Genomic DNA, 57,671 nt, shown 5'->3' with positions numbered 1-57,671 from the left:
GTTAAAAACGATTTTGATATTGTTTACGCTTTAGATGAAAATGAATGGAATGGAAGAAAAACGATTCAATTATTGTTGAAAGATTTGAAGTAAACAAAAAGATTGAACTTTCTTATAAGTAAAAAAGCTACCAAAATTCTTAGCCCTGATTGAACGGTTTGTTTGAGCTCTTTTTTATTCTTTTTCTGAATAAAAAAAGCGAGTAGTGAAAGCAGGAAATAGCTTCAAAAAAAATTTTTTTTATAAAAAAACCCACTCCTAAATTAGAAGTGGGAAAAATTGCTATGAAAAAGAAATGATAAGAAGTTTCTTATCATACTTCTTTAGACGTTCGTTTTTAATAAAACTTTCACTTTATTATAAAAAATAATAATTAATTTTCCATAGACATTAAAACCATCTTCAACTCCATGTAAGTAATGCCCGCATCTACTTTCTCTTTAAGTGCGGTTAAACCCTTTACATCGCCAGCTTCTTCAATCTCATTTCTAATCTTTTTATAGCGTTCTAACTTTATTAATTCTAAAACATCTATGTCGCCAGAAATAATATAATTTGCTAAATGATTTTCTATGGTTCCTATGGTTAAACTTCTTTCTTTGGCAATGTCTTTTAATGAAAGCCCTGTTTTAAACATTTCGAAAGTAATTTGTTTGGTTGGTTTTTTATCTTCCTTTTTCTGCTCGTTAGAATTATTAATTCCGTTTTGTTTGCAATAAGTTTCAATTGCTTCTAGAATAGGTTCTCCGTATTTTGTTACACGCGTTTTTCCCATGCCCACAATATTTAAAAGTTCCTTTTCTGTTCTAGGAAGTTCGTCGCACATTGCGTATAAGGTTTCTTGGGTAAAAATCTGAAAGTGTGGAATACCCAAATCTTTTGAAATCTCGTCTCTTAATTCACGTAATTTTAATGCTAAAGTTGGGTCTCGTTTAGAGGCAACCGTTTTCTTTTTAACGGGTGCAGATTTTTGTAATACGGCTTTTGCCCTTACTTTTAAATAGTCTTGTACTTTAAAACCGTTATTCATTTTTTGAAGTGCAAATAATTTTTCTAATAATTTCTCTTGTAAAGAATCATATTGTTTCGAAAAATCCTTTTTTACAGCTTTATTATCCGTAGAAAATTGAATAGCATTTAAAGGTTTTAGAATATTCCCTTTTGTTTGTGTTACAAAATAATCTACTGCTTTTGTAAATCTTTCTTGAATTTGAGAACTATTTTCTGGTAAAACATTGTCTTCTGAAAATTGGGCTAACTGATTTTTAAATCCGTTTGAAACTTTCATTAAAGCCACAACTCCATCATCTTTTATAGTTTGTAGATGATCTATTACATCTCCTTTTATACTTGTTCTATTTTTATAATAGATGTCAATTAATCTAGAAATAGGATATAAAAATGGTTGGTAATCTAATAATTCGGAAATTAAATTAAGTTGAAAGTGTTTTTCAGATTCGTTTAAAATACTTTCATCTGGGTGATTTTCTTCTACACTTTCATTAAAAACACTTACAGTTTTATCATTTATAATGGCGCTACTTGTAATTGGTGTTTTTAAGACTAAACCTTCTAAAGAAGTACATCTACTTAAGGCAACATAGGTTTGCCCGTGTGCAAAAGATGCTTCTGCATCTATAATTGCTCTTTCGAAAGTTAAACCCTGACTTTTATGAATGGTAATTGCCCAAGCTAAACGCAAAGGAATTTGGGTGAAAGCACCTATCATTTCCTCTTTTATAGCTTTAGACTCTTCATCTATCGAATAACTAATATTAGACCAAGTTTCTTTTTCTGTAACAATTTCATCAATTTCATTACCACATTGTACTGTAACTTTTTCAGATGAAATGTCAGTAATAATTCCTATTTTTCCGTTGTAATATCTTTTTTCTGAAGACGAATCGTTTTTAATAAACATTACTTGTGCACCAATTTTTAATTCTAGTTTTTCTGAATTAGGAAATGCATTTTCACTAAACTTACCAGATATTTCTGCTTTAAAAAAGTAACTTTTATTGGTTAGTTTATTTAACTCTGAATTGTTAATTAAATTGGCTCTATTATTATGTGTTGTTAAAGTTATATAACCTTCTTCTTTTGTTGGCGAAAAAGACGGGTTGTAGTTTTTATTTAGAATTTTTGCAGATTCATCTGACAATGTATCTGTTCTAATTTCATTTAAAATCTTAATAAAGTCTTCGTTTTTCTGACGATATATATGTTTTAATTCTATAGATACAACGTTTGCTTCTTGGTACGCTTTCGAACTAAAAAAATATACTGTATTATAATGTTGCTGTAATATGCTCCATTCATTTGGTCTTACAACAGGTGCTAATTGTTGTAAATCTCCTATCATTAAAATTTGTGCACCTCCAAAAACTTTATTACGGTTTTTGTAACGACGCATAACCTGGTCTATACCGTCTAACAAATCTGCACGAACCATAGAAATCTCATCTATAATTATTAGATCTAAAGATTTTATAATATCAATTTTAGTCTTATTAAACTTACGTTGTGTATTAGATGTATTTGCAATCTGATCTGGTAAAATAGGGCCAAATGGCATTTGAAAGAAAGAATGAATTGTTACTCCTTTTGCATTAATTGCTGCAACACCTGTTGGCGCAACAATAACCATTCTTTTTAAAGACTCCTTTTTAATCTGATGTAAAAAAGTAGTTTTTCCTGTACCTGCTTTTCCTGTAACAAAGATATTTCTATCTGTCTTATCTATAAATTGTAGGGCAAGTTCTAATTCAGGATTTTTTGACATTTTTCACTTTTTGCTGCAAGGTAAATAATTAAATTATATAACTTAAAAATTACAAAATAAAACAGCTAACAAATATGTCTAGCCCAGATTGAAACGGCATCCTTTTTTGAGGCACGAAAAAAAGATATAGTGGAAAGCTGGAAATAGCTACAAATAAAAAATCCTAAGCAGAAGCTTAGGATTTTAATATTTATCTGGCAACAGTGTTACCTACATTTCTAATGCTTTTGTAGGATTATTATCCATTAACAATTCTACTGGGTTTTCTAACGCTTCTTTAACAGCAACTAAGAAACCAACAGATTCTCTACCATCTACAATTCTATGATCATATGATAAAGCAACATACATAATTGGTTGAATTATAACACCACCATTTACCGCCATTGGTCTGTTTACAATATTGTGCATACCTAAAATTCCACTTTGAGGAGGATTTATAATTGGCGTAGACAACATAGAACCAAAAACGCCACCATTTGTAATGGTAAATGTTCCACCAGTCATTTCATCAACTGTAATTTTTCCGTCTCTTGCTTTTAATGCTAAACGTTTTACTTCAGATTCTACACCTCTAAAAGACAAGTTTTCTGCATTTCTAATTACAGGAACCATTAAACCTTTAGGGCCAGAAACTGCAATAGAAATATCTTGAAAGTCTTGTTTTATTTGAAAATCTCCATCTATCATAGAATTAACATCTGGATACATTCTTAAAGCTCTAACAACAGCTAAAGTAAAGAAAGACATAAAACCTAAACCAACACCGTGTTTCGCTTTAAAGTCTTCTTTAAATTGTTTACGTAAGTCGAAAATTGGCTGCATATTTACTTCGTTAAAAGTAGTTAACATAGCCGTTTCATTTTTTACTGCAACCAAACGTTCCGCAACTTTTCTACGTAACATAGACATTTTCTTGCGTTCAGTTCCTCTTGTTCCATTTGCTGGCTGAGTTCCCATAGAAGGTACAGCTTTTACTGCATCATCTTTAGTAATTCTACCATCTTTTCCTGTTCCTTTTACAGTAGAAGTTTCGATACCTTTTTCTGCTAAAACTTTCTTTGCTGCCGGCGAAGCAGTTCCTGTTGCATATGTTGCAGCTTTAGGAGCATCTTTTACTTCAACCTTCTTTTCTTCTTTAGAAGTCTCTGTTTTCGCAGGTGCATCCCCTTCTGGTTTTGCAGCACTTGTATCTATTAAACACACAACTGCACCAACTTCTACAGCATCTCCTTCCTCTGCTTTTAAAGTGATAATACCACTTTCCTCTGCAGGTAATTCTAACGTTGCTTTATCAGAATCTACTTCTGCAATTGGTTGATCTTTTTCAACATAATCTCCATCTTCAACTAACCAAGTTGCAATTTCTACTTCTGTAATTGATTCTCCTGGAGAAGGAACTTTCATTTCTAAAACACTCATGGTTTCTTTTTTTACTTTTGCTAAAAAAATATTAGCTTTTAATTACTTTATTTTTTTGGGCGTTTAAACAGGCTTTCCACTATATCTTTTTGCGAAAAAGCAAAAAGGATGTCGTTTCAATCCTTAACGCACTTACTCATTATCGTTAAAAACACTATCAATAACCGCTTTATGACGTTTTTTGAATCGTGTACTAGAACCTGCTGCTGGTACTGCGTAGTATTTACGAGAACGAACATTTAATTTTACTAAATCGAAACGTTCTAACATAAAACTCCAAGCCCCCATATTTCTAGGTTCTTCTTGTGCCCAAACGTAGTTTTCTACATTAGGATATCTATCAATTACTTTCTGTAATTTCTCTAAATGTAAAGGAAATAGTTGCTCTATTCTAACCAAAGCAACATCTTCTCTACCTAATATTTCTCTTTCTTCCAATAGATCATAATAGAATTTACCCATACAGAAAACTAGTTTCTTAACATTTTTAGGGTCTAAAGTATCATCTATAACTTCTTGGAATTCACCAGTTGCTAAATCTTCTACAGTACTTATTACTTTTGGATGACGTAATAAACTCTTTGGTGTAAAAACAATTAGCGGTTTTCTATAATCGCGCTTCATTTGTCTACGCAATAAATGATAGAAATTGGCTGGTGTTGTACAATTTGCAACCGTCATATTATCTACAGCACATAATTGTAAGTAACGCTCTATTCTTGCAGATGAATGTTCAGAACCTTGCCCTTCGTATCCATGAGGTAATAAAATTACAATTCCGTTTTGTAATTTCCATTTATCCTCTGCTGCAGAAATATATTGGTCAAACATAATCTGAGCTCCGTTTGAGAAATCTCCAAATTGTGCTTCCCAAATAGTTAATGTATTAGGGTTTGCCATGGCATAACCATAATCGAAACCTAAAACACCATATTCAGATAATAAAGAGTTGTAAATAAACATCTCTCCTTTATTGTCTGGGTTTGTATTTAATAAATTAATTCTTTCTTCTGTAACTTCATCGCGCAACACTGCATGTCTATGAGAAAAAGTTCCTCTTTCTACATCTTGCCCAGAGATACGAACATTAAAACCTTCTTCCATTAAAGAACCATAAGCTAAATTCTCTGCCATTCCCCAATCTAACTGATTAGTTTCAAATGCCATTTTAGCTCTTCCTTGTAAAATACGCTCTGCTTTTCGTAGAAACTTAACACCTTCAGGAACCGTAGAAACTACTTTTGCAATATGTTTTAATTGATCTGCTTTATAACTTGTATCTACCGACTCTAACATTGTAGATAAATCTTCTCTATCAAAACCTTCCCAGGTAGACTTCATAAATTCTTTTACCTTAGAAGTTTTATCTTCTTTAGACAAATCGAATTCTTTCTCTAACATTCCTTTAAACTCTGAAGTAATTTCAGTTAGATAATTTTCGTCGATACTTCCTTCTTGCAATAGTTTTTCAGCATAAATATCTTTTACATTCTTATGCTTAGAAATTGCTTTGTATAATTTAGGCTGCGTAAAACGAGGCTCATCACCTTCATTATGCCCATATTTTCTATAACCTAAAAGGTCAATAAAAATATCCGACTTAAATTTCATTCTAAACTCTAAAGCCATTTGCATTGCATGACAAACTGCTTCTGTATCATCTGCATTTACGTGCAATACAGGCGATAAGGTAACTTTACCAACATCTGTACAATACGTACTAGAACGAGCATCTAAGTAATTCGTAGTAAAACCAACTTGGTTGTTTACAACAATATGTATTGTCCCACCAGTTTTATAACCATTAAGTTTTGCCATTTGAACAATCTCATAAGCAATACCCTGACCAGCAATAGCTGCATCTCCATGAATTATAATTGGTAGAATCTTACTAGAATCTCCGTTATACTTTCTATCTATTTTTGCTCTTGTAATTCCTTCTGCAACAGCTGCAACCGTTTCTAAGTGAGACGGGTTAGGAACCAAGTTCATTTTAATTTCATTACCATCTCTATAAGTTTTACTTAAAGTTAAACCTAAATGGTATTTCACATCTCCATCTATATCATCATCTTCAAAATCTTTCCCTTCAAACTCACTAAAAAGATCTCTTACGGGTTTCTTAAAGATATTAACCAATGTGTTTAAACGACCTCTATGAGCCATTCCCAAAACACATTCTTTAACTCCAAACACTTCTGCCGCATCTCTAAGTGCAACACTAATTCCAGGAATTAATGCCTCTCCTCCTTCTAAAGAGAAACGTTTCTGCCCAACATACTTTGTCTGTAAGAAACTCTCAAAAGTTACTGCTTGGTTTAATTTACCAAGAATATATTTTTTTGCGTCGATAGAATATTTAGCGTGGTTATCGTTTTCATTCAAACGAGATTGCCACCACTTTAATTTCTCTGGATTACGCATATACATATACTCAACCCCAATAGAGTCGCAATAAATGCTTTTTAAATGATTGATAATAACAGATAGTTTAACCCTACCAAGTCCTAAGACATCACCAGCCGAAAATTCTTTATCTAAATCTTTTTCGGTTAAACCGAAATTTGAGATATCTAAAGTTGGTTGATATTGTCTTCTGTCTCTAACAGGGTTTGTTTCTGTGAATAAATGACCACGTGTTCTGTATCCATTTATTAAGTCTACTACCAAAAACTCTTTTTTTACTTCCTGAGGTATTTCCGTAGAAAGCTCTTCATCTGAAAAAGAATAATCTTCATTAGCTAGATCATATCCTTGAAAAAAGCTTCTCCAACTTGGTTCTACTGCGTCAGGATTAGTTAAGTATTGGTCGTATAAATCGGCTATAAAGCCTGTATGTGCTGCGTTTAAGAACGAAAATTTGTCCATATATTAGTTTGTGCTTTATGTTATAAGCATATTCTTATAGCAAAAATACAATTTTTTGATTCTATAAAGAAGAAATAGCCTTCAATTTATTAAAATGAAAAAAAAATGATTTTTTTTTAAAAAAAACTTGCAGAAGTCTAAAATAGGTGTATATTTGCAGTCGCTAAACACAAATAGTGTTGCAAACTCCTCTTTAGCTCAGTTGGTTAGAGCATCTGACTGTTAATCAGAGGGTCCAAGGTTCGAGTCCTTGAAGAGGAGCAAAGTTCATATACATTGACTGCGAAAGTAGCTCAGGGGTAGAGCATCACCTTGCCAAGGTGGGGGTCGCGGGTTCAAATCCCGTCTTTCGCTCAAATATGAAACATACCAATGCTGAAGTGGTGGAATTGGTAGACACGCTGGACTTAAAATCCAGTGGTCAGTAATGGCCGTGCGGGTTCAAGTCCCGCCTTCAGTACAAGAACCGTAACATTTATTTGTTACGGTTTTTTTTATGCCCAAAACTGGCGCTGCCACTGAAAATTTGATTTTAGAACTAAACTAGAACAAAGGATAAGTTTTTCTAAAACCAAAACTCTTTTTCTTTAAGTATAAAAATAGAGACACTCTGTACTTCTATTCTGAATAGAAATTAAATATCTTATTTAATTTTATATCTGGATACTATCTGTTTTTTCTTTTTAGAAATCTGAAGACGTATAATAATTAAGAGAAAACTTCTAACTATAAATCTTTAATTTATAATTAAGATTTGAATTGATAATTTTATTTTAAAAAATTTTAACTATTTAAATAGTATTTACTTTATAATCTAAGAACTTTCATTTTTTTTTATTTCTTATAATTGATTTTTTTATAATAAATTATGTATTTCTATAATCTACTATATGAATATCTTATAAAGAATAGAATTATAATTTATCTGTAGATAGAAAGTGTAAAAACCTATTTAACAAACGAATTCTAATTTAAATAATAATGTTTTAATGTATTATACTTTGTGTGTTAATGTGCCCTTAGATTGCAACTGTTACTTTAAAAAAATACAGAAGAAATAAATTACTTAGAATTTAATAATATCTAATATAAGGTTCTTTATTTACAAAATTAGTTAATAAATTATTTCAAACTTACTTCTCTTTCATTGTTGTAGGACCAATTAGATACTTCAAACAGGCATGAAAAAAAACATGTGTATTTAACTAATCAGTTTTTATTCATCAACATTATTAAAAGTACTATATGGTAGATTTTATAATCTTTATTTTTTATGGAGAAATTACACGAGAAGGTTTAATCTGATTACTTATAGACTTAAGATTATAAGTCTAATGAAATTACTATAATATCTTTTAGTGTTACGAGCTAAAAAAAAAGTCAAAAAATTAATTCTGACTTTTTTTAACAATCAATAAATCCCCCAACCTACGATTGTATTTCACTATGAAATTAACTCAACTATTATTATGAAAAATGTATTTACCCCTAAATACATTTCAAAATTACCATGTTAGTGTCTTGTATTAATTAATTTTCGATAACAGAGCGCTTATTAAAGTTAAAAGGTACTATCCGTCAGATAAAAAACTTTTTGTTTCTAAAAAAAAGATATTCAATACAGAAATTAAAGACTTAATTAAATTCTACCTATTAAAATAAAGCACAAAAAAAAGCCAAAAACTTAATTTTGGCTTTTTTTGACAATCTATAAATTCCCCAACCTACGATTGTATTTCACTATGAAATTAACTCAACTATTATTATGAAAAATGTATTTACCCCTAAATACACTTCAAAGATACCGTGTTATAGGCATTTGTTTATTAATTTTCGATAACAGAGCGCTTATTAAGGTTAAAAGGTACTATGCGTTAGATAAAAAACTTTTTGCTTCTAAAAAAAAGATATTCAATACAGAAATTAAAGACTTAATTAAATTCTATATATTATAATAAAAAGCATAAAAAAAGCCGAAAACTTAATTTTGGCTTTTTTTGACAATCTATAAATTCCCCAACCTATGATTGTATTTCACTATGAAATTAACTCAACTATTATTATGAAAAATGTATTTACCCCTAAATACACTTCAAAGATACCGTGTTATAGGCATTTGTTTGTTAATTTTCGATAACAGAGCGATTATTACAGTTAAAAGGTACTATCCATCAGGTAAAAAACTTTTTGTTTCTAAATAAAAGGATATTCAATACAGAAATTAAAGACTTATTTAAATTCTATCTATTAAAATAAAGCACAAAAAAAAGCCAAAAACTTAATTTTGGCTTTTTTTAACAATCTATAAATTCCCCAACCTACGATTGTATTTCACTATGAAATTAACTCAACTATTATTATGAAAAATGTATTTACCCCTAAATACACTTCAAAGATACCTTGTTGATGGCATTTGTTGATTAATTTTCGATAAGCGAAAGCTAACAAAGGTTGAATGGTGATATTTCTTAGATAAGAGATTTATAAAAGATTTAACCTCTTAATTAATTCTGTTTTGTGAGATCTACTAATAGGAATAACATGCTTTTTAATTAAAACACTGTTATCTTCTATATCTATAATTTCTGTAGTATTTATTATGTAAGATCTATGAATTCTTAAAAATAAATCTGACGGAAGCTTCTTATCAATCTTTTTTAATGTAGAATGAACTACATAACTTTTTTGATCTGTTCTAATACTTATATAATCTCCTCTTGCTTCAATTAAAAGGATTTCTGGTATATTTATTTTAACTAAACGTTTATCTATATTAACAAAAATAAAATCTTTGTTTTCTACTTCTTCGTTTTCTACTAATAAATTTACCGAAGATAAACTAGATAGCTTGTCTATAGATTTCTGAAACCTCTCTATTCCAATAGGTTTTAATAAATAATCTACTACACAATTGAACTCAAAAGCTTCTAAAGCGAAGTTCTTATCTGATGTAGTTAAAATAACTTTAAGTGGAGTTTTTAATGTTTTAATAAAATCGAAACCAGAAAAAGTTGGCATATGAATATCTAAAAACGCAACATCTATACTGTTAGAATTTAAATATTTTATAGCTTCTATAGCAGAAGAAAACTCTTCTTTTATTACTAGCTCTGTATTTTTACACAACTGCCTAATAATTAATCTAGCAGATGCATCATCATCTATAATTATACAATTCATGGTTTGGTTGGGGACTATTTATTCTTTAAATATACGTTAATTCTCTCTAAAATTAATACCAACTCATTATATTGTTCAGTATTACCTTTTTTTATACTTTCTTCACACTTAGAAGCTAGATCTACACTATTGATCATACCAAGCATTCCTATCTTGTGTTTTATTTTATGAATATTTAAAGCTACTTCGTTAAAATTACTATTCTTAAAATTCTGTTTTAAGATAGTACATTCTTCTGGGAATTCTAACTTTAAGATAGCTAACATACTATTTTCAAAGTCTAAATCTCCTCCAGAAATTTGTTTTAAGTAATCTAAATTTGGTGTTTCCAATATTTTAAATATTAATTTGACGTTTAATTTGTTGGTCTAAAGAAATAAAAGTCTCTGTTCGTAAGACATTTGTTATGGGTTGGATATTATCATTTAGAATACGCATTAAGCTTTCATTATTTTTACACAAAACCTTTATTAAAATAGCGTAATTACCAGTAGTATAATGACTTTCTATAACTTCTGGAATTTCTTTTAACCTTTTTATAGTTGAAGATAATTGACTCGAAGAATCTAAATAAACACCCACAAAGGCTGTAGTTGTATGACCTAAAGCTTTAGGGTTAATTATCATACTATACCCTTCAATTAACTTAGATTTTTCTAATTTTTTTAATCTTTGATGAATTGCAGCACCAGAAATACCAACTTCTCTAGCAATACTTAAAATTGGAGTTCTCGCATCTTTTACTAATCTTCTAATAATTGTCTTATCTATTCCATCAATTTTCATACTACAATATATTTGGTATAAAGGTAAAAAAAATAGAGAATACAAACTGTATTCTCTATTTTTACTTTATTATTAGTTCTAAAATTAAAGAATCTATTTCATTACAAAATCTTCCATAAACTTAGTTGTATAGTTTCCTGCTACATAGTCTGGATGATCCATTAATTGTCTGTGAAAAGGAATTGTTGTCTTAACACCTTCAATTACAAACTCATCTAAAGCACGTTTCATTTTATTAATTGCTTCTTCTCTTGTTTGAGCAGTCGTAATTAATTTAGCAATCATAGAATCGTAATTTGGCGGAATCATATAACCAGCATATACATGAGTATCTATTCTAATTCCATGACCTCCTGGAGCATGAAAAGTTGTAATTTTTCCTGGAGCAGGTCTAAAATTACTGTAAGGATCTTCTGCATTAATTCTACATTCTATAGAATGCATTTTTGGATAATAGTTTTTACCAGAAATTGGCACACCAGCAGCAACTAAAATTTGCTCTCTAATTAAGTCGTAATTTACAACCTCTTCAGTAATTGGGTGCTCTACTTGAATACGAGTATTCATCTCCATAAAGAAGAAGTTTCTGTGCTTATCTACCAAAAACTCTACAGTTCCAGCACCTTCATATTTAATGTATTCTGCAGCTTTAACAGCAGCAGTACCCATTTTTTCTCTCAATTCATCTGTCATGAAAGGAGAAGGAGTTTCTTCTGTTAATTTTTGATGACGTCTTTGTACAGAACAATCTCTTTCAGATAAATGACATGCTTTACCAAAAGAGTCTCCTACAATTTGAATTTCTATATGTCTTGGCTCTTCTATAAGCTTCTCCATATACATATCGTCATTTCCAAAAGCAGCTTTAGACTCATGTCTTGCAGAATCCCAAGCATCTAATAAGTCTTCTGGTTTCCAAACTGCACGCATTCCTTTACCACCACCACCGGCAGAAGCTTTTAACATAACAGGGTAACCAGTAGCTAATGCAACTTTTTTACAATCTTCAAAATCTACAATTACACCTTCACTTCCTGGTACACATGGCACACCTGCTTCGATCATTGTAGATTTAGCATTTGCTTTGTCTCCCATTTGATCAATCATTCTACCTGTTGCTCCAATAAATTTAATATTATGCTCTTCACATAAATTAGAAAATTTAGCATTTTCAGATAAAAATCCGTATCCTGGATGAATTGCATCTGCATTTGTAATTTCTGCAGCAGCAATAATATTAGACATTTTTAAGTACGACTCTGAACTTGGAGCGGGACCAATACAAACGGCTTCATCTGCAAATCTAACATGCAAACTTTCTGCATCTGCTGTAGAATATACAGCAACAGTTTTAATACCCATTTCTCTACAGGTTCTAATAACACGTAATGCTATTTCACCTCTATTGGCAATTAATATTTTTTTAAACATCTTGTTTGGTTTTTAGACATTAAATTTTTAGTTTTCTTTAGATAATTATGAAGATAAACTTCTATATCTAGTTTCTAACTTCTAATTCAACTATGATGGATCTACCAAAAATAATGGTTGATCAAATTCTACTGGAGAAGAATCATCAACTAAAACTTTAACAATTTTACCTGAAATTTCAGATTCAATTTCGTTAAATAATTTCATAGCTTCAATAACACAAACAGTGTCACCAATACTAACTTCTGTACCAACTTCTGCAAAATTTGGTTTGTCTGGAGATGGTTTTCTGTAAAAAGTACCAATTATTGGAGACTTAATAGTTATGTACTTAGCATCTTCACTTTCTACAACAGCTGCAGGTTGTTCTGCTACTGGAGCAGCAGCCATTGGTGCAGCCATGTGTGGCATACCTTGCATAGGAGCAGCTTGAACAATAGTTGTTTCTGTTCTTTCTGAACCTGTTCTTATTGTAATTTTCACATCTTCCATTTCTAACTTTACCTCGCTAGCGCCAGATTTAGCTACAAATTTTATAAGATTTTGAATTTCTTTAATATCCATTTTTCTTATTGTTTAGTTGTTATATTTATGAATTGTAAGCCCATTTTAAGTATGCAGCTCCCCATGTGAAACCACCACCAAATGCAGCAAAAATTAAATTATCTCCTTTTTTTAATTGACTTTCATAGTCGGCTAATAACAAAGGCAAAGTTGCAGATGTTGTATTACCATATCTATGAATATTCATCATAACTTTTTCTGCAGAAACTCCTACTCTTTTAGCAGTAGCTTCAATAATTCTTTTATTTGCTTGATGTGCAACTAACCATTGAATGTCTGGTTCTGTTAAATTATTTCTTTCTAACATTTTTTCAGCAACATCTGCCATATTAGAAACTGCATATTTAAAAACAGTTTTTCCTTCTTGATAAACAAAATGTTTATTCTCTTCCACTGTTTTTTGTGTGGTTGGCATTATAGAACCACCCGCTTCTATTCGAAGAAAGTCTCTTCCAATTCCATCACTTCTTAAATATTCGTCTTGTAAACCAAGTCCTTCATAATTTGGTTCAAATAAAGCAGCTCCTGCCCCATCACCAAAAATAATACAAGTTGCTCTATCTGAATAATCTATTATAGAAGACATTTTATCTGCCCCTATTAAAAGTACTTTTTTATATCTACCAGACTCTATATAACTGGTTGCAGTAGACATACCATATAAGAAACTAGAACATGCAGCTTGCAAGTCATAACCAAAAGCATTTACTGCCCCAATCTCTGTAGCTACATATGCTGCTGTACAGGCAACCGGTAAATCTGGTGTTGCAGTTCCTACAATTACTAAGTCTATTTCTTTAGGATCTATGTTGGCCTTTTTAAGTAAATCTTCAGAAGCCTTAATAGCCATGTAAGAAGTACCTAAACCTTCTCCTTTTAAAATTCTTCTTTCTTTGATACCTGTTCTAGAGGTTATCCATTCATCATTCGTTTCTACATAGCCTTCTAACTCTTTATTTGTTAGAACATATTCAGGAACATACTTCCCTACCGCTGTTATTGCTGCAGTGATTTTTGTCATAAGATTAGTTTATTATCCCAATGTTAAGGAACCTCAAAGAAATGAAATTTATTTCACTTTTTAAGGTAAAAGTTATCATAAACGATGAAATTTCATATAAAAACGCAAAAAAACCCTCAAAATTGAGGGTTTTTTTTACAAAATAAATTCGATCTAAGCTTCTACAGCTGCAGATTCTAATACAATTTGACCTCTGTAATAAAGTTTACCTTCATGCCAGTGAGCTCTATGATATAAGTGCGCTTCTCCTGTTGTAGGATCTGTAGCTATCTGTTGATAAGATGCCTTATAATGCGTTCTCCTTTTATCTCTTCTAGTTTTGGATATTTTTCTCTTAGGATGTGCCATTTTATGTCTTTTTTTCTGTTATTAAATTCTTTAATTTATCCCACCTTGGGTCTGTTGTTTCAACAGTTTTCTCTTCTTTTATTTCTAATTCTTTTAATTTACTAAACGCTTCAGATTCCATAGTACCATCTAAAACTTTTGGATGTACTCTTTTACTAGGAATAGCTAAAACAATCATTTCGTAAATAAATTGCGCTACGCTAAATTGATATACATCATTAGGCAAGATTAAAATCTCTTCATTCTCATCATTATATTCTGGCCCAAACTTAACAACCAACGGTAAAGTTGATGCAATTTCTAGATCAAAATATTCATTTGTAACATCACAAGGAACATTTACTGTCCCAGAAGCTGCAAAAACAAGCTCAAAAAAAGTGCTCTTTTTTACAAAATCTAAAGTTACATTTATAGAAGATTTTTCAAACTCATTATAATTGTATATCTCAAAGAACGTATTGTCAATAGTATACTCAAACAAATGCTTCCCTTCCTTTAATCCTACAAACGGTATGTTGAATTGTTTCAAGTCTTTCATTATCAAACATCAAATTGAGCGTGCAAAGATATAAAAAAATGTTTCTATACACTCTTTTCTTTCAAAAAAAGAATTTTATTTTTAATGCTTCACTAAAAGCGGGTTTTTAGTAAGCTCTTTGTACTCACTTCTTGTTTTAAAAATTTGAATTGCAGAAAATAACGCTTCCTTAAATGATGAGGGATTTGCTTTGTTTTTTCCAGCAATATCAAAACCAGTTCCATGATCTGGTGATGTTCTAATTTCATTTAAACCTGCCGTAAAGTTAACTCCATTACCAAAAGACAACGCTTTAAAAGGCGCTAAACCTTGGTCGTGATAGGTAGCTAAAACACCATCGAACTGTTTGTATGTCTCAGATCCAAAAAAACCATCTGCTGCATAAGGGCCAAAAACTAATTTACCTGAAGCTGCAATCTCATCGATAGTTGGTTTAATTATCTCATCATCTTCCTTTCCTATTACTCCCTTATCACCACAATGAGGATTTAATCCTAAAACAGCAATTTTTGGTTTTGAAATACCAAAATCCGTCTTTAAAGAAGTATACATAGTACCTACTTTTTGCTTTATAATTTCTGGCGTAATTGCTTCTGCAACCTTAGAAATTGGAATGTGACCTGTAATTAAACCAATTCTTAATTGGTCTGTCATTAAAATCATCAAACTTTCTCCTTCTAAATTAGCTTCTAGATATTCTGTGTGCCCCGGAAAATTAAATTTCTCTGACTGGATTGTTTCTTTATTAATTGGAGCAGTTAATAAAACATCTATCGTATTTGCTTTTAAATGCTTTACAGCTTCTTCTAATGATTTTGCTGCATATTCCCCAGAAATCTTAGTTGCTTTTCCTAATTCTACAGAAACATCTTCTTTCCAAATATTTAAAACATTTATTTTAGAATGATTTATTTGACTTATTGAATTTATTCCATGAACTGGTAGTTCAATATTCAATGCTTTTTTATGATAAGAAATCACTTTCATACTACCAAATAAAACTGGCGTACAAAAATCTAACATTCTTTTATCTTCAAATGTTTTTAAAATAACTTCTACTCCTATTCCGTTTAAATCTCCTATTGAAATTCCAACAATTATTTTATCAGTTTTATCAGCCATAACTCTTGTAATATTCTTAATTTTGATATTCTACAAAAGTAACTAAAATTTAGGGAAATGTTTACGGGAATTATTGAGACACTTGGTACAATTACAAACTTGGTTAAAGATCAAGAAAATCTTCACTTAACAATTAAAAGCACAATTACTAATGAACTAAAAATAGATCAAAGTGTTGCTCATAACGGTGTTTGTTTAACCGTTGTTGGTATTACAGCAGATGAATATACGGTAACCGCTATAAAAGAGACTTTAGATAAGACAAATATTGGTAACTTAAAAGTATCTACAAAAGTTAATCTAGAACGCGCAATGAAACTTGGAGATCGTCTAGACGGCCATATTGTACAAGGTCATGTAGATGAAACTGGTATCTGTACAAATATTGAGAATCAAAACGGAAGTACTGTCTTTACCTTTAAGTATACATCAGAAAAAAACAACATAACAATAGAGAAAGGATCTATTACCATAAATGGTGTAAGTTTAACCGTAATAAATTCTAAAGACGATTCTTTTAGCGTAGCTATTATACCTTACACTTTAGAAAACACTTCTTTTAAAAGACTTTCTATAAACGATAAAGTTAATTTAGAATTTGATGTAATTGGAAAATACGTGAGTAGATTGACAAAAAAATAGAAATACTATTGCTTTAATTTTTTAACACCGTAAAATAAACCTGAAATTAAAAGAAATACTATACCTCCATCAACTGGCAAACCAGGTGGTGGTGGTGGTGGCGCAGGTGGCGGTACAATTTGACCACTAACTGACTGTACTGAAAGAAATACTATAAAAAGTACTATAAGTTTGATTTTCTTCATTTTATATCCCCCCAGATTAAAATTTTGAAATTTTTTGATGATTGCAAATATAAGGTTTTAATTTGATATTTGCTTTTAAAAAAAAAGTGGTCCCACTTGGGCTCGAACCAAGGACCACCTGATTATGAGTCAGGTGCTCTAACCAACTGAGCTATGGGACCAAATTTACTGGGTGCAAATGTAATATTTTATTTTAAAAACAGACTATAAAAAACAAAAAAATTAAACAGATCTATTCATTAACCACAAACCAAAGTTCTTAAGGTTCTGTTTATCTGCATCTTTGATGTCCATTTTAGACAAAGTATTAAATGCTTTTTCTGTATAATTTTCTATTTCTCCTTTAATTAATAACGGAATATCGTTTAATTCGAAGATTCTTCTAACCTCTGCAATCTTAACAGAGTTCTCTTTTAACTTATTTTTATAAAAATACTCTAACTTCCCTTTATCTTCTTTGCTAGATATTTCTAATGCTTTTAAGTATAAGTAAGTCTTTTTATTCTCTATAATATCTCCACCTATTTGCTTACCAAATGTCTCTGGATCGCCAAAAGTATCTAAATAATCATCTTGTAATTGAAAAGCTAAACCAAGATTTAAACCAAAAGCATAAATTAAGTCTGCATTTTCATCATTGGTTTCTGCTACAATTGCTCCCATTTTTAGAGCTGCAGCAACCAAAACAGACGTTTTTAAACGAATCATATTAATATATTCATCTATGGTAACATCATTTCTAGTTTCAAAATCTACATCTAGCTGCTGTCCGTCACAAACTTCTAATGCTGTTTTACCAAATAATATGGCTAATTTTTGAAAAACAGCAGGTTCATAATTCTCAAAATATTGATATGCTAAAATCAACATTGCATCTCCTGAAAGAATACCTGTATTAATATCCCATTTTTCGTGTACGGTTGCTTTACCTCTTCTTAGAGGAGCATCATCCATAATATCGTCATGAACTAATGTGAAATTATGAAATACCTCAACTGCCAAAGCAGCAGGCAATGCTTTTTCAAAACCATCAGAAAAAATATCTGAAGCCATTAAAGTTAGTACGGGTCTAATTCTTTTCCCTCCTAATTTAAGTATATAATCTATTGGTTCATATAAGTTTTTAGGCTCATGAATCCATTTTTTTGATTCTAAATAAGAAAGAAATTCGTTTTGATAATGTAAAATGTCCAAATCTGTAATTTTTTGTAAAAATAATATAAAGAATTTCTTCTTCTTGTATCTAAGGCTAAAAATAATTAAAACTTTGGAAACTATTTTTGTTTCTAAAGTTTCCTTTTGTACATTTGCAGTCGAATTATGAGAGAAAAAATATTAGAAAAATCGAAGGAACTCTTCTTAAACCTAGGCTTTAAGAGTGTTACCATGGATGAGATTGCGAGTTCATTAGGAGTATCAAAGAAAACTATATATAAGTATTTTAAAAATAAAACAGAACTAATAGACGCCGTTACCCTTCACATGTTTAATACTATTTGTACTGGTATTAATGGTGTTTGTGAATTAAAACTAGGTGCTATTCACGAACTTTTTTCAATAAAAAAAATAATTTTAGAAAACTTAAAGGACGAAAAATCTTCTCCACAATATCAACTTCAAAAATATTACCCTAAAATTTATGCATCTATTAAGCAGAAACAGTTTCATGTTATGCAAGATTGTGTTGTAGATAATCTTAAAAAAGGAATAGAAACCGGTTTGTATAGAGATAATATAGATTTAGAATTTATTTCTAGAATTTATTTTAACGGTATCGTAGGTATTAAAGATAAAGACATTTTTCCTTTAACCAATTATTCTATGATCACATTAATGAACAATTATTTAGAATATCACTTAAGAGCAATTAGTACACAAAAAGGAGTACAAGAATTAGAAAACCAATTAAAACTGAAATAAAAAAAATGAAAAAATTAATTCTGGTATGTATAAGTACCTGTTTTTTCTTAATTACAAGTGCACAAGAAAAAACGCAGCAACTTTCTTTAAAAGAAGCTATCGCTTTTGCCTTAGAGAATAGTTACAATACTAAAGCATCGCAAAACGATATTCTATCTGCTGAAAAAAAAGTTTGGGAAACCACAACAATTGGTCTTCCTCAAATAGATGCAAAAGTAGATTATCAAAATTTTATTAAACAACCTATTACTCTTGCAGATTTTGACCAAGATGGTACAAATGAAGAATTCGTTTTTGGTACAAAACAAAACATGAATGCTTCTGTTACTTTAAGACAATTATTATTTGATGGCTCTTATTTAGTTGGCTTACAAGCTTCAAAAACATATTTAAAAATTTCTGAACAAGCAAATGAGAAAACAGAAATGTTAACAAAAGAAGCTGTTATTAATGCTTACGGTAATGTTTTAGTTACAGAAAAGAGCATCTCAATTTTAGAAGGAAATATAAAAATTCTTCAAAAAAACTTTAATGATGCTACAAAAATCTATGAAAACGGATTGAACGAAGAAGAGGATGTAGAACAACTAGAAATTACATTAGGAAATTTAAAAAACCAATTGAATAATGTTTTAAGAATGAAAAGTATTGCATATCAAATGTTAAACCTTTCTTTAGGTAACCCTATTAAAACAAAATTAGAATTAACAGATACTTTAGGTTCTTTAGCAGAAAGCAATATTAGTTTAGAACTGGTTGCACAAACATTTAATGTGAATAATCATATAGATTTTAAAATTTCTGAAAACGACAGAGAAACTAAAAGACTAATGATGAAGTTAGAGCAAAGTAAAGCCTTACCTACCTTAAGTGCTTTTATAAATTATGGTGCACAAGCAAATTCAGACTCTTTTACATTTCTAAACAACAACCAACGTTGGTTTGATTCTTCTCTTTTAGGCGTTAGTTTAAACATACCTATATTTAGTAGTTTGGGTAGAAGCGCAAAAACTGCACAAGCAAAAATTGCTTTAGAAAATGCAGATATTAGGTTAGAAGAAATGAAACAAAGACTTTCTTTGGAAGCTCAAAAAGCAAAAAATGATTATCAAATAAGCATCGATAATTATCAAACCTCAAAGAAAAATGTTGGTTTAGCAGAAAGAATAGAAAAAAAACAGCGTATTAAATTTTTTGAAGGAATTTCTTCTAGTTTCGATTTATTACAAGCGCAAAACCAATTGTATACGCAACAACAAAACTACATACAATCTATGTTAGATGTAATTGCTAAAAAAGCAACATTAGAAAACGCATTAAACCTACCAATTAAATAATTACCCAAGCAATGAGAAAAATATATTCATTATTAGCAATTACAATTGTTTTAATTTCTTGCGGAGAGAAAAAAACAACATCTGTAGCAAGTTTAGTATCTACAGGAAACCTAAAAGAATTAACGGCTAAAAAGAAAGAAATTACAACAAACTTAGAAGAGATTAATAAAGACTTAGAAGCAATAAACGCTGCTATTTCTATAAAAGATACCGTTAAAAAACTTCCATTAATTACTACATTTCTAGCAAAAGAAACTGTTTTTAATCATTATTTAGAATTACAAGGAAACGTTAAGACAAAACAAAATATTTTAATATATCCTGAAATGCCTGGGATCTTAAAAAGAATTCTTGTTAAAGAAGGACAAAGAGTTTCTAAAGGACAATTATTAGCTATTATAGATGATGGTGGAATAGGAAACCAAGTTGCACAATTAGAAGCAACAACACAGTTTGCTAAAACTACTTTTGAGCGTCAGAAGCGTTTATGGGAGCAAAAAATTGGTTCAGAAATTCAGTTTTTACAAACAAAAACAAATTACGAAGCACAAAGAAATAGCTTAAAACAACTTAAAAGTCAGCAAGCAAAAGCATCTATTAGAGCGCCTTTTACAGGAGTTATAGATGACGTAATTAAAGAACCAGGTACAGTTATTGCTCCTGGGCAAGGATCTGAAATTTTTAGAATTGTAAACTTAAATAATATGTATGTAGAAGCAGAAGTGCCAGAAAGATACATAACAAGCATCACTAAAAACAAAGATGTTAAAGTAAGTTTTCCTGTTCTTGGTACAAGTGTAGATAGTAAAATAAGACAAGTTGGTAGTTTTATAAACCCTAATAATAGGTCTTTTAAAATTGAAGTTTCTGTATTGAATAAAGACGGAAATGTGAAACCTAACTTAACTGCTAAACTTCAAATTAATGATTACACAGATGCAAAAGCAGTCTTAATTCCGCAAAGTATTATTTCTGAAAACGCAAACGGAGAGCAGTTTATTTATACCATAAAAAATAAAAATGCAGATCAAGAAGCAATTGCAGAAAGAGTAATTATAAAAACAGGTAAAACCCAAGGAAACTTAATTGAAGTACTAGATAATTTACCAGTAGGAACAGAGATTATTGAAGAAGGTGCTAGAAGCGTTAACAATGGTCAGACTGTAAAGGTTATCAATAAATAAAACTCATTTAAGATGACGAAACAAAAAAAGAAAATAGACAAAGAGTTTAAAATGTCTTCTTGGGCAATTAATAACAAAACAACTATTTATGTAATAATGGCTGTATTGTTTTTCTATGGTATTACTGCTTATTTTAGTATGGCCAGAGAAAATTTTCCTGAAGTTAAAGAAACTAAAATCTACATAAGTACTATATACCCTGGTAATACCGCAGAAGATATAGAAAAGTTAATTACAGACCCTTTAGAAGATAAAGTAAAGACAATTAGTAATGTTGTAGAAGTTACCTCTACATCTCAAGAAGATTATTCTATTGTAATTGTAGAGTTCGATGAAAACATTTCTGTAGATCAAGCAAAACAAAAGATTAAAGATGAAATAGACACTGAAACTTCTGGTGAAGATTGGCCAACATTTAACGGAGCTAAAGTAGAACCAAATGTTTTTAATTTAAGCATGTCTGAAGAAATGCCAATCTTAAATATTAATATTTCTGGAGATTACCCAGTTTATAAGTTAAAAGAATTTGGTGAATATTTACAAGATGAAATTGAAGATTTACCAGAAATTAAGAAAGCAGATATTAGAGGCGCACAAGACAAAGAGGTTGAGGTTGCTGTAGATGTTTACAAAATGATGGCTGCAAAGGTTAGCTTTTCAGATATTACCTCTGCTATTCGTAACGGAAACGTAACAATGTCTGCTGGTAACTTTATAACAAGCGGACAAAGAAGAACTATTAGAATTATAGGTGAAATTGAAAAACCAATCGAATTAGAAGATTTTGTAATTAAATCTGAATTCAATAATCCTATTTATCTAAAAGATGTAGCTAAAGTCTCTTTTAAGGATAAAGATAAAACTACTTACGCTAGAGAAAAAGGTGCTGCTGTTGTTATGCTAGACGTTAAAAAACGTGCTGGTAAAAACATGGTAGAAGCTGCAGAAAAGATACAATTAATTGTAGATGAAGCAGTCACTAATCATTTTCCTAAAGATTTAACTGTTACCGTTGCAAACGATCAATCTCCAAAAACAATTGGTCAAGTAGACGATTTGGTAAACAATATTATTTTTGGTGTAATCTTGGTGGTAGTTGTTCTAATGTTCTTCTTAGGTTTTAAGAATGCAATTTTTGTTGGGTTTGCAATTCCTATGTCTATGTTTATGTCTTTAATGATTTTACACATGTTAGGCTACACAATGAATACCATGATTCTTTTTGGATTAATTATGGGTCTAGGAATGTTGGTAGATAATGGTATTGTAGTTGTAGAAAACGTTTATCGTTTAATGGACGAAGAAGGAATGAATAGAGTTGATGCCGCTAAACAAGGTATTAGCGAAATTGCTTTTCCTATTATTATTTCTACCGCAACAACAGTTGCCGCGTTTATTCCTTTAGGTCTTTGGCCAGGAATTATGGGAGATTTCATGAAGTTATTACCAATTACTTTATCTACCGTTTTAGGTTCTTCTCTACTAGTTGCTATTTTCTTTAACTCTGTATTGGTTTCACAATTTATGAGTGTAGAAGATGAAGATATGCCTATTAAAAAAATAATTATTCTTACTAGTATAATGGCTGGAATAGGAGTTCTTGTTTTATTAGTTGGCGGGCCTTATAGAGCTATTGGTACTTTAATGATCTTTACCGCTATTATGTTATGGGCATACAGACTCTTCTTAAGAAACTGGGCAAATAGTTTTCAAAACAAGGTATTACCTCGTTTAGAGTCTTGGTATGAAAGACAACTAAAGAGAGCTTTATCTGGTTGGACGCCTTACGTTTTAACTGTTGGTACTTTTACTTTATTAATTGTTGCTTTTATGGCTTTTGGTATGTCTTTAAAGTCTCAAAGAACTAAAGTTGAATTTTTTCCAGATAACAAACCAAATCAGATTATTGTTTACATAGAATACCCAGAAGGAACTGATATCGAAAAAACAAACAACATTACTAAACTAATAGAGAAAAAAGTTTCTAACGTACTATATAATGATGATTATATGGATGGTGATTATAACTTTATGATAGAAAGTTTAGTCTCTCAAGTTGGTGAAGGTGCAGGAAACCCTCAAACAGATGGTGGTTCTGCTGCAGAAATGCCTCATAAAGGAAAAATTACTGCTTCTATGAGAGAATACAAATTTAGAAGAGGTTTAGATAGCGAATTACTACGCCAAAAAGTACAAAAGGCCTTAGTTGGTATTTATCCTGGAGTTTTAATTTCTGTAGAAAAAGATGCTGCTGGTCCACCAGTTGGTTCTCCTATTAATATAGAAATTAAAGGAGATGATTATGCAGAGTTAATTCATACAGCTCAAAGAATGCGAGATTATATTAATACAAGAAGTATTTCTGGTATTGATGAATTAAAAATAGATGTTAACAGAGACAAACCAGGAATGAAGGTTACTGTAGACAGAAAAAAGGCAGGAGAATTAGGTGTTTCTACAGGGCAAGTTGGGCAACAATTAAGAGCTTCTATTTTTGGAAACAAAGCTGGTGTTTATAAAGAGGATGGTGAAGATTACGATATTTATGTTCGTTTTAATAAAGAAGATAGATATAATAAGAGTGCTGTATTTAATCAGAACATAATCTTTAGAGATATGGCTTCTGGTAAGGTAAAAGAAATTCCGGTTTCTACTGTTGCCACACAAACAAACAACTCTGGTTTTAGTGCAATAAAGCACAAAAAATTAAGACGAGTAGTTACTGTGTATTCTGCTTTAGCACCAGGAGAAACAGATGCAGGTGCAGTTGTTGGTAAAATTAGAGAAGAAATGAAAAACTTTAAAGATTTACCTAAAGGAATTAAAATTGACTATACAGGTCAATTAGAAGAACAAGAAAAACAAATGAACTTCTTAGTTGGAGCATTTTTTACAGGTTTAGCTTTAATATTCTTTATCTTAATATTCCAGTTTAACTCGGTTTCTAAACCAGGAATTATAATGCTAGCAATCTTTTTAAGTTTTATTGGGGTCTTTGGTGGTTTGGTTATTTCCGGCGCTCCGTTTGTAATTATGATGACTATGATGGGAATTATTTCTCTTGCAGGAATTGTAGTAAATAATGGTGTAGTTCTGCTAGATTATGCACAACTTTTAATAGACAGAAAGAAAGATGAGTTAGATTTAGATCATGAAGACTATCTAGATAAGGAAACACTATTCGAAATGATTGTAAGAGCTGGTAGAGCACGTTTAAGACCTGTTTTATTAACTGCAATTACTACTATTCTAGGTTTAATTCCGTTGGCAATTGGTTTAAACATTAATTTCTTTACATTATTTAGTGAGTTAAATCCTCATATATATTTTGGTGGAGATAATGTTATTTTCTGGGGTCCTTTAGCTTGGACAGTTATTTATGGTTTATTTGTTGCAACCTTCTTAACATTAGTAGTTGTACCTATTTTATTTTACCTAATTACATTATTTAAAATGTGGTTAAAAAGTAAAACATCCCGTAAAAAATTAATTACTCAAAAAAGCATTTAATGTAGATAATAGATTGGATGAAAAGAATCAAATCTAGATTCTACACCATATTTATATAAAAAAGAGTTGCCATTATAATGATGGTAACTCTTTTTTTATGTGGTAAAATTAAAAACTAATTTTTATATATTTTATTGATAATAACTTCTCCATTTTCTAAAAATGATTTTATAATTAAGATAGAACTAGATTTAATTATAGGTAACGTCAATTCTATTGATGATGAATTATTTTCTTTAAATATCATTTGTTTCCCTAATAAATCATAAACTAATACTTTTTTTATAATAGCATTATTTAAAGTTTTAATAACTAAATTATCTTTAGAATTTTTAATAATAAGAGAGTATTTCTTTATATTCTCTTCAACATCTAAAACAGATGCTTTTGTTTCTATAATTAGGTTAAATCGATTATTAAACTCTCCAGATTCAGTAGTTGTAAAAATATAATCAGAATCTTTTAAATTATGTTTTATACTCAAAAGAGTATCTTCTATAAAAACATTAGAATTATCTATTCTTCCTTCAATATTATTAATAGAAATAGTTAACTCATTAGCTTTATCAGCAGAAAAACCTAAAAGAACTACTTCTACTTCTTTTAAACTTGATTTTCCCTGAATTCCGTAATGAACATCATCAATTAAAGAATAAAAATTTAAACTTGTTTTCCCCAAAAATCGAACACCATCATATTTTCGATCTACAGCATCTGTTGCTCCATTAATAAAACCAACCAAAATTTGACTAAATGATTTTGTTGATGTTAAGTTCAACCAAATTCTATCTCGCTTATTATATTCTTGTTTTATTTCTGATTTAAAAAAAGAAGTATTACTACCAGAAATTCTCATAGAATTAGTAAAAACCATTGGACTACTAGAAATAGCTTGAGCAAAAAACCCTTGAGCAGAAGCTATATTACCGTCAGGCGCAACACCTCCTGTTGCTGCTGCAGAACCAGTTCCATTATACATTGCATAGTCATCTTCTGTATTATCTACTGTTCCGTCTTCGTCTGTATTGTGCGTCCAAAAATAAATTGTTCCACCAATACTAGCAGAATTATCAGATAGAAAAGTATCTACATCAATTGCAGAAGGATAAGGATTACCAACTAAATTCCAATCATTATCTGCGTCTCCATCAGAACTATAACTTAGTCCTACAGAAATATCTCCATTGTTAAAAGGAACTCCAGTAAATGTAGCTGTTTGCACTCCTGGGTAAGAACTTGTATCTGGCCCTTCTAAAGCATAGCCAATTCCGGGATTCATTGCTGTAGTAGAACTACCCTCTACCCAAGCTTGACTACCTGCATTAAACGAATAATATAAATGTGTACTTGGTGAAACTGCCGCAAAAGTTGCAGAAGTAATTGGTGTAGACCAATACGTAAAAACATGATAGGAAGATTGAGAAGTAGACTCTCTTTCTACTGTGTAATCTGATCCTGTATTTGTACCAGATGATGATACTTGAACAACCGAACCTCCACTTTCAACTAGAATTGTTCCATTGTTTGTTATATTATCTTCTATAATTACAGTTCCTCCAGAATTAACTATTAACGATTTACCTGAATTTACGGTGCAATTACAAGTATTAAAATTTCCATTAGAAGAAGTATCATAATTCCCATCTATTGTAGTATTTAAAAAATCGCCCGAAGTTCCATACCATGTAGATCCATTCCAAGTAGTATTAAATTTATTTGTAACAGGAAATGTTACTGCAGTGGTAGTGTTAGTACTTAATGGAAGATTATTACCACTACTCCAATTACTTTTATCACAAATATTAGAAAGTACAGTAGCTTTAGAGCCCGTTAAAGAACCTGAATAATAAACATTGTCTACCTCTTGTATTGCAACTGCATTTATGGTATTTGTTAAACCTGAAGTGTTTGAAGAGGTTGACGAAGTTTGCCAAACACCAGCACCTTCATTATTTATACCAAAAATAAAAGTTGGTGAAGTTGCTGTGCCTTGAAACACAAAAATCTGATCTCCTGCTCTCACCAAATTAAAACCACCTGATACTACTGGAATAGGTATTGTAATAATGGTACCACAACTAACATCAGATAGTGCTGTCCAAGTATAAATACCCTCGCTATTTCTAAATGCAGGTGTGCCAGTAGTAAGCCACCCTTTATCTGTAAAATTAACAACAGTACCAGATTCCATACTTGTTAATGCCAAAAATTTTATTTCTTCTGTACCTCCATTAGAACCGTTTGAATTATATTGGATAATTGCAATATCACCAGCTGATAAAGTTGTTTGAGAAAATAGTATGCTATTAAATAGAATACATATTAAAAAAAGTATTTTATTTTTCACAAACGGAGGATATCCTACTAAAATAATAAATAATTCTTAAAAAACAAAAGATAAAAAGTTTAATATTGCAGCTAAGAATGATAAAAAAGAAATCTTTTACAGTTGATGAGATTAAGCGTAAACTAGAGAATTACTGTGTTTACCAAGATAGATGTCATAAGGAAGTGGAACAGAAAATGCGCGAGTATAATTTGATTCCGGAAGCTCGAGAATTGATTCTTTTAAGTTTAATGAAAGACAACTTTTTAAATGAAGAACGCTTTTCTAAAAGTTTTGCTCGTGGAAAATTTAGGATAAAAAGTTGGGGAAAACAGCGTATTGTTAGAGAGTTAAAGTTTAGAGATATTTCTGCATACAATTTAAAAACTGCGCTTAAAGAAATTGATGAAGAAGAATATATTGCTACTATTTATAGGATTACGGAAAATAGAAATGCTGTAATTTCTGAGTCTGATTTTTATAAAAGAAAGAAAAAGTTAATTGACTTTTTAATGAGAAAAGGTTTTGAAAACGAATTAATTTACAAGGTTGTAAACGAAGTTGTTTCTTAAATAAAATAGTTAGCAACAATTGCAAAAAACAGAAAACATGAATAAAAATTCACACAAAGGATTTAAATTAGGAATTATTTCCTTAGTTGGATTTTTTGGAATAATTATAATTTCAAAATACCTAAATAAATCACCTAATGACTCAACTTCATTAATTATAGGTTTTCTTACTATTTCGATTGGAATAACTTCAATTATAGGAATTATTAAATCAATTAGAGGATTAAAAGAACCGAATACTTTAAAAAAAATAATTGGATTAATATTGAACTTTGGATTTCTTTCTTTTTTCCTATTTGTAATTATAGAAAACGTTTTAGATGTTTTACGATTATTCTATGAATAATATTAGCAAATAAAGCTCTTGAATCTGAAATATTGGAAAATATTTTGCTTGTATTATAAGATTTTAGAAAGTTAAAGAAAGAAAAAAAAGCATTGCAGAATTAGCGAAAATGATAAATAAAAACTTGGCGGAATTTTCTCACTAAAATAAAATTGAGAAAGGCTGAGAATTTATTGAAAAAAATAAAATTGTTGAGGAAATTAAGTGAGTGGGAAAATACAAAAATGCTAAAAAACCAAAATTAAGGAATTGAGCAAAATGTGAAATTAAAATATAGCTAGAATTTTCACTCGAACGCTGAAATCTGAAAATAATAAGTAAGATTGGAAAATAAAAAAACAACTTTAGCCAACACCGTGTATAAAAAATTGCTTATTTTTAGTTTAACCGAAGGCAGTTGCATTTTTATTCACTTCAATTTTCCTGCGGAAAATAGCCGTTCATAAAAATCGCAACTTTCAATACACAACAACGTCAGCAACAATTCTAGCCCTGATTGAGCGGCTTGTTTGAGCTCTTTTGAGGCACGAAAAAAGCGAGTAGCGAAAGCAGGAAATAGCTTCTAAAAAAACTTTTTCTAATACTTTTCTAAGAAAATAGCATCGTTTTTTTTCTTTGCTAAAATTACAGCTTGTATGTCTTCATTTGGTATTACAACAGACAAAACATATTGCTTAAGTACCCAAGATTTACCTTTCTTTTCTAAAACACCAGATCCTCTACAAGTTCCCATCCAAGTATTTATAAGCTCATCGAACCAAACAAAATTACCTGGTTTATTTACATAGATATTTCGCTCTAAGGTTGTAAAAGACCATGCTTTACCTTTATCGAAATAAGGTTTACTAAAACTTGCAAACTCTTTTTTTGTCCATACTTCTTCTGCGGCTGTTCCTACATAGACAGAACTACTGTCCATTAGGTCGAAGTAACCATCGAAATTGGCTTCTGAGGCTGCTTTATGCCAATTTATCATAAGTTTATTTACCTCTTTTTTAATAGAAACCTTATCTGTACGAACTGCTTTAGAGGCTGCACAAGAAAATAAAAACGAAATACTTAAAAATAGAATTACTGTTTTCTTCATAACTACTACTGTCTTTTATTAGCGCCTTTATCTAAATTATTCCTATTAATTTGCTGTTCTTTTAGTCTTAAATTTATCGTTTTTTTAGAAACGCTATCTATTTTGGTTGTATCTAAACCAATAAACTTAACGTCTATATCTATTTCGTTTTCAAAACGTTTTTTTGCTAGAATGGTATTAACCTTTGTATTAACATCTGAAAAAGCAGACATTGTTTTATCTACTTGTGTGTTTACTTCTTCTGCTGTTATTGCTCCTATTTCTGTTAGGTCTGCCAATCTTAATACTTCATTATATAAAATATTAACTCTTGCATTTAAAGAAGGCATATTAAAACTGCTAGGTTTTACGCTATCTTTTAAACTTTTAATTAAATCTTTTAATTCTATAGCATTACTTAGAGCTTCATCTGGTGAGATTTTTCTAAACTTCACAAAAAATGAATCAATCGCTTTTAATTCTTTCCAATCTTTTACGTCTTTTAAAAAAGTAGGATTTACATTTCGAGTTGCACTATGGCTTTGAACCAAACTCATTAAGGGTTTTGGCTTTTTAACGGCATTTTCATCTTGCTTCTTTCCGCAAGAGACAACCAAAAGACTAACTAATAATAGATATATATATTTCACAATTCTGTTTAAAAAGGTAAAAATACACAAATTAACAGCACTAAATTATGTTTTAAGAAAACCATAACAAAAGAGAAAAATTAAGGTTAAAATTATTGAATAATTCTTTTATTAAAATATAATTACGAATACTTAAATTAATTACCTTTGTTTCTGATTTTAATTCAATTTAAGAAATGAGTGAAACCATTTTAATTTTAGGTGCTAGTGGCCAAATTGGTACAGAGCTAACCCAAAAACTACGTTCTGTATATGGTAACAGCAATGTTATTGCCTCAGATATTAGAGAAGGAAGTGAAGAGGTAATGACTTCTGGCCCTTTTGAAATTATTGACGCAACAGATAGAGAAACTATCTTAAAGGTTGTTAAAGAGTATAATGTTACACAAGTTTACTTACTTGCAGCCATGTTATCTGCCACTGCAGAGAAATTTCCGCAGAAAGCTTGGGACCTTAATATGAATTCTCTTCTAGGTGTTTTAGAATTAGCTAAAAACAAACATATAAAACAGGTTTATTGGCCAAGTTCTATTGCTGTTTTTGGACCAACAACACCAAAACAAAATACACCACAAAAAACTATTATGGAACCTTCTACGGTTTATGGTATTAGTAAGCTTTCTGGTGAATTTTGGTGTAATTATTATCATGAAAAATTTGGCGTTGATGTTAGAAGCTTGCGTTATCCTGGTATTATTTCTTGGAAAACAAAACCTGGTGGAGGAACAACAGATTATGCCGTAGATATTTATTTTAAGGCAGTAGAAACTGGTAATTATGAATGTTTTTTATCTGAAAAAACACGTTTACCAATGATGTATATGAATGATGCCGTAGCAGCAACAATAAATTTAATGCAAGCAAAACCAGCTGATGTAAAAATTAGAACTTCTTATAATTTAGCTGCAATAGATTTTACGCCAGAAGAAATTACATTAGAAATAAAAAAACACATTCCAGATTTTAACGTTTCTTATACACCAGATTCTAGACAAGAAATTGCAAATAGTTGGCCATCTTCTATAGATGATTCTGAAGCTAGAAAAGATTGGAACTGGAAACATAAATTCGACTTAGCTTCTATGACAGTAGAAATGCTTAAGAATATAAAAAAGTAAAAAAACAAAGTGTAAGTTTTAGAAAAAAAAGCGTCTAAAATCTTAAATTTAGTACTTTATATTATGAAAGAAATTATAGAAAATAGTTTAAAAAAAACAATATCATATACAGATTACAGAGCTTTAGTTAGTAATTTATTAGCCAATGGTAAAGCAACAGGACCAGAACAATCTGAAGCTTTAACAAATTACAGTTTGTTAAACGACAGAAGAATGAAGCGTTTAGATAAAACTATAAAAATTTCTGAAGAAACAATTCTAGAATTTCAAAAAGTTAAAGAGCCACAAACCTGGTTAGTAATTACAGAAGGTTGGTGTGGTGATGCAGCGCAAAACTTACCTGTTCTTAATAAAATTGCTGCAACAACAGACAAAATTGATTTAAAAATAGTCTTAAGAGACGAAAATTTAGAATTAATGGATTTGTTTTTAACTAATGGTGGTAGAAGTATTCCTAAATTAATTGCCTTAGATAAAAATAACAATGTAATAGATTCTTGGGGACCAAGACCAACGGTAGCTACAAAAATGGTAGCAGATTACAAAGAAAAACATGGTAGCTTAGATCCTCAATTTAAAGAAGATTTACAAGTTTGGTACAATAAAGATAAAGGGCAAAGTGTACAAGAAGATTTTGTAAACTTAGCAACTAAGCTCTCTACAAAAGAAGCTTAACTATATTAAAATTAATAAAAAACCGCAAACCTATTATCTGTTTGCGGTTTTTCTTTTGGTTATATTTGCACTTTAAACAAAAACAGATGTTTGTAGATTTTAAAGAAATACCAGAAGATGCTAAAGTTTGGGTGTATCCTTCTAGCAGAAAATTTTACCCAAAAGAAATTGAAGCAATAGAAGAGAAAGTAAAAGCTTTTGTAGAAAACTGGAAATCTGATGATGAAACTTTTAAAGCTTCTTACCAATTTTTACACAATAGATTTATTGTTTTAACAGCAGATGATGTTGCTACACCACTTAAAAATGTAGATATAGATGCTTCTGTTTCTTTTATTTTAAGTCTTCAACAAGAATATGAAGTAGAACTTTTAGATAGAATGAATGTTTGTTTTAAACAAGGTGAACATGTACAATACAAAGATTTAAAAGACTTTAAAAAATTACTAAAAAACAAAGCTTTAACGGGTAAAACAATAATTTTTGATAATCTTATTACTACAAAACAAGATTTTGAAAATTTTTGGGAAATACCTATTGAAGAAAGTTGGTATAATAGATTTTTAAGATAATCTTTATGAAATACGATTTTATTATTGCTGGTGCTGGTTGTGCAGGTTTAAGCCTATTGTACAGCTTATTACAAGAGCCTACTTTGCAAAAAAAATCGATATTAGTTATAGATAAAGACAACAAAAAAAAGAACGATAGAACTTGGTGTTTTTGGGAAAAAAAACCTGGTTTATTTGAGTCTATTATACATGCAAAATGGAATACTCTAGAATTCCTTTCTTCAGATTTTGAAGAGAAATTAGATTTAGGTACTTATACCTATAAGATGATTCAAGGAATCGATTTCTATAACTTCGTGATTGATTTTGCTAAGAAATTTAGCAACGTTACTTTTTTACAAGAAAGTATTATTTCTATTAATTCTAATGAAACTTCAGCTAATGTAAAAACAATAGATAATTCGTATTCGAGTAATCTTGTTTTTAATTCTACTGCTATTTTTAATCCAGAAATAACGGAAGAAAACTCACTTTTACAACACTTTAAAGGTTGGGTAATTAAAACAGAAGAACCAATTTTTAATCCGGAAGTTGGTAGATTAATGGATTTTAGAATAGCACAAGAACATGGCGCTACTTTTATGTATGTTTTGCCAACTTCTACAACAGAAGCTTTGGTAGAGTTTACGTTATTTACACCTAGTTTATTAGAAAAAGAAAGCTACAACTCTGCTTTAAAAAAATATATTAAAGAAGAATTAAATATTGATAACTACACAATTACTCATGAAGAATTTGGAGTAATACCAATGTCTTTAGCAAAGTTTAAAAAAAATCCGAAGAAAAATATTATTAATATTGGTACTTCTGGCGGATATACAAAAGCAAGTAGCGGTTATACTTTTCAATTCATTCAAAAGGATGTTGCTCAAATAATAGAAAACTTAAAATTAGATAATAATCTAAACGCTAACTTATCCTTTAAAGACAAACTATACAATTGGTACGATCGTACTTTAATTGATGTTCTATTGTCTAAAAAACTAACAGGAAAAGATGTTTTTACTAAAATATTTAAGAAAAACTCTCCTGAAAAAATATTTGCTTTTTTAGGAAATGAAAGTTCTCTTTTAGAAGATATTGCTATTATGAAAAGCTTACCATTAAAGCCTTTTTTAGTTTCCGGAATTAAACAACTTCAAAATAAAAATTAAAGCATAAAAAAAAGGATAGATCCCTAAATCTACCCTTCTTCTACAAAAAAATCATAATTTAATAATTACGATTTATACTTTTCTATCGTTTCATTTAGTTCCTCTCGCAAATCATCAAACTTTTCATTTAGCTCTTCTAAATTTTGTTTTACATTTTTTGCAGGTTCATTTTTCTCTTCTAGTAACTTCTTATATTCTTCTTCTACGTCTGCAATATCTTCCATAACCTCTTCATTTTTTAACCATGCAGGAATTGTAGCTGCTAAGTTAGAAACGGTGTTATTTAAATTATCTATTCGTTCTGGTGTTGTCTCTATCTCTAAATCTACCAACGCTTTATTGGCACTATTAAATCCGTCCCAATCATTAAAAGACAAAGAACCTTTAGAATCTAAGTTGTAGGTAGCAAACTGTCCGTCTGGTAACTTAACTTTCATTGCTGTTTTTTCTCCATTTGTAGTATTACATGAAATAAATAGTAATCCTGTAACTGCTAAAACTGTTGTCATTTTTTTAATCATCTTCATAATCTTACTTTTAAGTTCAAATCAAAATTAAAGGAATAAAAAACCACCATTTAACGCAAATACAATTAAAGTTAACGCTATAGAAAACTAGATAAAATAAGAAGTAATTTCTTTAAAAAAAGACAAAAAAATAAGGTAGATTTTAAAACCTACCTTATAAATAACAACTTAACTAAACACTATTTCTTTTCTAACATTTTATCTAACTTCTTAATCTCTTCATTATATTCTTCAATAGCAGCATCTATTTTTCCTTTTTTAAATTCTTCATTAAACTCTTCGATTGCTTCTTCATGAATCTTTGTATATTCTGCAACTGTTTCATCTAATTCTTCACGTAAATCATCAAACTTTTCAGACAGTTCTTCTAAATTTTCTTTTCTCTCGTTTTCAGATGCTTTTGAATCTTCAATTAACTCTAAATATTCTTTTTGAACATCTGCAACATCTTCCATTACTTCTTCTGTCTTTAACCAAGCAGGAATTGAATTTCCTAAATTAGCCATTCTAAAGTTCATGCTTTTTATACGTTGGTTTGTTGTTAAAAATTTAGACTTTCTCATTGCTGCTAATTCAGAATTAACAACCGTAAAATCTGCCCAATCATCAAAACCAACAACACCTTTTGCGTCTAAGTTGTACACAATTGCTGTACCATCTTTCATTTTATAAGTTCGGGTTTTTATTTCCTCTTGCATATTAGAAGCTTTATTTCCCATATCCTCTTTTATCTCTATAACTTCTTTTTTAATTTCTGTTATGTCCTTTTTTCCTTTATCACAAGAGACCAACATAAAACTAGAAACGGTTAATGCAGTTGCAAATAATTTAATCGAATTCATTTTTATACTTTTCATAATATCGTTTTTTAGTTCGATACAAAACTAAATTATAAAGAAACCTCTGTTTAACGCAAACAAAACTTATTTTAACTCTTTTAAAGAGTTCTCATTCTAAACAGACTTTGTATCTTTTTTATTGATAAACTAACTATCTTTGACACTTATTCTTAATTATTTTGAAACACTTCCAACATTTTAAAACTACTATTTCTAAAATAGAACTTCCAGAGAAATTTACGTTTCCGTTTTATTATGAACCGCATCTTTTAGCAAAAATTGCTACTAAAGAATTACAAGAATATTTAGAAAATCAAACCGATTTTAAACATAATTTTGGTTTAGAAAACACTTCTAATGAACTTGCAGTTGGAAAAATGTTTGGCGTTTTAGTAGTAAAAAACAATAAAAATGAAATAGGTTATCTAAATGCTTTTTCTGGAAAGTTAGCAGATAAAAGTTTACCAGAAAAATTTGTTCCACCAGTTTTTAACATGAGAACAGAAGGTAGTTTTTATATAAAAGGAGAACTAGAAATTGATGCAATTAATGCACAATTAGGAAACCTTAAAAAGGATGAAAATTATTTAAATTTAAAGAAATTAGTACATAAAACTACTAAAGAAATTGAAGATGATTTGGCTTTTCAAAGAAAAAGAATGAAACTTTTTAAAAATGATAGAAAAGCTCAAAAGAGAAATGCCACTTCAATTTTAAACGAACTAGAATTTAAAGAACTGATAAAAAAACTAACGCAAGAAAGTTATAACAATCAGTTTTTTATGAAAGAACTACAAGAATACTATCAAACTAAAATTGCAAAAATTAGTAAAGAGTTTATTATTATTGAAGCTAAAATTGCTTCACTTAAAAAAGAACGAAGAGAAAAATCTAACTATTTACAACAAACATTATTTAGTAAATATGCTTTTTTAAATCCTAAAAAAGAATTGAAAAACTTGTTAGATATTTTTAATAATCCTGCGATTAAGCCTCCTGCAGGTTCTGGCGAATGTTCTGCTCCTAAACTTTTACAATATGCTTTTGCAAACGATTTAACACCAATTACAATGGCAGAATTTTGGTGGGGCATTTCACCAAACTCTTCAGTTAGACAACACAAAAACTATTACCCTGCTTGCCAAGGTAGATGTAAACCTATTCTAACACATATGTTAAATGGTGTAGAAATGGATGATAATTTATTGTTAGAAAATTTAGCAGAAAAACAAGAACTAAAAATAATTTATGAGGATGATGTTTTAATTGTTGTTAACAAACCTGCAGAATTTTTATCTGTTCCTGGTAAAGACATTAAAGATTCTGTGTATGCTAGAATTAAAGATAAATACCCAAATGCAACAGGTCCTTTAATTGTACATAGATTAGACATGTCTACTTCTGGTATTTTACTTCTTACTAAAACCAAAGAAGCAAATAAAATTTTACAGAGTCAGTTTATAGATAGAACAATTAAAAAACGCTACGTTGCTTTATTAAATGGAAATTTAGTAGAAAACAATGGTAAAATAAAATTGCCTTTACGTGTAGATTTAGATGACAGACCAAAACAATTGGTAGATTTTACTTATGGAAAACCCGCTGAAACAGATTGGGAAATAATTAATAGAGAAAACGGAAAAACACGTGTTTATTTTTATCCTATTACTGGTAGAACTCACCAATTAAGAGTACATGCTGCTCATAAAAACGGACTAAACACACCAATTGTTGGTGATGATTTATATGGTAAAAAAGAAAATAGACTGCATTTACATGCGCAATTTATTGAGCTATATCATCCTTCAACAAATAAAAGAATAAGTTTTACTGTTGAGCCTGAGTTTTAAACTGAAGTTTCTTTTAAATTCTCTATAAATTCTTCTACCGAAAGTGCATCATTAACAGAAAAATTACCAATTTTAGTTCTTCTTAAAGCTGTTAAATGTGCTCCAGAGTTTAATGCTAATCCATAATCGAAAGCAATAGAACGAATGTAAGTTCCTTTACTACAAACTATTCTAAACGCTACTTCTGGTAAATTTATCTTTGTAATTTCGAATGTAGAGACTGTTACTGTTCTTGCTTTAATTTCTGTAGTTTCACCTTTTCTAGCCAATTCATACAAACGTTTACCGTCTTTTTTAATCGCAGAAAAAATAGGTGGCTTTTGTTGAATTTCACCTGTAAATTGTTTGGTAGTTTCGTGTAATAATTCTTCTGTAATATGCTCTGTAGGAAACGTATTATCGATTTCTGTTTCTAGATCATAACTTGGTGTTGTACCACCAACAGTAAAAGTACCAGTATATTCTTTAATTTGCCCTTGGTAGGTATCTATTTGCTTTGTCTGTTTACCAGTGCAAAGAATTAATAAACCCGTTGCTAATGGATCTAAAGTACCTGCATGACCAACTTTTATTTTCTTAATATTAAAACGCTGTCTTATTTCCCAACGTAATTTATTTACTACTTGAAAAGAAGTCCAAGTAAGTGGTTTGTCAATCAATAAAACTTGACCGTTTTTATAATCTTCTTCAGTCATTTAACCTGAATTTATAATAAAGTTAATTTAAAAGAGCGTACCCAATTGCAATACTTCCTACAGCTGCACAGTATATTGAAAAGTAAGATAGTTTACTTTTCTTCACTAAAGAAATCATCCATTTACAAGCTATTAAACCTGCTAAAAAAGCAGCAATAAAACCTGCTGCAATAGGAATCATTTCAGATGATTGAAAGCTTAAATCTCCACTTAAAACATCTTTACCAATTTTTCCGAAAATTAATGGTACAACCATTAAAAAAGAAAATTTTGCTGCTCTTGTTCTATCGATTCCTAATAATACGGATGTAGAAATTGTTGCACCAGATCTAGAAATACCAGGTAACATTGCAATTGCTTGCGAAATACCAATTAAAACGGCATTAGAAAATGAAACTTCTTTCTTGGTATTTTTTGCTCTATCTGCTAATAATAACAACAAAGCTGTTAATAATAACATACAACCTACTAGTAAGATTTTACCTCCAAAAAAAGATTCTAACTCTTCTTCAAAAAGTAAACCTACAGCTACTGCAGGAATCATAGATATAATAATTTTTAAAGAAAATTTAAACTCATCATTCCATTTAAATTGAAGCAACCCTTTAAAAATTTCTAAAATTTCTTTTCTAAAAATAACAATTGTACTTAATGCAGTTGCAAAATGTAAAACAACTGTAAAAGTTAAACTTTCTTCTGGCACAGACGTGTCTCCTAAAATTGCTTTCGCTAACTCTAAATGCCCACTAGAAGAAACTGGTAAAAACTCTGTTAAACCTTGAATTATTCCAAGGATTATCGCTTCTAAAATATCCATATTTATTTTTTAGGATTTAATAAAATTGCATAAATTTCTATTGCAAGACCAATAATTACTAAAGTTGGTGCTAAACGAATTCTTTGCCAATTGTAAATTTCTTCGTTAAAAACTTCAGGATTATCACTTCCTCCACCAGACATAAAAGTAAAACCTAGTGCTATTACAACAATTCCTACCACCATAAAGATGTAGTTCTTCTTTCCAAAAATAAATGCTGGTTTTTGAATTTTTTCGTCTTTCATATTTTAATAATAAAGTTCGTCTGTTCGTAAATTTAAAAAACGTTGAGTTGCAAAAAATGTACTTAACCAAGTAATTATAAAAGCAGATATTAAAACACCACCAACTAAATAACTTAAAGAAACGTAATCTTTTAACAAACCTAAACTAGGTGCAAAACTATCTAAATAATAAATTACCACACCTAAACCTATTAATGCTACAAGCGCACCAATAATACCTAATTTTATACCTTGCCAAATAAAAGGTCTTCTAATAAAACCTTTTGTTGCGCCTACCATTTGCATGGTTTTAATATTAAATCTTTTCGAATAGATAGATAGTCTAATAGAACTATTAATTAAAATAATTGCAACTAAACTAAAAAAACCACTTAATACTAATAACCAAAAACTAATTCTTTTAAGGTTTTTTGTTAGTAGATTTATTAAAGGCTTATCATAAGAAACATCTGCAACAAATACATTTTTAAGAAAACGAGTTTCTAATTCTTCCATTTTTTCTGGAGTTACAAAATCTGCTTTTAAGAAAATATCTATTCCGTTTTTTAAAGGATTTTCACCTAAGAATTTCATAAAATCTTCGCCAATTTCTTTACTATATTGCTTTGCTGCCTGAGCCTTAGAAGTATAAACAATTCTTTTTGTAAAGTCTTCTTTTGCAATAGAAGCTTTAAAACCATCTATTTGTTTTTTACTTACCTTATCCTTTAAAAATAAAGTAATAGCTACTTTTTCTTTTACTCTGTTAGAAACTAAAGTAGATTTTAAAAGTACCAAACCCAAAATACCAACCATAAACAAAACCAAAGCAATACTAATTACAACAGATATGTAAGAAGATGCTAAGCGTCTTTTTTGATAAGATTCAAATTTTGAAGGCATTTATAATAGCTTTTTAAAACGCTGGCAAGATAATAATTAGTAAGCAGTTGACAGTAACTGTTAGCAGTATTTTAACTTTTATAGTTTTTACTACAGATTTTCTTCTTCTATTTCTTGACAAAGCTCTATTAAAACGCCATTTGTAGTTTTTGGATGTAAGAAAGCAACCAACTTATTATCTGCACCTTTCTTAGGAGTTTCATTTAAAACAACAAAACCTTCTTTCTTTAGTCGTTCTATTTCTGCTTTAATGTCTAATACGGCAAATGCAATATGATGAATTCCTTCTCCTTTTTTTGCAATAAACTTAGCAATTGGACTTTCTAAGTTTGTCGCTTGAAGTAATTCTATTTTATTTGGGCCATTTTTAAAGAAAGATGTTTTTACACCTTCAGACAATACTTCTTCTTCTTTATAATGTTCTTCTCCAAATAATGAAGCAAACAATTTATTTGATACTTCTAAATCTTTTACAGCAATACCAATGTGTTCTATTTTTTCCATGAAGTACAATTAATTACTTTGCAATAATAGTAATATTATCTAACTCATACGTTCCATCTAAACCAACATTACCATTTCCTGTGTATTTAAATGCAATAAATGCTGTACCAGAATAGTTAGACAAATTTACATACGTAGAATGTATCCAGTTTTTAAATCCTTCACCATCTGCAACTATTTTTGCGGGTAAAACAGACCAAGTTGCAGAAATAACACCTGCTTCTACTCCATTCCAATCTGTAGAAATTAAAACTTCTAAGTTACTTCCGTTTGCAAAACTATTAGATGTTTCAAAAGACAAAAACTCTTCTGTAGTTGCATCTAAATTAATACCTTTTGTAATTAACCAAGTAATGGTACTTGCGTCTCCAGAATTAGAAGAACCAATTCTTGCCGCTTTACTTTGCGAATAAGTATCTGTGTAAGACCTCCAAGACTTTGTACCTTCTTGCCTATAATTTAGCCAATCTGCAACTTTTATTTCACCAGAAGAAGTATCAAAATTTTCTTCCAATAAAATTGTTTTAAAATCAGTTTCAGTTTGGGTTGTACATCTATCACCAGACATTACAACATCTTCTGTAGAATTTAAAACCAAGACTAAAAAATTACCATTATAATCTTTAGAAACTACAGCATTTATGGTTCCGCCGCCAACTGGTAATGCTTCATTGGCAAAACTAGCAAATGAACTTGTTTCTACTAATAAATCTGCATATCCTACTGTTTGGCAGGTTTGTATTTTACGTTGAGTATCAAAATCTTCTGTAGGATCTACATATGCTTTTCCAGATAAATTAGCAGGAAAAAGAACGTTGGTTACTGTTATAAATGTACCAATATCCGATGCATTTAAACCTGCTAAAGAAACTAATTTAGGTACAATTGTTTCTGTTTTTTCTGAACGATAAAAATGTGCATCTATCTGTTTAGAAGAAACATTCTGTATTTCTTTTTCATCTGTTGCACTAACTTTTCCTCCAATAGTAATTACTCCGTCACCAGAATTAATTTCTCCAATATACAATCCTTTTAAACGAATATAAACCTCTCGTCCGTAATTAAATTTGTTATAACTATTATTTAAATTAATTGTAATTTTAATTCCGGCTGTAGGATTTTCTGGAGCATCTTGCATGTAAAATTCTCTAAAATAATTTCCTTTTGCATCCGAAGAAATTACATAACCTTTTACAATAATATTAGAAACTATTTTTGTGGGTGTAGTCCCAGAATTATATAATTTTTTTAGATCTTTTATAGACTTTAATTCTAATTGATTATTTTGAATACTGTCTAAAATTGCTGCTAATTTTTCATTCTCTTCGACACCTAAATTCTCTGGAACCGTAAAATCATTATCTTCTACACAAGCAGTAAAAAACACACTTATAACAAGAATTAATACTAAAATTATTTTTTTATTTCTTTTCATATCAACTAATTTATTTTTAGAAACTTACACCTAAATTTATAAAGTAAGTAGTACCTCTACCATACCAATACTTGTTACCAAATACAGGTTTCTCTAACGATTTATCTGCTCTTAATTCATTATAATTTGCATTTCTTCCTTGTTCAAATCCACCAGATTTATACGCTGTATTTAATAAATTATTTACTGTTGCAAAAACACTAATATAATAACCCTCTATTTTCCAAGATTTACCTCCAACAAGGTTTACTACTTTATAAGAATCAAATTTTTCTTGCTGTAAAAGTTTTCTTGCAATCTCTAAGTTATAATTAGGAAAAGTTAAACCATCTAAATCTGTGTAAAAATTACTAGACCTTGTTAAAGGAGCAATATCTACATACGTATTACTAAAGAAATTCATTGTAGCACCAACCCACCAATAATCTGGATCTCGATATTCGAAACCAACAGAATAAGCACTATGTGGTCCTGCAGAAATTTTATAGTTTTTTAAGTTTGATATGTAGTTTCCAGAACGACCATTTTCATCAAAAATACCCTCATTTGTTACATCTGAAGTAAGATATAAATCTGGATTATTAGCATACGTAAAACGACCAATAGAAGCTGCTCCCTTTAGTTTTATAGTTGCTGTAACTTGCGCCTCTAAACCTAGTTCTAAACCTATTTGTTGTTTTTTAATTCCCGATAAGATTTCCTGAACAAAAGCAGTATTATCACCTCCTATTCCATCTCCAAAATAAAATGAAATTTCTGTTGCATCTTTTATCGAAGTATAATAAGCTGTTACTCTAGATGTTATTACAGGGCTTCTTCGAATGTAACTTAAATCTGCCGAAAATATTTTTTCGCTCTGTAAATCTTCTACTATATTATTATTTTCTCTCGAGTTAGAAAAAGAGTTTCGAATTGTTGGAGCTTGTGTTAAATACCCAACATTTACATCTATTAAATTACGACCATTAATTTTATAAGTTCCACCAGCTTTTACACCATAATTTGTAAAACTTACAACTTCTGAAGCACCTAAAGATGTGTTTTCAAATCGCCCATTTTTATACAAACCCTCTCGCTGATTCTGTATTTGAGAAACATTTGCTGCTGCATAAAAATCTATTTTATTATATTTAAACTGCGCTTGTAAAAAGGCATTTAGCAAATCTGAATTTAAATTAAAATTATACTTAAACCTGTCTCCAGCACCAACTACTCGATTTGTATTTAATAAATCGTTTTGCATTTGTGCTTCTGTATCTGCAAAATTATTAATATCTAAATAACTTGCTCCTCCTAATAAATCTATCACTTCGGCAAAATTCTGAGAACGCAAACGTTTGTATTCTAACTTCGCATTAATAGTAATATTCTTATTTATTTCTGAATTATAAATAGAGTTTATAGTAATTTGCTTGTCGTCGTTTCTATCTTCATACAAAACATAGGCATTATTTAAACCAGAGTTTGCAGTTGTATTATTGGCATCAAAAATACGTACCCAATCTAACTGACCTTTATTTACAAATTTATCTTGTGCTGTATATGCACCAGATAAATTATTATTTCTTAAAAAATAACTTGGTAATGTTTGGTAATACGTAGGACTAGGATTTGAACCTCCATTAAAATCTAAACGACTGTTCCCTATTTTTCCAAATTGATAAGAAGCGTTTGTTTGTATCGTAGACCTTTTAGAAATGGACCAATAATGACTTAACATTAAAATAGGCTCAACAACTTCTTTAATTCTTGAGTTTAATTTTTTATTATTTAGATTGCCCCAATATTCATTGTATTTAATTCCTTTTAAATCGAAAACTTCTTGTGTATTGGGCGAAGATTTACCTCTTCTATTTGGTGTAAAAATTCCTGTAAAATTAATACTATGCTTAGTATTCAGCTTCTTTTCTACAGATGTAAATACAGAATATGCATTGTATGAAGTACCTTCGTTAAAACCTTCTTTACCTACTCTCTTGCTTCCCGAAAAAGTAAAAGCCCAACCTTTCTTAGAAGCACCAGTGCTATGAGTTGCCATAACTCTATGCACGTAACTTCTGTTAGAAGAAGAATAAGTTATTCTTGTACCAGGTCTTTGTAATGATGCTCTGGTATTCATATTTGTAGATCCTAAAATTCCGCCAAAAGTAAAATTAGAAGGTGCTAAACCGTTGCTAAACTCCTGATTTCTTAAAACATCATTCAATCCACCCCAATTACTCCATTGCGCTCTACCATCGTAGACTTTATTCATTTCAATTCCGTTTATTAAAACCTTACCGTTTCCAGAGTCTAACCCTTTTATTCTAAAAAAAGAAGAACTAAACTCAAAAGCAGCAGTTCTTAAGAAAATATCTTTAGACGCTTGTAAAAGACCAGAAATATTGTCTGCAGCACTTGTATCATTACTCAACTCATCATCTGTAATTGTAATAACACTTAAATCTAAAACTTCTGTTATGTCTTTGTATAACAAAATAGTTCCTAAATCTACAGTATTACCAATAAGTTCAACAGGAAAATTCTGGCTTTCAAAACCAGTAAATTTAATTTGTAAAAGGTACTTTCCGTTAGCAAGGTTTTCAATTTTAAAAACTCCATCAATATTCGTTTTAGAAGTATTAATTTTATTTTTAAAGCTTATAGTTACGTTAAGTAATGGGTTCTCAAAATTGCTATCTCTAACAATTCCTGTTATAGTATTTTGAGAATAATTTGTTGCATAGCACAACAAAGACACAACTATTATTACAATAGCTTTATTCATAAGTATTTCTTTTTCAGTTTTCTAGCGCAATAAATTTAGTCTTTTTTTATTTAAAAAGGTTTGTGAATTTTAAATTTTATTTTTAAAGATGTATTTTCTTCTGTAAGTTTGTCTTAAAAAATGCATAGAAAATGAAGAAGAAAATCTATTTAATATTGCTCTTATTGTTTAGTATCAGTATTTCATTTTCTCAAAAAAGCGAAAAGAAATATACTATAAGAACCATTGCTTTTTACAATTTAGAAAACTTATTCGACACCATAAATGATACTTCTATTAACGATGAAGCTAGCCCAATGATGGAACTAAAATCGAATAGATCTAAGGTTTATTGGGACAAGATCGACAAATTAGCAAGTACCATTGCACAGATAGGTTTAGAGAAAACAAAAACTAGTCCTGCAATAATTGGTGTTTCTGAAGTAGAGAATCTAAGTGTTTTAGAAGACTTGGTAAAATCGAAACATTTAATTGAGAAAAATTACGGTATAGTGCACTACGATTCTCCTGATAAAAGAGGGATTGATGTTGCCTTTTTGTATCAGAAAAGATATTTTAAACCTGTTTATCACGAAGTTTTTAATCCTAATATTTACAGAAACAACAGAAAAGTATTTACTAGAGATCAATTATTAGTGTCTGGTTATTTAGACGATGAATTAATTCATATAATTGTAAATCATTGGCCTTCTAGAAGTGGCGGTGAAGCAAAAAGTAGGCCTTTACGAGAAAAAGCAGCATATCAAAATTTAAAAATTATTGAAAAGATTAGAGATAAAAATGAACATGCTAAAATCTTAACAATGGGAGATTTTAATGATGACCCTATAAATTCTAGTTTCAAGAAAATTTTAAAAACGAAAAGAAAAAAGAAAAATGTTAATGAAAATGATATTTACAATCCGTATGAAAACTTACACAGAAGAGGCTTTAATACATTAGTGTATAGAGATAATTTAAACCTTTTCGATATGATTCTAATTTCATCTTCTTTGTTAGATAAAGGTAAAAAAGAATACGCTACTTATAAAATGTACAAAGCAATGATTTTTAATAAGCGTTTTTTAAGTGATAAAAAAGGGAAGTATAAAGGGTATCCTTTTAGAAGTTTTTCTAACGGTGCTTATACCGGTGGCTACTCAGACCACTACCCTGTTTATATGTATTTAATTAAAGAGAAGAATTAGATTTCAACTAGATCTAAAATAGAAAAACCCGAAACTTTAGAAGTTTCGGGTTTTTTTGATAATAAATTATTGCCTTTTACAATTATAAAATTAATCTCTTGGAGACTTAAATCTATAATGCAAGTATGTGTAAGCATCTCTAGGTATAATAGTAATCCACTTTTTGTGTTTTAAATACCATTTAAAACGAATAGAGTTTACGCCTTTTAATAAATAAGCAGCAATAAAAGGATGCAAGTGTAATTGTATCTTTTTATTTTTTGGATTAGAAATAAATTTTTCTAAATCTGCCTCAATTTTGTCTAATAAGACAATTGGCGCTTCTACATCTCCATTTTTGTTTGGGTTAGCTTCGGTAGTTTTTATACTTAACTCTGGTCTAACCCTTTGTCTTGTAATTTGAACCAAACCAAACTTACTTGGAGGTAATATTTTGTGTTTTGTTCTGTCTAAAGCCATTTGCTCTTTCAGATGCTGAAACAGTTTATTTCTGTTTTCAACTTTATGCATATCGATAAAATCTACAACTATAATTCCTCCCATATCACGCAATTGTAATTGACGTGCTACTTCGGTTGCTGAAATTAGATTTACTTCTAATGCGGTATCTTCTTGAGAACCTGCTTTATTAGAACGGTTTCCGCTATTTACATCAATAACGTGCAAAGCCTCTGTGTGTTCTATTACTAGATACGCACCTTTGCTCATAGAAACTGTTTTACCAAACGATGTTTTTATTTGTCTTTCGATTCCGTATTTTTCAAAAATAGGAATTTCAGATCTATGTAACTTTACTATTTTTTCCTTTTCAGGATAAATTTCTTGTAAATACTCTTTAATTTCTTCTTGAAGAGTTTCATCATTTGTTACAATACTTGTAAAACTTTCATTCATAACATCTCTTAAAATAGAAGATGCTCTGTTTAATTCGCTCAAAATTTTTGTTGGAGTATTTGTATTTGCAATGCTTTTACACATTTTTTTCCAACGTTCTAATGAGTTTTGCAAATCTTTATCTAGTTCTGCTACCTTTTTTCCTTCGGCAACAGTTCTAAGAATAACGCCAAAACCTTTTGGTTTTATGCTTTTTGCTAGTCTTTTTAATCGTTCTTTTTCTTTTGGGTCTTCAATCTTTTGAGAAACTGAAACTCTGTTCGAAAAAGGAACTAATACCAAGAATCTACCTGCTATAGAAAGCTCAGAACTTAATCTTGGTCCTTTTGTAGATATTGGTTCTTTTACAATTTGTACTAATAGGTTTTGCCCCGATTTTAGTACACTGTTAACACTACCGTCTTTGTTAATGTCTTCTTCCTTTTGGAAGTTTTTTAAAGTGAATTCTTTATAGTTACCTGTGCTTACTTTCTTAACGAATGAATTTAATGAGTTTACCTGCGCACCTAAATCATGATAATGTAGAAACCCATCTTTTGGGTAACCAACATTTACAAAGGCTGCATTTAAACCTGTTAATACTTTTCCTATTTTGGCTAAAAAAATATCGCCAACAGAAAATTTATTACCAGTTGTTTCATTATTTAATTCTATAAGTTTTCCATCTCTTAATAAGGCAAAATCAATATCAGATGAATTTGAACGAATTATTAATTCTGTTTTCATACTGAATTTGGTTTTAACACTGCACTTTATTGTGCAAATGGATTAATGTTGTCAGGTATTATAAATACCGTGAGAAGATTTACTGCCTTACACAACGAGTAAATCTTCGAATGTCAATGAACTTTTTTGTTTTAATAATTTTTTCGCTATACAATAAACGAAAAAGTAAGCATAAGCTTACTTTTTCTTCTTGTGTCTATTTGCTCTAGCTCTTTTCTTTCTTTTGTGTGTAGAGATTTTTGCTCTCTTTCTTTTTTTACCACTTGGCATAATGTTTCGATTTTTTTAAGTTCGTTAGAACTTAGATTAGTATTGTGTTAATGTTATTTAACAGCTACTTTACTTTTTACCCCTTCGGTAAAAGTTTTTGCTGGTTTAAAAGCCGGAATGTTGTGAGAAGGAATCTTAATAGTCGTATTCTTAGAAATATTTCTACCAGTTTTTTCTGCTCTAGTTTTGATTATGAAACTACCAAAACCTCTTAAATAAACGTTATCGCCATTTTCTAATGCACCTTTAACTTCAGTCATAAACGCTTCCACAGTTGCCAAAACATCTGTTTTTTCTATTCCTGATTTATCTGAAATTTTAGATACGATATCTGCTTTCGTCATGTCTCTATTTTTACTATATTTTTATTAAATTACTTTCAAAAATGCGGATGCAAATATATGATAATTAATCAATTCCAAAAAAATAAAGACTTAATTTTATCTTAATTTTAAAATGTAATATTGCAATTCTATTTTTTATCCATGAAATTTTCTAACACATTAGTATACTGGTATTTACAAAACAACAGAGAGCTTCCCTGGCGCAAAAGTAAGAATCCATATTTTATTTGGCTAAGCGAAATCATGCTACAACAAACAAGAGTTGCGCAAGGTTTGTCTTATTATCTGAAATTTACAAGCACTTTTCCAACAGTTTTCGACCTCGCAAAAGCAGACGAAAGTACCGTTTTAAAAATGTGGCAAGGTCTAGGTTATTATTCGCGTGCAAGAAACCTACATTTTTCTGCAAAACAGATTGCAGAAGAGTTAAATGGCATATTCCCATCAACTTACAACGAAATTATAAAATTGAAAGGAATTGGAGATTATACAGCATCTGCAATTGCATCAATTTGCTTTAACGAACCAACTGCAGTTGTAGATGGTAACGTTTATAGGGTGCTTTCCCGCTACTTTGGTATTCATACAGCAATTAACTCAACTTCTGGTATTAAAGAGTTTAAAGCACTAGCGCAGACTTTAATCGACAAAACACAACCAGGAACCTTTAATCAGGCTATTATGGATTTTGGTGCATTGCATTGCAAACCACAAAATCCGTTATGCGAAACCTGCCCGTTTTCTGATAGTTGCGTCGCTTTAGAAAAAAAACTAACTAAAGAATTACCTGTAAAAGAGAAAAAAATAAAAGTTAGAAAGCGTTATTTTAATTTTCTAGTAATAAAAACAGACAACAACAAAACAATTCTAACGGAAAGAATAGGAAAAGGTATTTGGCAAGGTTTATATCAATTTCCCTTAATTGAAAGCGAAAAAAAGAGCAATCAAAAAGAAATTATTTCTTCAAATGAATTTATAGATCTATTTCCTAATGAAACTTCAATCTCTCTTTTTAACGAAAAAGAAATTGTTCATAAATTATCACATCAACATTTATACACTCAATTTTGGATTGTAGAAACTAAAACACTTAAAAATGCTGATATTCTTTGGAAAGATATTCAAGATTTTCCTGTTCCTATTTTAATTGCAAATTTCTTAGAAGCTTTTCAACCTAAAAAGTAATTGATATTTTTAGTACATTTGATTAGTTAAAAAAAAGAATTATGGCAGCAGGAACAATAAACAAAGTAATACTAATTGGTAATTTAGGTGATGATGTAAAAATGCATTATTTCGATGACAAGAATAGTGTTGGTCGCTTTCCTATTGCAACATCAGAGAGCTACACAAGCAAACAAACAGGAGAAAAAGTAACCAATACAGATTGGCATAATATTGTTGTTAGAAATAAATTAGCAGAAATTTGCGAAAAATATTTATCTAAAGGAGATAAAGTTTATGTAGAAGGAAAGTTAAAAAACAGACAATGGGAACAAGATGGTGTAAAACGTTACTCTACAGAAGTTGTTGTTACAGAAATGACAATGCTTAGTACTAAAAAGAACTCTGAAAACAATGTTGCTCCTACTGCACAACAGAACACACCAATTGCTGCTGCACCAGAAACGGTTGCAACAGAAGAAAATGAAGATTTACCTTTTTAACAATTATAAAATATTAAACATTGGACCCAGATCCCGAACATTTATTTATTCTTTTAGCTTCCTTCGATTTTATTACCGCATTAAACGGAATCGTATTAATTGCATTACTTATTAGTTCTGCTTTAATTTCAGGTTCAGAAATTGCTTTCTTCTCATTAAATCAAACAGATATAAATGAACTTTCTAACAACGGAAAAGAAGAAAATATAGTAGTAACTTTATTAGATAGACCTAGAAAATTATTGGCTACCATTTTAATTACCAATAATTTTATAAATATTTTAATCGTATTGTTATTTGCTTCTTTGGCAGAAGTTTTATTTAGCGATTTCGATCTTACATTAGACTTATACTTTTTTACTCTGCCTGTTCGTTTTGTAATAGAAATAATATTAGTAACCTTTTTAATTCTTTTATTTGGCGAGGTTTTACCTAAAGTATATGCCTCTAGAAATGCATTGCCTTTTGCTAAAAAAATGTCTAAATTTATTCATTCTGTAAATATTATATTAACTCCATTTAGCATGCCTTTAATTGCGATTACAAAATGGGTTGAGAAAAAATTTGGAAGCAAAGCAACCAACTTTTCTGTAGAAACTTTGTCTCAGGCTTTAGAATTAACATCACATGGCGCAACAAGTAAAGACGAACAAAAAATACTACAAGGAATTGTAAACTTCGGAAACACAGAAACTGTGCAAATAATGAAACCTAGAATAGATCTTTTTGCTATTTCAGACACTGAAACTTACGAAGAAGTTCTAGATAAAATTTTAACAAACGGTTATTCTAGAAACCCTGTTTATAAAGAAAACATAGACAATATTGTTGGCGTTTTGTATGCAAAAGATTTACTTGCTCACCTAGACAAGAAATCTTTTAAATGGCAAAGTTTATTAAGAGAAACCTTTTTTGTACCAGAAAATAAAAAATTAGATGATTTATTAGGCGATTTTAGAGCTAAAAAGAATCATTTAGCCATAGTTGTAGATGAATACGGAGGAACAAGCGGCTTGGTAACTCTAGAAGACGTTATCGAAGAAATTGTTGGTGATATAAATGATGAATTTGATGATGATGATTTATTGTACTCTAAAATAGACAACAACAATTATATTTTCGAAGGAAAAACTTCTATAAAAGATTTCTGTAAAGTTTTAGATGATGAAGATGAAGAAATTTTTGAGGAGGAAAAAGGAGAAAGTGAAACATTAGCTGGTTTTATTTTAGAAATCTCTGGAAAATTTCCAAAACGAGGTGAGAAAATAAACTTTAAGAATTATACGTTTACCATAGAAGCGCTAGACAAAAAGCGTATTAAACAAGTAAAAGCAACTAGAAATGCGTAACCTATTTTTATTCTTATTTTTATCAATTTTTATTTCTTGTAAAGAAGACCTATTGCCAAAACCAAAAGCATATTTAAGTTTAAATTATCCGGAAAAGGTTTATGAAAACTTAAAATTTAAAAGACCTTATAGTTTTAAAGTATCGAAAAATGCAACTGTTATTAACGACAAAAATAATTGGTTAACAATTAAATATCCAAAGCTAAAAGCATCTATAGACATTACCTACAGACCTGTAAACAACAACATAAAAGAATTACTTACAGAAGCAGAAAAACTAGTTTTTAAACACACTGCCAAAGCAGAACAAATTATACCAAAAGACTTTGTAAACAAAGAAAAGAGGGTTTTTGGTAGTATTTATGAAATTACTGGTAACGCAGCATCTCACATACAGTTTCATGTTACAGACAGTACAAAAAATTTTATAAAGGGTTCCTTATATTTCTATGCAAAACCAAATTACGATTCTATTTTACCAGCAGTAAATTATGTTAAAGAAGACATTTTACGTTTGGTAGAAACCTTAGAATGGAAAGAGTAATTTTTTTTTAGAAAGTTTCAAAAACCGTTTTTAATTATCTTAAACAATCTCCATTTTCTTCAATAAGAAAGAAGCATTCATATTTTTACAAATCCCACTTTTTAAGGTGTAATCGAAATGTAATTCGTTTTCTATAATTTCGGCATCAAAGTAATAATTTTTAACTGTAGGAAACTCATTTTCTAACTCACACAAACTAACATCATGTGTTGCTATAATTCCTGTAGATTTAGACTTTGTTAATTTTTCTACAAACTTTTTAGAACCAATTGCCTTGTCTTTGCTATTTGTTCCTTTTAAAATTTCATCTAAAATTATAAAATAATCTTTATCTTTAATTTCATCTACAATAAATTTTAAACGTTTTAATTCTGAATAAAAATAAGACTCATCTTCTGTTAAAGAATCTGAAGTTCTCATGCTTGTAATTAGTTTTATTGGCGAATATTTAAACGACTCTGCACAAACAGGCAAACCACAATTTGCCATAACAATAGACAAAGAAATAGTTCTTAAAAATGTACTTTTTCCTGCCATATTAGCTCCTGTAACAATAAAGAACTCTTCTTTTTTAATATTAAAATCATTATCAATTCTCTTATCAACCTTTAATAAAGGATGCCCTAAATTGGTTCCCTCTATTACTTCTTTTTCTAAAGTTATCTCCGGAAAAATAAACTTAGGATGATTAAAATGAAAATTGGCTAATGAATTTTCTGCATCAAAAAAAGCAACCACTTCAAACCATTTAGAAACGGTGTGTTTGTAGTTAGAAATCCATTTTTCTACTTTACAAGCATTGTAAATTTCCGAAAGAAACAAACCATTACCAACAACAGATATTAGAATATTATTTCTTTGATCGAACGTGTCTAAAATTCTAGCAAATTCCTTAAAAATAGTAGATGCTTTTTTATTTTCCGATTTAATAATTTCTTGTTTCTCTTTTAGAATTTCTGAAGTAAAATTTTCGTTTTCAATCTCATCTAACAATTGATGATATTGCCTAAATATACTTCTAACCTTATTTGTTTCTGTATATAAGTTATTGGTGTTTTTTACAAATCTAGCAGTAACAAAAAGGCCAATAAAAAACCAAATTACTATGTAAGTAAAAGCAAGAACATTAAAAGAAACCAAAGCAATTAAAGTTAAAGATATTACAGAGAAACTTATTTGAACTTTCTCCATATATTTAGGTAGAACAGTAACGTAACTCGAAATCCAACTTACAATAGATTTAGAAGTATTCTTAACGGATACCAAACTTGCTAAAGCAGCAAAATGCTGTCTCCAAATAACTTTTTTAGACAACTCTTTTAAAGCATTTTGTTTCTCTAAAATAACAGTTGTTTTATTTTCTGTTAACGAGTTTGCTAAAACAACTTTACCATCGTTAGTTTTAGTTCTATTTATCGATTGAAAAAAAGAACCCTTACCAAATAAATCTATATCATTACTATAAAAATGGGTAGCGTCTGTAAATTCTTCACCTGTTTCTAAGTGATGAAAATCGCGATTTAAAACCCTAATTTCTGTCTGGTTTATCTTAATTTTCTCATCAACAATATTTCTTTTTCTCTTAAGATTGATGTGTTTTGAAACTAAAAAACCAAATAATAAAAGTCCTAAAAACGCAATAATAAAAACATCTGGGTAAGCACCAAAAGTTAAGTATATTAAAAAACATACGCCTAAAAAGACAGCAAATCTAAAAACACTTAGATTAACCGATTTACGTTTTAAAATGGCTGCTTCTTTATCGAGTTCAGCTTTTGTATTTATATAAAAATCTTTAGGATTCTGCATTTAATTATTCTCTATTTTGTATTTAGAAATTCCGCCAACCAAACTAAAAACGTTTAATTCTGGGTATTCTTTTTTCATCATTTTGGTAGCAATGTAACTATTCATACCTCTTTGGCAAACCATAATATATGTTTTATTAAAATTTACAACAATATTCTCTGGTTTAAATTTCTGAATAGGAATTACTTGTTGCACTTTAAAAGGCAACTTTAAATTTGGTAAAACTGCAATTAGCTCTAAATCTTCCTCTTTAAGTCTACTTTTTAATTCTGCCGAAGTAATTAACAAGTCGCTATTTTGAGTTGCACAAATAGCATCAAAATAAGTTTGTGCTTTAAATAATTTCGCTATTTTTTCTTTAAAAAAAGTAGGTTTTAGCTTCATTTTTAATTGTGTGTTTTGAAGTGAATTGTAAATTAATAACTGATTTGTTAAAGGCTTTCCAATACCTGTAATCAATTTTAAAACTTCATTTACTTGTTGTGTCGCAATCATACCAACAATAGAATTTAACGTTCCTGCTTCTTCACAATTAGGTATATCTGTTGCCATTTCTGGAAAAGCATCTCTTAAATTTGCAGAATAACCTCCGTCTTTTTGCAAAACATTAAAAGTAGCTACATAACCATCAAACTTATACAAAGAACCATAAACCAAAGGCTTATTTTTAAGAACACAAGCATCATTTAAAAGGTATTTTGTGGGCAAAGAATCTGTACCATCAACTACAATATCTACATTTTCTATAAGCTTAAAAACATTGTCTTTTGTAACTGGTTTATTCGAAAAAGTAACTTTTGTAAAAGGCGCTCTTTTTTTTATAAATTCTGATAAAACTGCTGCTTTTGGTTGACCTACATCTTCTAAAGAATAAAAAACTTGTCTATGCAAATTCGAAATATCAACCGTATCAAAATCTACCAAACGAATTTTACCAATTCCGCTAGAAGCTAAATATACAGCAATCGGGCTTCCTAAACCACCACAACCAACTACTAAAACAGTAGCATTTTGTAATTTCTGTTGCCCCACTTCTCCAATTTCTTGCAAAGTAGTTTGGCGTTTAAAAAACTGATTTTTTGTTGGTTTCATTTTATATGCTTAACTTTTTCAGTAACTATTTGTCATTTCGAAATGAGCCTTTTTTGGCGATTGAGAAATTTCATAATTATCTCAATCTTATGTTGGCTCTTTTCTGTGATTTCTCCTTCATCGAAAAGACAAAACTGGGTATTGTATTTTCTTCTTTTATTTGCTTTTATTTATCTCCTTTTTAGCAACTTCAAATTCTTCTGGTGTATTTATATTTCTAATAAAACTATCGTCAATTTCTACAATTTCTACATCAGAATTAATTAACATTTTACGCGGACAAGAATATCCTTGTGCTAAATATTGCAACAAAATCGAATATGCTTTGGGTTCGTAAATTGTAATTAAAGGCTCTGGAAAATCTTTGTTTTTTCCTTTAATGGCAGTTGCTGCTTTACTAGGGTTTCTATGTTTTAATAATAATTGAATAATTTCATCACTCACAAAAGGAACATCTGTTGCCAAGACAAACCAAGCAGCATTTGGGTCTTTTTGAAATGCAGAACAAATTCCGCCAAAAGGACCAAGATTTATAAATTTATCAGAAATCTCATTTTCATTTTCTAATGAATTTTGAACAGAATAAAAAGTCTCTAAATTATTATTTTCTAATAATTCTTTAACAGCTTCTTTTTGAGGTTTTCCAAAATAATTCAATTCAGATTTATCTTTCCCCATTCTTGTACTTTTTCCACCAACTAAAACCAAACCTTTAATTGGGGCCATTTTTTCTTGAATCAAATTATTAATATGATTTGCAATTTTATCAACTTCATCAATTGTATAGCAAATCTTATTTTTAATATTTGGATATTTATCTACTAAAAAATTAAAATATTCTGTTTCACTTTTAAGTTTTACAATAAATTGAATACGATCTAATTGGTCTAATCTTTTTAAAACAGACGCTTCTTTAGCTTCATCTAAAATTAAAATTTGTTTTGCTCCTTGGTAGTGATTTCCGTTTATAAAAACATAATCGAAGTTTGAAAAATCTAAACGTTGTTGAAATTTATTTATGTTTCCAGAAGTAGTAATTTGTAAATTTCCTTCGTGATGAAAAACATATTCAGCCAATTGGTTTTCTTCCACATCTTTAGCATGAGAAGTATCAAAATAAGCTAATTTATAATTAGATAGTTGCTTAGAAACTTTAGAAACTAAATCAGAAATAATTCCGCAATTTGTACCTAAAATTGAAACTTCATTAGGTGCAAAATTATCATTATGTCGTCTTTCTAAATTTGTATGTTTACTGTGTTTTTTAGCCATTTTTTATATCAGATTTTCCACCCGTTTTTTCTAACAATTTCACTTCTTTAATCACCATTTTCTGACTAATACTTTTACACATGTCATAAATAGTTAAACAAGCAATGTTTGCACCAGTTAATGCCTCCATTTCTACGCCAGTTTTTCCGGTAATAGTAACTTCACAAAGAACTTCAACATTTTCTAAATCTAAAATATTAATGTCAATATCTACACCATTAATTAGTAACGGATGACACATTGGTATTAATTCTGATGTTTTTTTTACTCCTTGTATTCCTGCAATAATTGCCGTTTGAAAAACAGGCCCTTTTTTAGTAAACAACTCATCATTTGTAAAATGAGCAATTACTTCTTTTCCTAAAAACATAGTTGCTTTTGCAATGGCTGTTCTCTTGGTAATTTTCTTATCAGAAACATTTACCATTTTAGGGTTTCCTTTTTTATTTATGTGTGTAAAATTTGTCATTTGATATCTTTATATGTTCTCGATACAATTCCTATTAAAATGGTATCACTCGAACTGATAGTCTGTTTTTACTATTTAGAAATAATACTCACAAAATTTCTCTTCGAGTAAAGTTTATCTGTATCTAATTATATTAAAAATTTCTCCTTTTTTGAATTCTATTTTATCATTTGGTAACTGAATAAAAGCGTCTGTTTTTACCAAACTTGCTAAATCTCCAGAACCATTACCCGAAATAGGTATAGCTATTAATTTACCTTTTTCACTTACTAGTTTTACTTGTAAAAAATAATCTAAACTAGGTTTAAAAGTAACATCTTCTCCTAAAATTGCACTTTCTTCTTTTATTTCTATTCCAACAGATTTGTAATACCATGGATAAAAATACACCAAACAATTTACAAATGTAGAAATTGGGTTTCCAGGAAATCCGAAGACAATTGTTTGTTCTTTTTCATTCTTATAAACACTCTGTTCACTCATACTAAAAGACACTTTTCGTCCAAACCAAAAAGGTTTTCCTGGTCTTTGTGCTACTTTATGAAACAGCTTACTTACACCCAATTCTTCAAAAACTTCTGGTAAAAAATCGTATTTACCTTTGCTAACTGCACCGCTAAAAAGTAAAACATCATATTCTTGTAAATAGGCTTCTATTTTAGATTTTAAAACAACTTTATTATCTGTAATATGAGCAGTTTCTGAAGAAATATTTAGCCTTTCTAATAATGAAACCAAAGTAAACACATTACTTCTTCTTATTTGATGCTCTAACGGAGTTTCCTCTACAGCAACCAGTTCATCTCCAGTAGAAACAATCATTACTTTTGGCTGTTTTACTACTTTTACAAGTGATTTACCAACAGTTGCTAAAACGCCAATTTCTGCAGCAGAAATTTCTATATTTTCTTCAATTAAAAGATCTCCTTTTTTACCGTCTTTACCTCTTATATGAATATTCTGTCCGTTATTTATTGCATCAATATTAATAGTTGCAATTCCATTATCAATTGAAACATCTTCGTAACGAATAACAGTATTTGCATTATTTGGCAAAACCGCACCTGTCATTACTTCAATACAGTTTACAGAATTAACAAGAGTTAATTGTTTACTTCCTGCTGCCTGAATTCCTTCTATTTTAAATACTCTTTGTCCGTTTTTAAATGAAGCGTAGTCAATTACAATTCCGTCCATAGAAACTCTATTAAAAGGCGGAAAATCTCTATCTGCTCTAATCTCTTCGTTTAAAACTCTACCTACAGATTTTATAAACGGAATTTCTTCAACGCTAAAGTTTTGAGCTGAATTTAAAACGATGTTTTTTGCTTCTTCTACTGAAATCATTTAGAAAGTATTTCTTTAATTTTTTCAATTTGAAGATCTCTATCTTCTATAATAAAACAATATTCTTTACCATCTTTTGTTGTAATTTTCATTCCATTATCAACAATTTTCATGGTCTTTCTTTTCTCTACATTAATAATTTCTATGAAACTTATATCTGTCTGACCTTTCTGGATATTTAAAGAATGACTTTTAAAAATTAATCTTTTATTGGTAAAAAACAACTTGCCACCAACTGCCTCAATACCTCTAAATAAATTAGCAAAAATTTCTTCTTTAAGTGTTTCCCCTTCAAGAAGTGCGGGCGCAATATTATCTAAACTTTCTCCAACAATTTTTCTCATAACCCATGGAAATAAGAATATGAAAAATAGTGTCATAAGAACACCAAAAATTATTGCTTGAATAATAATTTCTTTAAGATTTTGATTAGAATTTAAGATGTATAACATTAAACCATACACAACTGTTGTAGAGAAAAGTATGTAGGTTTTTTGTTTCCAGGTAAACTCTAATTTAAATTGTTTTTTCATCATACTATTTTATACTTTATCCACCAATTGTACTCATACTTTCTGATGCACCACCATCTTTTCTATTCGCTTCTGCAATAAAACCATTTTCTGGTTTCTGTTTAACCAAGCCTAGAAAGAGTTCTTTTAAATCGTCATTAGAAGCTCCTTCTCTTATAAAGTCTCGAAGATTAAAAACACCATCATCAAACAAACAGTTTTTAAAAGTTCCGGTACTTGTAATTCTAATTCGATTACAATCGTTACAAATAGTTCTTGTAAAAGCAGGAATTATTCCAAAAGTTCCCA

Annotated in this window: 53 protein-coding genes and 4 tRNA genes (2 of these 57 only partly in view); 21 read left to right on the top strand and 36 right to left on the bottom strand. The window is 29.7% G+C overall.

Going from position 1 to position 57,671, the window contains the following annotated elements:
* Nucleotides 1-93, top strand: partial view of a single-stranded-DNA-specific exonuclease RecJ gene (recJ, locus tag SHK09_RS03220; RefSeq protein WP_319809328.1) — the final stretch only. The gene continues 1,593 nt to the left of window position 1, outside the view; the window shows 93 of its 1,686 coding nt (coding positions 1,594-1,686); its start codon lies off the left edge, out of view; its stop codon occupies nt 91-93.
* A 280-nt stretch (nt 94-373) separates the two neighbouring features.
* On the opposite strand, the gene SHK09_RS03215 is transcribed toward recJ, so the two are convergent.
* From SHK09_RS03215 to SHK09_RS03205, 3 genes are all read right to left on the bottom strand, one after another.
* Nucleotides 374-2,782: a helix-turn-helix domain-containing protein gene (locus SHK09_RS03215; protein WP_319809327.1), complete on the bottom strand. Its 2,409-nt coding sequence runs from the start codon at nt 2,780-2,782 to the stop codon at nt 374-376.
* A gap of 210 nt (nt 2,783-2,992) precedes the next feature.
* Nucleotides 2,993-4,204, bottom strand: coding sequence for a 2-oxoglutarate dehydrogenase complex dihydrolipoyllysine-residue succinyltransferase (odhB, locus tag SHK09_RS03210; RefSeq protein WP_319809326.1), 1,212 nt, complete (start codon nt 4,202-4,204; stop codon nt 2,993-2,995).
* Nucleotides 4,205-4,336: 132 nt separating this feature from the next.
* A complete protein-coding gene (locus SHK09_RS03205; protein ID WP_319809325.1) occupies nt 4,337-7,072 on the bottom strand; it encodes a 2-oxoglutarate dehydrogenase E1 component in 2,736 nt (911 codons plus the stop codon).
* Between the two features lie 187 nt (nt 7,073-7,259).
* On the opposite strand from SHK09_RS03205, the gene SHK09_RS03200 reads away from it, so the two are divergent.
* The 3 genes from SHK09_RS03200 (at nt 7,260) to SHK09_RS03190 (ending at nt 7,532) form a co-directional block, all read left to right on the top strand.
* A tRNA-Asn gene (locus SHK09_RS03200) sits at nt 7,260-7,333 on the top strand.
* 21 nt (nt 7,334-7,354) lie between these two features.
* A tRNA-Gly gene (locus SHK09_RS03195) sits at nt 7,355-7,426 on the top strand.
* A 20-nt stretch (nt 7,427-7,446) separates the two neighbouring features.
* Nucleotides 7,447-7,532: transfer RNA gene (locus SHK09_RS03190), tRNA-Leu, on the top strand.
* Between the two features lie 2,021 nt (nt 7,533-9,553).
* Here the strand turns inward: SHK09_RS03190 and SHK09_RS03185 are convergent.
* The 9 genes from SHK09_RS03185 to pdxA form a co-directional block, all read right to left on the bottom strand.
* A complete protein-coding gene (locus SHK09_RS03185) occupies nt 9,554-10,252 on the bottom strand; it encodes a LytTR family DNA-binding domain-containing protein (RefSeq protein WP_319809324.1) in 699 nt (232 codons plus the stop codon).
* Nucleotides 10,253-10,266: 14 nt separating this feature from the next.
* On the bottom strand, nt 10,267-10,584 hold the full coding sequence (locus SHK09_RS03180; protein ID WP_319809323.1) for an Hpt domain-containing protein: 318 nt from the start codon (nt 10,582-10,584) through the stop codon (nt 10,267-10,269).
* A gap of 4 nt (nt 10,585-10,588) precedes the next feature.
* Nucleotides 10,589-11,038 (bottom strand): Lrp/AsnC family transcriptional regulator, encoded by a 450-nt coding sequence (locus SHK09_RS03175; protein WP_319809322.1) that lies wholly within the window; start codon nt 11,036-11,038, stop codon nt 10,589-10,591.
* A 93-nt stretch (nt 11,039-11,131) separates the two neighbouring features.
* Nucleotides 11,132-12,469, bottom strand: a complete 1,338-nt coding sequence (gene accC / locus SHK09_RS03170; RefSeq protein WP_319809321.1) for an acetyl-CoA carboxylase biotin carboxylase subunit — start codon at nt 12,467-12,469, stop codon at nt 11,132-11,134.
* A gap of 90 nt (nt 12,470-12,559) precedes the next feature.
* Nucleotides 12,560-13,033, bottom strand: a complete 474-nt coding sequence (accB, locus tag SHK09_RS03165; protein WP_319809320.1) for an acetyl-CoA carboxylase biotin carboxyl carrier protein — start codon at nt 13,031-13,033, stop codon at nt 12,560-12,562.
* 25 nt (nt 13,034-13,058) lie between these two features.
* Nucleotides 13,059-14,054, bottom strand: a complete 996-nt coding sequence (locus SHK09_RS03160) for a beta-ketoacyl-ACP synthase III (RefSeq protein ID WP_319809319.1) — start codon at nt 14,052-14,054, stop codon at nt 13,059-13,061.
* A gap of 153 nt (nt 14,055-14,207) precedes the next feature.
* Nucleotides 14,208-14,402, bottom strand: coding sequence for a 50S ribosomal protein L32 (gene rpmF, locus SHK09_RS03155; RefSeq protein WP_319809318.1), 195 nt, complete (start codon nt 14,400-14,402; stop codon nt 14,208-14,210).
* Between the two features lies 1 nt (nt 14,403).
* On the bottom strand, nt 14,404-14,940 hold the full coding sequence (locus SHK09_RS03150) for a DUF177 domain-containing protein (protein ID WP_319809317.1): 537 nt from the start codon (nt 14,938-14,940) through the stop codon (nt 14,404-14,406).
* 81 nt (nt 14,941-15,021) lie between these two features.
* A complete protein-coding gene (gene pdxA, locus SHK09_RS03145) occupies nt 15,022-16,062 on the bottom strand; it encodes a 4-hydroxythreonine-4-phosphate dehydrogenase PdxA (protein WP_319809316.1) in 1,041 nt (346 codons plus the stop codon).
* Between the two features lie 57 nt (nt 16,063-16,119).
* On the opposite strand from pdxA, the gene SHK09_RS03140 reads away from it, so the two are divergent.
* Entirely contained in the window at nt 16,120-16,704 is a 585-nt protein-coding gene (locus SHK09_RS03140; protein WP_319809315.1) for a riboflavin synthase, read from the top strand.
* A gap of 5 nt (nt 16,705-16,709) precedes the next feature.
* Here the strand turns inward: SHK09_RS03140 and SHK09_RS03135 are convergent, their stop codons facing one another.
* The 3 genes from SHK09_RS03135 to SHK09_RS03125 form a co-directional block, all read right to left on the bottom strand.
* Nucleotides 16,710-16,889 (bottom strand): PID-CTERM protein-sorting domain-containing protein, encoded by a 180-nt coding sequence (locus tag SHK09_RS03135; protein ID WP_319809314.1) that lies wholly within the window; start codon nt 16,887-16,889, stop codon nt 16,710-16,712.
* An 87-nt stretch (nt 16,890-16,976) separates the two neighbouring features.
* Nucleotides 16,977-17,050: transfer RNA gene (locus tag SHK09_RS03130), tRNA-Ile, on the bottom strand.
* Nucleotides 17,051-17,111: 61 nt separating this feature from the next.
* Nucleotides 17,112-18,083, bottom strand: coding sequence for a polyprenyl synthetase family protein (locus SHK09_RS03125; RefSeq protein WP_319809313.1), 972 nt, complete (start codon nt 18,081-18,083; stop codon nt 17,112-17,114).
* A gap of 126 nt (nt 18,084-18,209) precedes the next feature.
* On the opposite strand from SHK09_RS03125, the gene SHK09_RS03120 reads away from it, so the two are divergent.
* Genes SHK09_RS03120 through SHK09_RS03105 form a run of 4 tightly spaced genes read left to right on the top strand, consistent with a single transcriptional unit; the run spans nt 18,210 to nt 24,840 of the window.
* Nucleotides 18,210-18,809, top strand: a complete 600-nt coding sequence (locus tag SHK09_RS03120) for a TetR/AcrR family transcriptional regulator (RefSeq protein WP_319809312.1) — start codon at nt 18,210-18,212, stop codon at nt 18,807-18,809.
* Between the two features lie 5 nt (nt 18,810-18,814).
* Entirely contained in the window at nt 18,815-20,146 is a 1,332-nt protein-coding gene (locus tag SHK09_RS03115; RefSeq protein WP_319809311.1) for a TolC family protein, read from the top strand.
* 11 nt (nt 20,147-20,157) lie between these two features.
* Nucleotides 20,158-21,330, top strand: a complete 1,173-nt coding sequence (locus SHK09_RS03110; protein ID WP_319809310.1) for an efflux RND transporter periplasmic adaptor subunit — start codon at nt 20,158-20,160, stop codon at nt 21,328-21,330.
* A gap of 12 nt (nt 21,331-21,342) precedes the next feature.
* On the top strand, nt 21,343-24,840 hold the full coding sequence (locus SHK09_RS03105; RefSeq protein ID WP_319809309.1) for an efflux RND transporter permease subunit: 3,498 nt from the start codon (nt 21,343-21,345) through the stop codon (nt 24,838-24,840).
* Between the two features lie 115 nt (nt 24,841-24,955).
* Here the strand turns inward: SHK09_RS03105 and SHK09_RS03100 are convergent, their stop codons facing one another.
* Nucleotides 24,956-27,187 carry a hypothetical protein gene (locus tag SHK09_RS03100; RefSeq protein ID WP_319809308.1) on the bottom strand — a complete coding sequence of 744 codons (2,232 nt, stop codon included), beginning with the start codon at nt 27,185-27,187 and terminating at the stop codon, nt 24,956-24,958.
* Between the two features lie 77 nt (nt 27,188-27,264).
* On the opposite strand from SHK09_RS03100, the gene SHK09_RS03095 reads away from it, so the two are divergent.
* Together SHK09_RS03095 and SHK09_RS03090 are read left to right on the top strand one after the other, a co-directional pair.
* Complete coding sequence (locus tag SHK09_RS03095) at nt 27,265-27,738, top strand: regulatory protein RecX (protein WP_319809307.1); 474 nt, start codon at nt 27,265-27,267, stop codon at nt 27,736-27,738.
* 37 nt (nt 27,739-27,775) lie between these two features.
* Nucleotides 27,776-28,084, top strand: coding sequence for a hypothetical protein (locus tag SHK09_RS03090; RefSeq protein WP_319809306.1), 309 nt, complete (start codon nt 27,776-27,778; stop codon nt 28,082-28,084).
* A gap of 577 nt (nt 28,085-28,661) precedes the next feature.
* Here the strand turns inward: SHK09_RS03090 and SHK09_RS03085 are convergent.
* Nucleotides 28,662-29,171: a nuclear transport factor 2 family protein gene (locus tag SHK09_RS03085; protein WP_319809305.1), complete on the bottom strand. Its 510-nt coding sequence runs from the start codon at nt 29,169-29,171 to the stop codon at nt 28,662-28,664.
* Nucleotides 29,172-29,176: 5 nt separating this feature from the next.
* The gene (locus tag SHK09_RS03080) at nt 29,177-29,800 is read right to left on the bottom strand and encodes a hypothetical protein (RefSeq protein ID WP_319809304.1); all 624 of its coding nucleotides are present in this window, start codon (nt 29,798-29,800) and stop codon (nt 29,177-29,179) included.
* A gap of 176 nt (nt 29,801-29,976) precedes the next feature.
* Between SHK09_RS03080 and SHK09_RS03075 the strand changes: the two genes are divergently transcribed.
* The 4 genes from SHK09_RS03075 (at nt 29,977) to SHK09_RS03060 (ending at nt 33,319) form a co-directional block, all read left to right on the top strand.
* Nucleotides 29,977-30,918 (top strand): NAD-dependent epimerase/dehydratase family protein, encoded by a 942-nt coding sequence (locus tag SHK09_RS03075; protein ID WP_319809303.1) that lies wholly within the window; start codon nt 29,977-29,979, stop codon nt 30,916-30,918.
* A 63-nt stretch (nt 30,919-30,981) separates the two neighbouring features.
* A complete protein-coding gene (locus SHK09_RS03070; protein WP_319809302.1) occupies nt 30,982-31,593 on the top strand; it encodes a thioredoxin family protein in 612 nt (203 codons plus the stop codon).
* A gap of 86 nt (nt 31,594-31,679) precedes the next feature.
* The gene (locus tag SHK09_RS03065) at nt 31,680-32,165 is read left to right on the top strand and encodes an ABC transporter ATPase (protein ID WP_319809301.1); all 486 of its coding nucleotides are present in this window, start codon (nt 31,680-31,682) and stop codon (nt 32,163-32,165) included.
* 5 nt (nt 32,166-32,170) lie between these two features.
* Complete coding sequence (locus SHK09_RS03060; protein ID WP_319809300.1) at nt 32,171-33,319, top strand: lycopene cyclase family protein; 1,149 nt, start codon at nt 32,171-32,173, stop codon at nt 33,317-33,319.
* A 65-nt stretch (nt 33,320-33,384) separates the two neighbouring features.
* On the opposite strand, the gene SHK09_RS03055 is transcribed toward SHK09_RS03060, so the two are convergent.
* Both SHK09_RS03055 and SHK09_RS03050 read right to left on the bottom strand, forming a co-directional pair.
* Nucleotides 33,385-33,846: a hypothetical protein gene (locus tag SHK09_RS03055; RefSeq protein ID WP_319809299.1), complete on the bottom strand. Its 462-nt coding sequence runs from the start codon at nt 33,844-33,846 to the stop codon at nt 33,385-33,387.
* Nucleotides 33,847-34,025: 179 nt separating this feature from the next.
* The gene (locus SHK09_RS03050) at nt 34,026-34,703 is read right to left on the bottom strand and encodes a hypothetical protein (protein WP_319809298.1); all 678 of its coding nucleotides are present in this window, start codon (nt 34,701-34,703) and stop codon (nt 34,026-34,028) included.
* A gap of 161 nt (nt 34,704-34,864) precedes the next feature.
* Between SHK09_RS03050 and SHK09_RS03045 the strand changes: the two genes are divergently transcribed.
* Nucleotides 34,865-36,535: an RluA family pseudouridine synthase gene (locus SHK09_RS03045; protein WP_319809297.1), complete on the top strand. Its 1,671-nt coding sequence runs from the start codon at nt 34,865-34,867 to the stop codon at nt 36,533-36,535.
* On the opposite strand, the gene truB is transcribed toward SHK09_RS03045, so the two are convergent.
* The 7 genes from truB to SHK09_RS03010 all read right to left on the bottom strand — a co-directional run bounded on the left by truB (nt 36,532) and on the right by SHK09_RS03010 (nt 43,880).
* The gene (gene truB, locus SHK09_RS03040; protein WP_319809296.1) at nt 36,532-37,230 is read right to left on the bottom strand and encodes a tRNA pseudouridine(55) synthase TruB; all 699 of its coding nucleotides are present in this window, start codon (nt 37,228-37,230) and stop codon (nt 36,532-36,534) included. The two genes, SHK09_RS03045 and truB, sit on opposite strands and share 4 nt — an antisense overlap.
* Before the next feature lie 22 nt (nt 37,231-37,252).
* Nucleotides 37,253-38,047: an undecaprenyl-diphosphate phosphatase gene (locus tag SHK09_RS03035; protein ID WP_319809295.1), complete on the bottom strand. Its 795-nt coding sequence runs from the start codon at nt 38,045-38,047 to the stop codon at nt 37,253-37,255.
* 2 nt (nt 38,048-38,049) lie between these two features.
* Nucleotides 38,050-38,292, bottom strand: a complete 243-nt coding sequence (locus tag SHK09_RS03030) for a DUF3098 domain-containing protein (protein ID WP_319809294.1) — start codon at nt 38,290-38,292, stop codon at nt 38,050-38,052.
* A gap of 3 nt (nt 38,293-38,295) precedes the next feature.
* A complete protein-coding gene (locus SHK09_RS03025) occupies nt 38,296-39,174 on the bottom strand; it encodes a cell division protein FtsX (protein ID WP_319809293.1) in 879 nt (292 codons plus the stop codon).
* Between the two features lie 90 nt (nt 39,175-39,264).
* Nucleotides 39,265-39,678 (bottom strand): methylmalonyl-CoA epimerase, encoded by a 414-nt coding sequence (mce, locus tag SHK09_RS03020; RefSeq protein WP_319809292.1) that lies wholly within the window; start codon nt 39,676-39,678, stop codon nt 39,265-39,267.
* 13 nt (nt 39,679-39,691) lie between these two features.
* Nucleotides 39,692-41,113 carry a DUF5689 domain-containing protein gene (locus SHK09_RS03015; protein WP_319809291.1) on the bottom strand — a complete coding sequence of 474 codons (1,422 nt, stop codon included), beginning with the start codon at nt 41,111-41,113 and terminating at the stop codon, nt 39,692-39,694.
* A gap of 16 nt (nt 41,114-41,129) precedes the next feature.
* Complete coding sequence (locus SHK09_RS03010; protein WP_319809290.1) at nt 41,130-43,880, bottom strand: TonB-dependent receptor; 2,751 nt, start codon at nt 43,878-43,880, stop codon at nt 41,130-41,132.
* 131 nt (nt 43,881-44,011) lie between these two features.
* Between SHK09_RS03010 and SHK09_RS03005 the strand changes: the two genes are divergently transcribed.
* Nucleotides 44,012-45,067: an endonuclease/exonuclease/phosphatase family protein gene (locus SHK09_RS03005; RefSeq protein WP_319809289.1), complete on the top strand. Its 1,056-nt coding sequence runs from the start codon at nt 44,012-44,014 to the stop codon at nt 45,065-45,067.
* A gap of 90 nt (nt 45,068-45,157) precedes the next feature.
* On the opposite strand, the gene SHK09_RS03000 is transcribed toward SHK09_RS03005, so the two are convergent.
* Together SHK09_RS03000 and SHK09_RS02995 are read right to left on the bottom strand one after the other, a co-directional pair.
* On the bottom strand, nt 45,158-46,687 hold the full coding sequence (locus tag SHK09_RS03000) for an Rne/Rng family ribonuclease (RefSeq protein ID WP_319809288.1): 1,530 nt from the start codon (nt 46,685-46,687) through the stop codon (nt 45,158-45,160).
* A 323-nt stretch (nt 46,688-47,010) separates the two neighbouring features.
* Entirely contained in the window at nt 47,011-47,301 is a 291-nt protein-coding gene (locus SHK09_RS02995) for an HU family DNA-binding protein (RefSeq protein WP_004569505.1), read from the bottom strand.
* Nucleotides 47,302-47,442: 141 nt separating this feature from the next.
* Here SHK09_RS02995 and mutY point away from each other — a divergent pair, with 141 nt between their 5' ends.
* The 4 genes from mutY to gldD are packed head-to-tail and all read left to right on the top strand — an operon-like array spanning nt 47,443 to nt 50,861.
* On the top strand, nt 47,443-48,486 hold the full coding sequence (gene mutY / locus SHK09_RS02990) for an A/G-specific adenine glycosylase (RefSeq protein WP_319809287.1): 1,044 nt from the start codon (nt 47,443-47,445) through the stop codon (nt 48,484-48,486).
* A 41-nt stretch (nt 48,487-48,527) separates the two neighbouring features.
* Nucleotides 48,528-48,968 carry a single-stranded DNA-binding protein gene (locus tag SHK09_RS02985; protein ID WP_319809286.1) on the top strand — a complete coding sequence of 147 codons (441 nt, stop codon included), beginning with the start codon at nt 48,528-48,530 and terminating at the stop codon, nt 48,966-48,968.
* A gap of 20 nt (nt 48,969-48,988) precedes the next feature.
* Entirely contained in the window at nt 48,989-50,317 is a 1,329-nt protein-coding gene (gldE, locus tag SHK09_RS02980; protein WP_319809285.1) for a gliding motility-associated protein GldE, read from the top strand.
* A complete protein-coding gene (gldD, locus tag SHK09_RS02975) occupies nt 50,310-50,861 on the top strand; it encodes a gliding motility lipoprotein GldD (RefSeq protein ID WP_319809284.1) in 552 nt (183 codons plus the stop codon). Before gldE ends, gldD begins: the two co-directional genes overlap by 8 nt.
* A 39-nt stretch (nt 50,862-50,900) precedes the next feature.
* Here gldD and SHK09_RS02970 read toward each other — a convergent pair whose 3' ends face one another.
* From SHK09_RS02970 to moaA, 7 genes are all read right to left on the bottom strand, one after another.
* Nucleotides 50,901-52,670: a MutS-related protein gene (locus tag SHK09_RS02970; protein WP_319809283.1), complete on the bottom strand. Its 1,770-nt coding sequence runs from the start codon at nt 52,668-52,670 to the stop codon at nt 50,901-50,903.
* The gene (locus SHK09_RS02965; protein ID WP_319809282.1) at nt 52,671-53,762 is read right to left on the bottom strand and encodes a HesA/MoeB/ThiF family protein; all 1,092 of its coding nucleotides are present in this window, start codon (nt 53,760-53,762) and stop codon (nt 52,671-52,673) included.
* Nucleotides 53,763-53,918: 156 nt separating this feature from the next.
* Nucleotides 53,919-55,034, bottom strand: a complete 1,116-nt coding sequence (locus SHK09_RS02960; protein ID WP_319809281.1) for an NTP transferase domain-containing protein — start codon at nt 55,032-55,034, stop codon at nt 53,919-53,921.
* Nucleotides 55,027-55,503, bottom strand: coding sequence for a cyclic pyranopterin monophosphate synthase MoaC (moaC, locus tag SHK09_RS02955; RefSeq protein WP_319809280.1), 477 nt, complete (start codon nt 55,501-55,503; stop codon nt 55,027-55,029). The genes SHK09_RS02960 and moaC overlap by 8 nt, the downstream gene beginning before the upstream one ends.
* 114 nt (nt 55,504-55,617) lie before the next feature.
* A complete protein-coding gene (locus SHK09_RS02950; protein ID WP_319809279.1) occupies nt 55,618-56,850 on the bottom strand; it encodes a molybdopterin molybdotransferase MoeA in 1,233 nt (410 codons plus the stop codon).
* Entirely contained in the window at nt 56,847-57,386 is a 540-nt protein-coding gene (locus SHK09_RS02945) for a GRAM domain-containing protein (protein ID WP_319809278.1), read from the bottom strand. The genes SHK09_RS02950 and SHK09_RS02945 overlap by 4 nt, the downstream gene beginning before the upstream one ends.
* Nucleotides 57,387-57,399: 13 nt before the next feature.
* A protein-coding gene (moaA, locus tag SHK09_RS02940; protein ID WP_319809277.1) for a GTP 3',8-cyclase MoaA crosses the window boundary here: on the bottom strand, nt 57,400-57,671 show its end. It continues 721 nt past the right edge of the window; 272 of the gene's 993 nt are visible here — the last part of the coding sequence; its start codon lies beyond the right edge, outside the window; the stop codon is at nt 57,400-57,402.

It is taken from the genome of Polaribacter sp. PL03 (assembly GCF_033875165.1).
Classification (GTDB): Bacteria; Bacteroidota; Bacteroidia; order Flavobacteriales; family Flavobacteriaceae; genus Polaribacter.
The sequence above is the reverse complement of the archived record's forward strand: the minus strand, read 5'-3'. Positions and strand labels throughout refer to the sequence as shown.

Coding starts and splice junctions, on each gene's coding strand:
- SHK09_RS03215 (WP_319809327.1), bottom strand. CDS start 2,782: ATGTCAAAAAATCCTGAATTAGAACTTGCCCTACAATTTATAGATAAG.
- odhB (WP_319809326.1), bottom strand. CDS start 4,204: ATGAGTGTTTTAGAAATGAAAGTTCCTTCTCCAGGAGAATCAATTACA.
- SHK09_RS03205 (WP_319809325.1), bottom strand. CDS start 7,072: ATGGACAAATTTTCGTTCTTAAACGCAGCACATACAGGCTTTATAGCC.
- SHK09_RS03185 (WP_319809324.1), bottom strand. CDS start 10,252: ATGAATTGTATAATTATAGATGATGATGCATCTGCTAGATTAATTATT.
- SHK09_RS03175 (WP_319809322.1), bottom strand. CDS start 11,038: ATGAAAATTGATGGAATAGATAAGACAATTATTAGAAGATTAGTAAAA.
- accC (WP_319809321.1), bottom strand. CDS start 12,469: ATGTTTAAAAAAATATTAATTGCCAATAGAGGTGAAATAGCATTACGT.
- accB (WP_319809320.1), bottom strand. CDS start 13,033: ATGGATATTAAAGAAATTCAAAATCTTATAAAATTTGTAGCTAAATCT.
- SHK09_RS03160 (WP_319809319.1), bottom strand. CDS start 14,054: ATGACAAAAATCACTGCAGCAATAACAGCGGTAGGGAAGTATGTTCCT.
- rpmF (WP_319809318.1), bottom strand. CDS start 14,402: ATGGCACATCCTAAGAGAAAAATATCCAAAACTAGAAGAGATAAAAGG.
- SHK09_RS03150 (WP_319809317.1), bottom strand. CDS start 14,940: ATGAAAGACTTGAAACAATTCAACATACCGTTTGTAGGATTAAAGGAA.
- pdxA (WP_319809316.1), bottom strand. CDS start 16,062: ATGGCTGATAAAACTGATAAAATAATTGTTGGAATTTCAATAGGAGAT.
- SHK09_RS03140 (WP_319809315.1), top strand. CDS start 16,120: ATGTTTACGGGAATTATTGAGACACTTGGTACAATTACAAACTTGGTT.
- SHK09_RS03135 (WP_319809314.1), bottom strand. CDS start 16,889: ATGAAGAAAATCAAACTTATAGTACTTTTTATAGTATTTCTTTCAGTA.
- SHK09_RS03120 (WP_319809312.1), top strand. CDS start 18,210: ATGAGAGAAAAAATATTAGAAAAATCGAAGGAACTCTTCTTAAACCTA.
- SHK09_RS03115 (WP_319809311.1), top strand. CDS start 18,815: ATGAAAAAATTAATTCTGGTATGTATAAGTACCTGTTTTTTCTTAATT.
- SHK09_RS03110 (WP_319809310.1), top strand. CDS start 20,158: ATGAGAAAAATATATTCATTATTAGCAATTACAATTGTTTTAATTTCT.
- SHK09_RS03105 (WP_319809309.1), top strand. CDS start 21,343: ATGACGAAACAAAAAAAGAAAATAGACAAAGAGTTTAAAATGTCTTCT.
- SHK09_RS03095 (WP_319809307.1), top strand. CDS start 27,265: ATGATAAAAAAGAAATCTTTTACAGTTGATGAGATTAAGCGTAAACTA.
- SHK09_RS03090 (WP_319809306.1), top strand. CDS start 27,776: ATGAATAAAAATTCACACAAAGGATTTAAATTAGGAATTATTTCCTTA.
- SHK09_RS03085 (WP_319809305.1), bottom strand. CDS start 29,171: ATGAAGAAAACAGTAATTCTATTTTTAAGTATTTCGTTTTTATTTTCT.
- SHK09_RS03075 (WP_319809303.1), top strand. CDS start 29,977: ATGAGTGAAACCATTTTAATTTTAGGTGCTAGTGGCCAAATTGGTACA.
- SHK09_RS03070 (WP_319809302.1), top strand. CDS start 30,982: ATGAAAGAAATTATAGAAAATAGTTTAAAAAAAACAATATCATATACA.
- SHK09_RS03065 (WP_319809301.1), top strand. CDS start 31,680: ATGTTTGTAGATTTTAAAGAAATACCAGAAGATGCTAAAGTTTGGGTG.
- SHK09_RS03060 (WP_319809300.1), top strand. CDS start 32,171: ATGAAATACGATTTTATTATTGCTGGTGCTGGTTGTGCAGGTTTAAGC.
- SHK09_RS03055 (WP_319809299.1), bottom strand. CDS start 33,846: ATGAAGATGATTAAAAAAATGACAACAGTTTTAGCAGTTACAGGATTA.
- SHK09_RS03050 (WP_319809298.1), bottom strand. CDS start 34,703: ATGAAAAGTATAAAAATGAATTCGATTAAATTATTTGCAACTGCATTA.
- truB (WP_319809296.1), bottom strand. CDS start 37,230: ATGACTGAAGAAGATTATAAAAACGGTCAAGTTTTATTGATTGACAAA.
- SHK09_RS03035 (WP_319809295.1), bottom strand. CDS start 38,047: ATGGATATTTTAGAAGCGATAATCCTTGGAATAATTCAAGGTTTAACA.
- SHK09_RS03030 (WP_319809294.1), bottom strand. CDS start 38,292: ATGAAAGACGAAAAAATTCAAAAACCAGCATTTATTTTTGGAAAGAAG.
- SHK09_RS03025 (WP_319809293.1), bottom strand. CDS start 39,174: ATGCCTTCAAAATTTGAATCTTATCAAAAAAGACGCTTAGCATCTTCT.
- mce (WP_319809292.1), bottom strand. CDS start 39,678: ATGGAAAAAATAGAACACATTGGTATTGCTGTAAAAGATTTAGAAGTA.
- SHK09_RS03015 (WP_319809291.1), bottom strand. CDS start 41,113: ATGAAAAGAAATAAAAAAATAATTTTAGTATTAATTCTTGTTATAAGT.
- SHK09_RS03010 (WP_319809290.1), bottom strand. CDS start 43,880: ATGAATAAAGCTATTGTAATAATAGTTGTGTCTTTGTTGTGCTATGCA.
- SHK09_RS03005 (WP_319809289.1), top strand. CDS start 44,012: ATGAAGAAGAAAATCTATTTAATATTGCTCTTATTGTTTAGTATCAGT.
- SHK09_RS03000 (WP_319809288.1), bottom strand. CDS start 46,687: ATGAAAACAGAATTAATAATTCGTTCAAATTCATCTGATATTGATTTT.
- SHK09_RS02995 (WP_004569505.1), bottom strand. CDS start 47,301: ATGACGAAAGCAGATATCGTATCTAAAATTTCAGATAAATCAGGAATA.
- mutY (WP_319809287.1), top strand. CDS start 47,443: ATGAAATTTTCTAACACATTAGTATACTGGTATTTACAAAACAACAGA.
- SHK09_RS02985 (WP_319809286.1), top strand. CDS start 48,528: ATGGCAGCAGGAACAATAAACAAAGTAATACTAATTGGTAATTTAGGT.
- gldD (WP_319809284.1), top strand. CDS start 50,310: ATGCGTAACCTATTTTTATTCTTATTTTTATCAATTTTTATTTCTTGT.
- SHK09_RS02970 (WP_319809283.1), bottom strand. CDS start 52,670: ATGCAGAATCCTAAAGATTTTTATATAAATACAAAAGCTGAACTCGAT.
- SHK09_RS02965 (WP_319809282.1), bottom strand. CDS start 53,762: ATGAAACCAACAAAAAATCAGTTTTTTAAACGCCAAACTACTTTGCAA.
- SHK09_RS02960 (WP_319809281.1), bottom strand. CDS start 55,034: ATGGCTAAAAAACACAGTAAACATACAAATTTAGAAAGACGACATAAT.
- moaC (WP_319809280.1), bottom strand. CDS start 55,503: ATGACAAATTTTACACACATAAATAAAAAAGGAAACCCTAAAATGGTA.
- SHK09_RS02950 (WP_319809279.1), bottom strand. CDS start 56,850: ATGATTTCAGTAGAAGAAGCAAAAAACATCGTTTTAAATTCAGCTCAA.
- SHK09_RS02945 (WP_319809278.1), bottom strand. CDS start 57,386: ATGATGAAAAAACAATTTAAATTAGAGTTTACCTGGAAACAAAAAACC.